The organism is Paenibacillus brasilensis (assembly GCF_009363115.1).
Classification (GTDB): domain Bacteria; phylum Bacillota; class Bacilli; order Paenibacillales; family Paenibacillaceae; genus Paenibacillus; species Paenibacillus brasilensis.
The window spans coordinates 4,539,290-4,596,960 of record NZ_CP045298.1; the positions used below are offsets into that span (position 1 = coordinate 4,539,290).

A 57,671-nucleotide genomic window follows, 5' to 3' on the forward strand; every position below is an offset into this window, starting at 1 on the left:
ATCAACTTCGTATTATCAAAGCGAGAGAAATGAACTTATGCATCCCTTGATTGATCAAAATCAGGGGATTTTTCATTAAATTAAAAAGGTCATAGAATTACTACCTGCAACCTCTACATCATTTACTGGTGGTAATGTATATGGAGAAATGAAATAGTCATGTCAACATTGTGAAATCTTTTATTTAGGCAATCCAATTCTACTTTTGCTACTCGTTCCACAATCTCTCCTTATGTGTGAGTTATGCAATTTATTTATTACAAACATTAGTTGCATAATATATTGACAGATGGTTAATTTTGGAGAAGAATAAAGTATGTTTTTTAAAATAATGGGATTTTTATGTGAAGGGTGGTTATGACTTGAAGCATACACCTACGATTTCGGCGGAGTTTGAAGCTTATCTAACACAAAATGACATGACATTGGCTCAATTTGCGGAATATTCAGGTGTTCATCAAAGAACGCTTAGTAATTGGGTTACTCAGCATCGTCCTGTTTCCGTACAGCAGCTTGACCGAATCACTGTGGCTATGGGTTTACCGGAAGGCTATTTTTACGATTTATACATAGAAAACTACATCATTAACATCCCCCCTAACATGAGACGAATTGAACCATTGTTGTATCGTTGTGCGGAGCTTGATAAGCTGGATGCGATCCGTCGAATGGTTGGACATATCATGGACAAGCTTATGTACTCTCCTAGACTATTTGAAATTGCAGAAACATTATTTGCACAGGGACGACGTGCTGCCGCACTGCCACTCTATGAGAATGTGGCAGAAGTGGAAAAATACCAGCATTCGGAACGGTTGGCAATGTGCCAATATCGTATATTCACGATTCAGGTTGGAGACGATCAAAGCCACAATCTTAAGGCAGCTACGCTGTTTGAGCCCTTTGTCGAACGTCTGGATGAAATAGATCAGCTTGATGCATTAAAGGATTTGGCTAACGTGTATAGGTCCCTGCGTAAATGGGACAGGTTGGATGAAACGGCGAGAAAAATGAGGGAGAAAGCAAAAATTCAATATACATTGAAGCATCAACAGAAGAAACCAAAAGGGGCGGAACTTGATAAGAGGCTGAGTCGACCTATGTTTGTGTACATCACCTATTCTGATTTACTGTGTGCAAGTGTCTGTGAAGCCCAAGGCGATTATCAACAAGCTTTACAATATACATACGCCTACGCTAATTTGGATTGGGTCATAGAGAAGGATGAGAGTACTCAACACTGGGTCAACATGTTCAAGTATTGGGCAAAGGGAAATACGTATGTAAATAAACTCCTGTCCGGTGATATAAGTGTGCTGCACGATTATGTTGAATATATTAGTGTATCATCAAAAACAACCGAAGAAGATAGGGTTACTCAACTGCTGAACATTATGATGGCAGCTAACCGATATCAGGTTGATGTGAATGACATACTCCAGCATTTTGAAATAGAGATTGGGTCTATTATTCAGCAACAACCAGTTAATATGTACACTTATCAAGTAGTACCGGAGCAAACAACACGTTTTAAATATGAACTTGCTAAATACTACTTGAATAGTGGCAACTACTCATATGGTTTCAACTACCTGTTAGATGTTCTATCTAAATCATTAGCCAATAACAAAGAGTCCTTTTTCATTAGATGCATAAGATTATTTGAGCAATTCAAACAATTTGCGGACGTTAGATCTTTTGCAAAGTATGAAAGTTTAGCTAGTAAAGGGCAAAGAGAAAGATTATTTTATTATTAATGTCATCTAACTTTTTTAGTGCTAGATTCCATGCCCTCTATATAGGTATTTTTAAACGTATGGTTAGACAATGAAAATGATTCTTTTAATAGTCGTAGCTAGCTTTTTGTTTATCGTGAACCTTAACTACTACCATAGTATTTAGCTTCTTGACCAACATGAAGGTTATTAAACAGAAGGCTAACCAATAAGCTCGCAACCTTACGGATGGCGGATATTGTTGGTTGAAAGTTGACTCTGAGCAACCTAGCACTATCGAAATTAAACATAAAACGTCAAAAAGTGCCTCTGGAATGCTCCAGAAGCATTTTTTTGTCGAGCAAATTCTCGGAAAATCCAAAAGTTTACGTTTTATATTAGGATATGACACAGAAGGGGGGATCATGCTGATGAATACAGGTGTGACTTTACTTCGTGTCGAACGGGCCAGAAAAAGACTGTACCAAGTCCAGAAGAAATACGGATTTTTAACGCATCCCAAAGTGATTGAACAATCCATGAAACTGGATGAACTATTGAATCAATACCAAACCTGCAAAATGAAATCTTAGCTAATGTGTGTGCATAACGTGCTGCTGAAGGCAGAAAGCGAAACCTAATCTCTAAACCCGAACTCCAAAAAAAGTTCTAACTCCTATACTATGAAGAGGTGGTAACGTTGATGAACAAACGAAATCCTGTAACCCCTTTTGGCTGGAAAATCAAACAAAGGCTAGTCGAAATTCAAATGGATCAGAGAACTTTTTGTGACACCTATCGTGTTCCTGCTAGCCGCTTGTCCAATCTCATTCACGGAACACGTAAGGCCAAAAAATATAGAAAACAAGTATCTACGCTACTTGGCATTGAAGAATAATCCTCTTTTCTCTCCATGGACGCAGAACATCCTCATAATATGTAGGCTACAGTGGTAATGGACCCCTTGTTTATTTAAAATAGATTGTACATAGGATGCTTATACAAGGAGTGGATAGGATCGATGGGAATGTTCTCCAGAATGGCAGAGCAGAAGATTGCCGAGGCGATGGCGAAAGGTGAGTTTGATCATTTGCCGGGAGCGGGCAAGCCACTGGTGATCGAGGATTTATCACATGTTCCAGAGGAGCTGCGGATGTCGTACAAGCTGTTGAAAAATGCGGGCATTTTACCAGAGGAACTTCAGCTGCAAAAGGAATGTGTCCAGCTACGTGATCTGCTTCACGCTTGCCATGAGGCAGGAGAGCAACAGCGGATCAGTCGCAGGCTGACTGAAAAATCACTTCGTCTCCGCATGCTGCTGGAGGAAAGAGGTCTGAATACGTCGTCTGTATTTTATGAATATGAGTCGGCTGTGCGTAAGCGGCTGGGGGAATAGAAGCGAAAGGAGCAGAGGGCGGAATGCCCTTGCCCGTATACTTTAATTTCCACGCTTCACCTCATTAACGTTGCAGCTCAGACAGCCTTCTGAGGAATTGCTTCGTCAGGATGACAGGCTGATTGGGTAGCTTGTCCAAATGAAAGCCATCAATTAAATCCACAGCCTTCACAGGCTCAGGCGAATCCAGCAGCCCGGAAAAATAGGCGAGCCAGCCAATGACTGCTTCCGGTGTGATTCCTTGCCGACGCATGGCTCGAAGTGCTACTCCGCCGTGTCGTTTGGCGAGCCGCCGTCCATCAGGCCCCAAGACGAGGGGGACGTGTGCGAAGCGCGGCGGCTGCAAGCCCAGGGCTTGGTATAGCAAAAGCTGACGGGGGGTCGAATCGAGAAGATCATACCCGCGCAGTACATCGGTAATATGCATATCCGCATCATCGACAACGACGGCAAGCTGATAAGAAAACATGCCGTCTGCCCGTTTGACGATAAAATCGCCCCCCTCCGCCGCGCCGAAGGTCACATTGCCTGCTACCTGATCCTGAAATGAAATCACGGAATCCTGATTTTGCGGCACTTTGAAGCGAAGGGAAGGGAGTTTATGTTGTGATTTGGCCTCTGCTTCCTGAGGGCTAAGACTGCGACACGTCCCCGAATAGGCTGGTCCTTCACCAGACAGTCCATGTGGAGCACTGGCGGCAGCCACAATATCCGCCCGGCTGCAAAAGCAAGGGTACAGCAAATCCTGCCCCTGTAGTTTCTCTAATGCAGCTTGGAAGCGTTCCAGCCGTTGGCTTTGGGTATAGGGACCGTAGGAACCGCCTACGTCTGGTCCTTCATCCCATTCCAGCCCGATCCAGCGCAAATCCTCCATAATTCCTTGGGCCAATGGGCTGCGAGCCCGAGTCATATCAATATCCTCCATACGTAAAACATAGGTTCCGCCCAGAGAACGAACATGCAGCCAAGATAATAACGCAGTGCGGGCGTTTCCCAAGTGTATCCATCCCGATGGGGTTGGGGCAAAGCGTCCTCTGATGGGTTGGGCCTGTAATTCCATACGAAAGTTACCTCGTTTCTATATTCCGTCCTTTACAATCCATATAAACCCTATTATAAAACGATCCTGCAGCGAGTGCATCCCGACAGGTCACGAAGCTGACATCGGGAGCTTGCATACGGCTTGGCATACCTGCGATAGCCAGACGGAAAATTTAAATATCTGTATAATAGATGGAGAATGATATCCTACCATAATAATTACAGGTGATGAAAAATTCACAATAATAAAAGAAGCAAAACCCAGATTCTACGCATTTCGCGTATCATTGGAGAGATTTCAATTGACAGAATTTCATTTGACAGATAAACAACTGCCTATCATACAAGTTATACCTGAGCTTAAAAATACCCTGCAATCTCAGCCGGCGGCTGTACTGATTGCACAGCCAGGAGCAGGGAAAACGACGGTTACACCGCTGGAGCTGCTGCATGAGCCGTGGCTGGCAGGACAAAAGATGATCATGCTGGAGCCGAGGCGTTTGGCAGCACGTGCAGCAGCGGCGCAGATGGCGAAAGCGCTGGGCGAGCCCACCGGAAAGACAGTGGGTTACCGGGTTCGTATGGATACAAAAGTAGGGCCAAGCACGCGGATTGAAGTGGTTACTGAGGGCGTACTGACCCGGATGCTGCAGCATGATCAGGCTTTGGAGGGAGTGGGCCTGATTATTTTTGATGAGTTTCATGAACGCAGCCTGCATGCAGATTTAGGATTGGCGCTTGCTCTGCAAAGTCAGGCATTGCTGCGCCCGGATTTAAAAATATTAATTATGTCTGCCACATTGGAGGCCGAGCCGGTCTGTGGTCTGCTGGGAGATGCCCCATTGCTGGAATGTCCAGGCACGGTATTTCCGGTAGAGACTTTTTATAGGTCCAAGCCTGCATCGGCTATATTAGAAGATTTTACAGCAGAAACCGTGGAAAAAGCGCTGCATGCGCATGAAGGGGATCTGCTGGTATTCCTGCCCGGGGCGAGGGAGATTCATCGCACGGAGCGTGAGCTGGCTTCGAGGAATTTGCCTGTACATGTCAAGGTGATTCCGCTGTATGGCAGTATGAAGCTGGAGCAGCAGGATGAGGCGATACGCCCGTCGTCTTTGGGCAGCCGCAAAGTCGTTTTGGCAACCTCGATAGCCGAGTCCAGTCTGACGATCGCCGGGATTACGGTGGTAATAGACAGCGGATTGTCGCGGGAATCGGTGTTTTCCGCGCGAACCGGCATGAGCCGTCTGACCACCGTCAAGGTGTCCAAAGCCTCTGCCGACCAGCGCCGTGGTCGGGCGGGCAGACTTCAGCCGGGCGTATGCTACCGGCTGTGGAGCGCGCAGGAGCACGCCGCGCTCCCGGATGCGAGCCGCCCGGAAATCGCGGCGGCAGATCTGGCTCCGCTCGCGCTGGAGCTGGCCGCCTGGGGCGTGCGCGAGCCTGCCGAGCTGGCCTGGCTGGATACCCCGCCTGAGGCGGCGTACCGCCAGGCCACGGGTCTGCTGCGCCAGCTCGGTTGCCTGCATACCGCAGCCGACGGCGGCGCAGGCGGCATTACCGCGCATGGACGCGAGGTATCCGCCCTGGGCGTGCATCCGCGCCTCGGGCACATGCTGCTGCGCGCGGCCGCCCTCGGTCTGGCGCCAGCCGCCAGCCGTCTGGCTGCGCTGCTGCAAGAACGCGACCCGTTCCGCGCCCATGGCGGAACGGATTTGCGCCCGCGGCTGGATGCCCTGCGCGAGGCAGCTCATGCCCGCAGCACGCACAGTCTGCTGCGGACGGCAGACGATACGGTCATTCGCCGTATCGTGCAGGAAAGCAGGCAGCTATTAGCCACGCTGCCGACAGCAGCCGCAGCGCAGGACGAGCCTGACGGCTCCGCATCCTGCGGGCTGCTGCTGGCCTTTGCGTATCCGGATCGGATCGCGCAAGGCCGGGGGGACGGCCGCTTTTTGCTCAGCGGCGGCCGGGGCGCGCGACTCCGACAAGTGGAATGGATGTCGCGCTCATCCTATCTCGTCGCCGCCGAAGTGGACGACGAGGGAGCAGACGGTGTCATTCAGCTGGCGGCACCGGTTGAGCTGCAAGAACTGATCGAGCATTGTGGTGAACTGCTGCTGGAAAAAGCCAACGTATACTGGGATAATTCAGCCTCAGCCGTGAGAGCCCGCAAGGTGTTACAGCTTGGCTCACTCGTTGTAAAGGAAACGTCCTACGAGCGGCCTCCGGCAGAGGAAATAGCTGCCGCCTTGATGCAGGGCGTCCGTGAACGTGGTCTAAAGCTGTTGTCCTGGAATCGACAAACCCTTCAGTTGCAGGCGCGTTTGATTTTTATGCACTTCTCGGCACCCGAGGATTGGCCGGACAGCTCGGAATCCGCGCTGCTGGATTCACTGGAATCGTGGCTGCTGCCTTTCGCGCTTGGAGCCAAAAATATGTCTGACCTGCAACGACTGGATGGTAGCGAATTGCTGCTCGGCAGGCTGAATTGGGAACAACGGCAGCAGCTTGAGCAGGAAGCACCGACGCATATACGTGTACCCAGTGGTTCCCGTATTCCTGTCGATTATTCGAATCCCGAGGCACCTGCGCTGGCAGTGCGGCTGCAAGAGCTGTTCGGCATGAGGGAAACACCGCGGATTGGTCGCGGACGTGTGCCGCTCGTGCTGCATCTGCTGTCACCTGCTCAGCGTCCTGTGCAGGTGACCTCCGACCTCTCCAGCTTCTGGAGCGAGGCATATTTTGAAGTCAAAAAGGACCTGAAAGGTCGATATCCCAAGCATTATTGGCCGGATGATCCGTTGGAAGCCGTGCCGACCAGCCGAGCCAAGCCAAAGCGTTGAACAGCAGCTGCTTGTCCCATCAACGCTAAACTCAAAAATTACATCAAAACGGAGCAGGTAGTATGGTGCTGTACAAGCGATGGGAAGTACCATCTGACTACGTAGGGGCTCCATATGTAACTTGTATAGAATGGTTTAATTTAAAGGCTAAAGCATTTTAAATTTTCGGAAAAATCGTTTAAACGTCAGAATAGCGGGGTAATGAAGGACGAACCACTCAACACCAAAATCTTGGGAGGTAACTATCATGGCGAATAACTTAAACGATTATAACGAAAAGAAAATTGTCGGTGTTTTTGATACAGAGCAGGAGGCGTCTCGGGCGATTGGACAATTGCAGGCAAGAGGTATCCCGAGCAGTGAGATTTCTGTCATCACCCGTGACCGTGAAGATCTGAGGACGAGATGATGCACAGCAATACGAGACCTACGTCGATCAGGGCAAGATTTTAGTGCTGGTAGATTCCACTGAGCATCGCAGAAATGTCTATGATATTTTCCGTACCAACCGTTCCCTGAATGCGGATCGTTACGAAACAGTTGATGGTCCGGTGACGGATACCCGCACAGATGCATATACAGATACCAGAAGGAATCTGTAGGCTATTTTGTAGAGATTATTCATCTTACATCTAATAGGTTTAACGAGCAGCGGTCTTCCCAAGCGGGAAGGCTGCTTTTCTTATAAGTAAATACGTGTTGAAGAATCGGACTTGATCTGCCGCTAACACGTTTATCCTTCTATGTATTTTTACAGAATTGTCGTTATAATAGATTTATACTTTGCTAGACATAACAGGAGAGTGACATGAGTCAAAAAGAGAGAATTTCCGAAGTTGCTTTGCTGAGAGGACTGGCTTTTGTCGCCGTTGTTCTTCAGCATTCCGTCGCACATTATGCGGTTGCGCAGGGGGCGCGCATCCAGGACGGGGTTTTGATGACACTTTTACTGCTGTGTTCCAAATTCGCAGTGCCCGTGTTTGTATTTATCACCGGGATGGTGTTGTTTTACAATTATGATGGAGCCTTCAAGTATGGAACGTTTTTACGTAAAAGATTCATGGACATCATCGTGCCTTATATCATATGGTCTCTTTTATACGAATTGGGAAATCAGCTTGTCCAAAGTGGAGGAACTATTCACCCGCTGGATTTTTTACAGAAGCTTTTGAACGGAAAAAGCAGCTATCATCTGTGGTACATCGTTATGATTATCCAATGCTATGTGTTATTTCCTGTGTTTCGGTATGTAGTGCGCCGCTTGTCTGCGCTGCTGCCGTCACGATGGCACCCCGCTGCATTGGCTGGAGTGGGCGTATTATATTTTTTGCTCATGTTCGCAGTTGGGCCTGTATACCACGCAATGGACAAGCTCCAGCTCCCGGTCATTACCTCTTGGTTTACCCTATATGCTGACCGGAATGTGATCTACTTTTTCTTTTATTTTGTGCTAGGAGCGGCAGCCGGGATGAACGTCCAACGCTGGAATGACTGGGTAACCAAGGCGCAGATGATCTACTGGCCACTGTTTTGCGTGCTTACAGGATATTTGCTGTATGAGATGACCGATCTGTTCCAGACGCCGCGAGGTACGGTGCTTTCCTTTAATTACTTGTCCCTGCTGCGTCCAATTATGGCTGTATTTTGTGTTGTGTCTATTTTTGTGGCTTATCGGGTAGCTGTGTGGATTGCCCATAAGGGTGGACAAGTGGCGAGTATGCTGACGGCCATCGGAACGTTGTCCTACGGAGCGTATTTGATGCATGCCTTTATGCTGCGTGTAACCTACTATTTTGACGAAACGCTGTTTGCAGACTGGAGCCACGTGCTTCGTACGCTGGCCTCGTTCGTGCTCTGTGTGGTCTTTTCCATTGCCGGAACATGGCTGCTGGCTCGTATGCCTCTAGGCAAATGGATTGTGGGGCTGAGGGTTCGTCCTCGCCGGGCCGGAGGTTCATCAACCTTGCAAAAGCAAGCCTGAGCTTGCGGGTTTCTCACGCTTCTAATGATCTCGCTGTGGATGCTGCTTAAATCCACGGCGAGATTTTTACATTTAAAAACGAAAAAATAAAGTGGTCCATCCCAAGATTGAAATCAGAGAAGGAACTTATTTTTAAGATTTAATTATATAATTTCATTATATGAAAAATTCATAATAGAAAAGACCATGACCCGCCATTCGCAACCTGCCTAACAATGCGTCATGTTATATCTTTCGCCATCTTACAACCCGTCACAAGGGGCGGAATTTCTCATGCGCACTCACATTATGAAAGGAAATAGTGTATGGACACAGAGTGGTTTATAATGGAAGATAAGAGGTATATGAATAAGGTGTGGAGGAGGCTGTACAATGGCGTTTATGATATCCCAGCGGGCTTTTATCAAAATTTATCTGATCACAATGGTGGAGAGGCATCGCGGTTATGGATATCAGATGCTCGAATCTATGAAGGATGAGTTTAGCGGCTTCGGATATGTTCCGCCTCAGAGTGAGGTCTACCGAGCGCTGCATGAGCTGGTACAGGAAGGTGTTTTTTACCGTACCAAGCGATTAAAAGGGACAGACCCGCGCGTGGATTTCCAGGAAATTGTGCTCTATCATTTTACAGATGATGGGGAGGAGAAGGCCCGACTTTATAAAAAGCAGGTTAAAGCCGATTTGGACCGCTGCTTAGGTATGCTGCATAAAGCGGAACAAGACAACTATTCCTAACCACGAAAGGATGAGAATGATGGGTAGAAAGCTGAAATGGGGAATTTTGGGTACTGCGGAGATTGCCCGAATCGCTGTAATTCCGGCAGTTCAGCAATCTGAACGCGGAGAAGTGCTTGGAATTGCTAGTCGTAATGCTGACAAAGCCGCCGAGATCGCCCGGGAATTCGATATTCCGAAAAGCTATGGAAGCTATGAGGAGCTGTTGGCTGATCCCGAAATCGGGGCGGTGTATATCCCGTTGCCAAACCATCTGCATGAAGAGTGGACGATTCGGGCGGCGGAGGCAGGAAAGCATGTTTTATGCGAAAAACCATCTTCTCTCAGTTCGGCCGGGACTAGCCGTATGATTGAAGCCTGTAAAAATGCAGGCGTAATTTTTGCAGAAGCCTTTATGTATCGCTATCATCCAAAGCATCGAAGAATTAAGGAAATCATCAATAGCGGGGAAATTGGCGACATTCGCGGCATTCATTGCACATTTACGTTTAACAATGCCGATCAGGCAAATAATGTGCGTTTTAATAAAGGGATGGGCGGCGGCTCGTTATATGATGTAGGTGTGTATCCGATATCAGCGGCTCGTATGTATTTGGATCGGGAGCCTGAGGCAGTGACGGTACATGCCTTATTTTCTCCAGAGCATGACAACGTTGATATGATGGCTTCCGGCTTGCTGGAGTTTCCGGGCGGGGTCAATCTCACCTTCGATTGCGGCATGTGGGCCGCGAACCGCTCCAATATGGAAATTCTCGGCAGCAAAGGCACAATCGCGATGCCCAAAATGTTCGGCTGGGAAAGAACATCTGTTGTACCACAAATCTTCGTCCACGTCGGTTCGGTTACGCGCGAGGAACGTCTTAAAGGCTTTAATTCCTTTGAGCTGCAAGTGAATGCTTTTGCCGAGGCCGTGCTTGACGGTGTTCCGCTGCCTTACGAGCCAGAAGATGCGGTCAGCAATATGAAAGTGATCGACGCATGTATTGAATCGGCTCACAGTCGGAAACGGGTGGAAATCGGGTAGATTGAATAAGAGTAATCGGATAGAAGTATTAACCGTATTGCAAAAAGGTTAAGAAAAGCAGCCTGTCACAAGGACAAGCTGCTTTTTAGTTCAACGAATACATACGCATACAGACAGCCTTCGAGCCTTTGCGTTGCGCCTCACATACCTTCATCATAGCTTGCAGCATCGCGCTTGGCAGCTGTTGCAGGCGAGTTGGATGTGCCGTATTCTTCAACTGCATCCCATGAACCCGCATCGTCAAAACGTCCAGCATTTCGTTGTCGCACTTCACCTGCACCCTTGGGTGGGGGAGTCATGACCTGCTCCTCTATAGGGCAGTCATTCGATAGCTCCCGATTTGGTGTATGCTCGACTGTATACGCGGTGTATGGAATGGCTTGCAGACGTTCAAAAGGGATTTCTTCCCCGCTCTCCACGCATATTCCGTACGTTCCTTTCTTCATGCGTTGAAGGGCTGCATTGATCTGCTCCAGCAACATATGTTTCAGCTCAGCAAGCTGTGATTCGCTCAAATGGTTCATGATTTTATCTCTCCTTCGTCGTCTGGATGTAGTTGTACATATGCTTTGTTTATACCCGCTCACAGGACTGGGCAATCAGCAGAGACTTTTATTACCAGCCTAGAATGTGATATAAAAAGAATAGTGTGTTAAGGAGGGAATAACCGATGGATGAACATATGAAGCGTCGTCTGGATAAGCAAAAACAGTTATTTAAACAACTGGGCATTCAGCTGGACGCGCTCTCCATTCATGAAAAACAGTTTAAAAACAAAATACGTGGCTATGATCCGGACGAGGTAGATGCTTTCCTGGACGAAGTGATCAAGGATTATGAACGCTTTTATGCGAATATAGCCGACTTGATGGACAAGTGGCAGGAGCAGCAGGCAACGATACGTGATTTGAAAAATGCACCCAAGCCTGCCGCCGATTTCAGCGGACTTGATCGTCGTCAACTGGAGGATATCGTCAAGCAGCTCGAATATAGCGTACGCCAGTTGAAAGTACGATTGCGTCCTGAAAATGACTATTTTCCGGAGTAAGGTGCAGTAGGTTCTGTGTCGATGCCTCTTTAATGTGGTATGATGGAAGTACGCATTTTGCACAACATTAAATGAGGCACACATATAAAGGTGGTTAACATGAGTACCCATTTTTCCGTTAGTATCCATTGTCTGCTTCTACTGGCAGAAGGAGCGCCGGAGCGAATGACTTCGACGCTGATCGCATCCAGTATCAATACGAATCCGGTTGTCGTGAGAAGAATTATGAGCCGACTCAAGCAAGTGGGTTTGGTTGATTCATCGCCGGGAGCACGCGGCTTTCGTTTGAGCATGTCGAGCTCAAACATTAATCTTAAAATGATATATGAAGCGACCAAGGATGAAGGGCCGTTGTTCTCCATTCATACCGACAGCAATCATAATTGTGAGGTCGGCAAGAACATAGACGCTTTGTTAGACGGTTTATATACCGTGGCAGAAGAGAAAATACAGGCGTTTTTCGAGACCGTTACGCTGCGAGATCTGGAACAGGCGCTCCAGCAGCGGGTTGGACAGCAGAGTTCGTCTGTGTAGAGACGCCGGTAAGGAGCATCTAATATGAAAATCGTCGTACTATCAGATACTCATATGCCGTACCGAAGCAAGGCGCTTCCGAGTCGGCTTGTACAGGAGTTAAAAGACAGTGATCTCATTCTCCATGCCGGAGACTGGACGGACTGGTTCGTATATGAACGCCTGGCGGAATTTGCGCCTGTGCAAGGAATTGCCGGGAACAATGATGGAATAGATATCGTAGAACGTTTGGGCTATCAGCGAATCGTTGAAGTCCGGGGCAAACGGATTGGTATGGTTCATGGTCATGGCTGGCGCGGCTCGACAGAGAATATTGCGCTGAATACGTTTAAGGGAGAAACGCTGGATTGCCTGATTTACGGACATTCGCATATTCCGGTGGTCAAAAGGGTGGGAGAGCTGCTTGTTCTGAATCCCGGTTCTCCGACGGACAAACGTGGTGAGGACGAATATTCATTTATCGTGCTGAACCTTGAAACTGGGCAGTTAAAAGCACAGCTTGTTCTTTATCCAGATAAACATTAAGCAATCAACAACCGTTGATTAAAGGGGAAGTTATGGCTATATTTGAATTGGAACCGATGAAGCATCATGTATTGATCTGTAATGGAGGTACATGTATGCGGCATGAGGGTGAAGAAGTAACACAGGCAATCCGGGATGAAATCCGTAAACAAAACGCAGACACTTATATTCATACGACCCGCACTCGCTGTAATGGCCGTTGTCACGATGCTGCGGTTGTGATCGTATACCCTCAAGGTGACTGGTATGGTCAGATGACGCCTGCTGCGGGGACACAGCTGGTACAGAAGCTCGTGGAGGGAGAAAAGCTGGAAACCCATCTTTTTCATGAGTGTACAGGCAAATCCCGTTCGGAATCATCCAGCAACGTAAAATAAGTAAGATTAGAACATAAAATAAATACGAAAAGTAGGGAAAATCTTTACGGAGATTTTCTCTTTTTTGCGTTTAATCTCTGTCTTGGAAGGTAAAAGTATACTATGGACAACAAGCCGAGAGGGAGGGAAACAAATGACCCGATTTGACAATGATCTGCACGATCAGGATGAAAAAAAGGAACGGACAGGGAGAGAACCGGCAGAGCATGATGTACAGGAGCAGACCCTAAGCCGGGATCATGCGGAGCAGTATCCGACGGAGCGGGAGAGCTTGTTCGACCGTTTTGAGAGTGAGCAGACGGTAGATGCGATCCCTGTAGAGGATTTAAAGATGGAACGTCAGGAGGAATTCGACAAGGATGTAACCAAGCACACCTCTTCCAGCGAGAAAAAATACAAAGGTGATGCATAAAATAGCAGGCAACTGGTAATATTTAAAAAGAAATATCTTGACATTAAGATATGTGTATAATATATTTAGTTACGAAAAGTAATTAATTTTTCTCAGGAGGTAACAAAAATGTCTAAAGACTTCTTTACAGCTCTGAAAGAAAGACGCTCCTATTACGGTATCAGCAAAGAACAAGTAATTTCCGATCAAAAGATTCAAGAGATTGTAGAGGAAGCTGTTAAATATACACCTACCTCGTTTAACTCCCAAACTTCACGCGCGGTTGTATTGCTCGGAGAGCACCATGACAAACTGTGGAATATTACGGAGGATATTTTGCGTGAGGTTGTAGGCAATGAGGAACAATTCAAATCTACTGCTGAGAAAATGAACGGCTTCCGCAGCGGCTACGGAACGGTCTTGTTCTTTGAAGACAATAACGTTGTAGCGGGTCTGCAGCAACAATTTGAAGCGTATGCAGACAATTTCCCAATCTGGTCTAACCAATCGAATGGTATGCTGCAACTGGTGGTGTGGACAGCTCTGGAGCAAGAAGGACTGGGCGCATCCCTTCAGCATTACAACCCTTTGATCGACGAAAAAGTAAAAAATGAATGGAACATCCCAGAACATTGGAAACTGATTGCTGAAATGCCGTTCGGTAAACCAACCTTCCAACCAGGTGACAAAGAATTCCAACCTGTTGAAGAACGCGTAAAAACGTTTAAATAAGTCAGAAAATACAAACGAACAGGTTTCATACTGAGCAGAGCGCTGTGGTATCCACAGTGCTTTTTGTCATTCCATTCGATTACGTGATTAATCTCTGGAAATGCGCTGATTTTGGGATTAATTCGGATGCCGGAAGGTGATGCTACGTTTAAAATCATATGAGAAGGTTACACATGAGAAGAATACTCATGAAAAAACAACAGGGGTGTTGTTTACAAGTCATTATGAAGGAGGTAACAGCGCGTGACCTATGATTGCATTATTATTGGTGGAGGGATTGCCGGGCTGCAAGCAGCCATTCAATTGGGAAGATACAGCAGCCATCGCGTTCTGGTAATAGATTCAGGATATGGTCGATCTACGCTGTGCCGTCAATATCATAATATTCTAGGCTTTCCTGACGGTATAGCTGGTGAAGAGCTAAGGCGGCTTGGACGACATGAGGCCACTAGACTGGGAGTCGAATTGGTTAAGGGGAAGGCGATACAAGCGCGTAAACAGGAGGAGCTTTTTGACATTGAAATTGAAGAGGGAACGGTATACTCCTCCAGAACGTTACTGCTGGCCACGGGACTAACTGACCGTTTTCCCAAGCTGGAAGGACTTGAGGCCTGCTTGGGCAACAGTGTGTATGTCTGCCCGGATTGTGATGGCTATGAGGTTCAGGATCGGAGCACGGTGGTGATCGGAGCGGGGAAAGCGGGAGCGTCCATGGCTCTGATTTTATCAGCACGTACCGATCAGTTGGTTTATGTCAATCACGAGCGGTCGGAAGTTCCGAACGAGCTTATGACCAAGCTGCGGGAGAAAGGAATTGGATATCGAGAAGCAGCGATTTCCCAAATCATAACCGGGAAGCCTGGGGGGTTTGAAGGAGTTCGGCTGGATGGGGGAGATGTAGTTCGCGCGGAACGGGGCTTTTTGGCCTTTGGTGGAAATCATGTTCATTCAGAGCTGGCAGAGCAGTTGGGTGTCCATTTGCTGCATAACAAGCATATCGAGACGCATCCTCGCAGCAAAATGACAAATATCGAAAATGTATGGGTAGCCGGCGATTTGGGAGCTCATGCCGAGCAAGCGACTGTAGCGATGGGGGAAGGGGCGACAGCGGCCATTTGGATACACAAGGTGTTGTCCGGTATGCAAACAAAAGTACCGCAACTCTAAGAGCTGCGGCTTAAAAGGAGGGATATGTCCCCGTTTGTACATGCTGACCGAAGCGTTTCAACTGATCACTCATGCCGTATTTACGTAAAATCTCAGTTTGCTTGCTGCCAATCAGATCAAAATGGGGATAGGGCTGACGCTGATGAATATATCGCGGGTCCAAACCGTTATTGCTGCACCATAAGCTCAGCTTGTCCAAATCAGAACAGCCCACCTTGGTAACAGTTGTAATTCTTGGAAATCGTTCGTCCAGCCAGTAGTGCGTCAGAAAAGCAATTTCACCGCGGTCGACCTCTCTTTTCCAGGCTGCAAGCTCCTGGCGGGTAATACCAAATGCCATCAGTCTCATCCTTTCATGGCTCATCCCAAAAGCGTGGGCTGCTGAGTAGTTGTACCATTATTTTGTATGCGATTGCTTGTATTATGATCCTTACAAAGCAACACAATAACAGGAGACCGTGTAGGACGCTCTCCTGAAGGCGGTTAAAGCCATCTTTCGGCCCAGCTCTCGACACCATTCAATGCATCACCGAGTTCCTTCCCCTTGCGTGTCAGCGAATACTCGGTACGCACAGGTCGCTCTGTGATGACATTGCGAAGGATCAGGCCGGAAAGCTCTAGTTCCTTGATGCGTTCGTTCAGCATACGTTTGCTAAGATCAGGTATGGAGACGTGAATTTCACTGAATCGTTTGGGATGTTCCATTAAAGTATGAATGATAAGAGCGGTCCATTTTTTGCTGATGATCTGAAAGGACTGTTCCACCTTACCGCACAAAAGCTTAGGCTGCCTGTCGTCGCTCATCTGAATCCCCTCAATTTCATTGTTGTTTTAAACAGTATACTAAAAGTAACTGTGTATACCAATAGTAACTATATCATGTTGTAGCAACTGTGACATTTTTAACATTTTTTTCTCATTCCTTTCGTCAATCATACCACAGAAAACATTATCATTACAGGATATATCGAGTGTTCACGATTTCGCTAAAATTTGATTGACTTGCCCCTTATTTTGGGTGTATTATGGGTTACGTTAATTCCTCAGGTAACTTTTAATAACCTCATCTTTTATAATGGGAAGAAGGAATAATTCATGGATTCAATGACTTTTGTCTTATTTGGAGCGACAGGGGATTTGGCGAAACGCAAAATTTACCCTGCCTTGTATAATTTGTTTGTAGAAGGTAAAATTCCGGCTTCCTTTTCTGTAATTGGGATGGGGCGTCGTGAAGTGGCTGACGAGCAATTTCAAAGTAATGTGGAGCAATCCATTAGGGATTTTTCCAGACGCGTGAATGATGACCGTGCACAAATGGATCAATTCTTGAGTGCTTTCCGCTACAGTGCTTTGAATGTCAATCACCCGGAAGATTATAAAAAGCTGCTGCAGCTTGCTGAGCAACGTGAAAATGATTTGGGAATTCCGGGGAACCGCATGTTTTACTTATCGGTGGCACCGGAATTTTTTGATGTGATTGCCCTCAACATTCGGGAAAGTGGTTTAGCCGAAACTAAGGGATGGAAACGGCTTATTATCGAAAAACCGTTTGGACATGATCTGGAATCGGCACGTGAGTTGAATGATCGTTTGAGCAGAACATTTGCTGAGGATGAGATTTATCGTATTGACCACTACTTGGGCAAGCCGATGGTGCAAAACCTGGAAGCTCTGAAGTTTGCTAATCCATTGCTTCAAGGAGTTTGGAACAATCAGTACATTGCCAATGTGCAAATTACCGCTTCCGAGATCGTTGGGGTTGAAGAGCGCGCTGGGTACTACGATCATTCCGGAGCTATTCGTGACATGGTACAAAATCACATGCTGCAGGTGCTGATGATGACAGCCATGAACAAGCCTGTACATGTAACGGCTGATCAGGTGCGTGACGAAAAAAGCAAGGTCATGCAGGCGTTGCGTCCGCTTGATCCTTCGGATATTGCTTCCAGTGTTGTTAGAGGGCAATATACGAGTGGTGAGATTAACGGAAACGCAGTTCCTTCCTATAAAGAAGAACCGGGTATTGAACCTGATTCGCATAACGATACATTTATTTCAGCTCGCCTATGGATCGACAATGAGCAATGGTCAGGTGTGCCATTCTATATTCGTACCGGCAAACGCATGAAGGAAAAATCCACACGTATCGTTGTGGAATTCAAGAAGGACACCACCGATCCATATGCTGCTCAAGGGCAGCCATCTGAACCAAACTTACTTATCATTCATGTAAATCCGGATGAAAAAGTAACCCTTCGTCTGAACAGTAAAGACCCGATGAACAATGGTCAACTGGAAACGGTCCTGATGAACTATGATTCAGAGGACAAGGCTGTCCCGGAAGCTTATGAGCGCCTTATCTTTGATGCGCTGCGCGGCGACTCCACCTTTTTTGCTCACTGGAATGAAGTTGAGCTTTCATGGATGTGGGTACAGCCCGTACTGGAGGCTTTTGCTCGTGGAGAAGTTCCGCTTCATTCTTATGCAGCAGGCTCCTATGGTCCAGAAGCTTCAGACCAATTGTTGGAGAAACAGGGCTTTACATGGTGGCTGGATCAAAAGTCCGAAACTTCTGAAAAAGCAGTTGTTCGTGCTTAAACATTAACAAACAGACAATATATTTTTGCTACGGCAGGAGGCCTTTACAATGCAAGTTGGACTAATTGGTTTGGGAAAAATGGGCTTGAATCTCGGAAAAAACTTGATCGACCATCAACATGAAGTTGTTGCTTACGACGTGAATGCAGCAGCGATTCAAGAAATGAAGGATTATGGTGCTACAGGTGCTGCCACATTGGAAGAGCTTGTACAAGCAACCCAATCCCCTAGAGTCCTGTGGATTATGGTTCCCCATCAAATTGTTGATACTGTGCTGGATCAGCTTCAACCGATGCTGTCCAAAGGGGACATCATTATTGAAGGGGGTAACTCTCATTACAAAGAGTCCATTGCTCGTCATGCCCGTCTGAAGGAATACGGCATCCGCTTCATGGATGCAGGAACTTCCGGCGGTATGGAAGGCGCACGCAATGGTGCATGTTACATGATCGGCGGCGATCCCGAAGCCTGGGCTGTTGTTGAACCTATTTTCCGTGATACAGCGGTGGAAAATGGTTATCTGTATGCAGGTAAATCCGGTAGCGGACATTTTCTCAAAATGGTTCACAACGGTGTGGAATACGGCATGATGGCTTCCATTGGTGAAGGCTTTGAAGTGCTCGAGAAAAGCAGCTTTGACTTTGACTATGAGCAAGTAGCGCGTGTTTGGAACAACGGCTCCGTTATTCGCTCATGGCTGATGGGCTTGACTGAACGTGCATTCTCCAAGGATGCGAATCTGGATGAAATCCGTGGGGTTATGCACTCCTCTGGTGAAGGTAAATGGACCGTTGAGGAAGCGCTCGATATTCAGGCAGCGACTCCAGTCATTGCTTTGTCCCTGCTGATGCGTTACCGTTCTCTGGATACGGATACGTTCAACGGAAAAGTGGTTGCTGCACTGCGTAATGAATTTGGCGGTCACGCGGTAGAAAAGAAGTAAGAACGATATAAGCTAGCATCTGTCCCCGTAGCCTCACTCACTGCGGGGATATTGCTATATGTTTTGGTATGGTCTGTTGCTGTATGCATATTTTTCCTTGTATATCCGCACAATAGTTGAAAAAGGCGGAAGGAAGAAGAATATATGTGCAAAAGATTTTCGTTATCAGCTGATTTGGATGAGGTAAGGGATCATTTTGGCATACAACGGGTGATGTATTATTACAAAACACGTTATAACATGAGTCCCACCCAGCATATCCCGATTGTGCTGCATCAGGATGGAGAACGGGTGCTTGATGAATTTCGGTGGGGATTTATACCCTATTGGGGCAAGGATTGTGTTAACGCTGATTTAAATTCGCTGTGGGTAAATCCGAGCTATCGCAAGATGGCGGAAACCCGGCGTTGTATCATTCCATGCAACGGATTTTATTATTGGCGCAAATGGGGTAAACGCATGTGCGCTGTACGCGTGGTACTGCCGGAACAGAAAATGTTTGCGGTCGCGGGATTATATGAAATATGGCAGGATAGTCGTAAAGAGCCGCTGCGTACCTGTACGATGATGACAGTCCAAGCCAATGCGGATATACGTGAATTCGATAGTCGTATGCCGGCTATTCTCGAAGCTGAACATATCAATGCTTGGCTGAATCCATCCATCCAGAACGTAGATGAACTGCTGCCAATCCTGCGTACGTATGAGCAAGGCGACATGAGCATCTATCCGGTAACGCCGCTGGTGGCTAATGATGAACACGATAACCGCGAATGCATTCAGGAAATGGATTTGCAATATTCCTGGATTAAACCTTAAACGTATGAAGATTTTTATCCATTATTGATCATAAGCTTCCCGCCACCTGCATAGGTATGTATTGGGGAACAAGCGTCATGATCCGGGGAGAGGGGAAACGGCCGAAGGAGTATCTCATATGGGATGGAGGCGATTGGAATGAGTAACGATACACTCATCCAGCTGCTGGTGCTCATGGTGACGATCATCGGTCTGGTCCAAAACCGGTAAGTGTCAGGTTCCAGAAGGCGGGAGAATTGCCGTAGGCAATCTTCCGTTTTTTCTGCGTTAAAAATACTCGCAGATTAAGGAAGCTTGCGGTACAATAGATGCCAGGCTACAGATGACAAGACATCTGAATATACGGCTGTATACGATGCATTTAAGGGAGAGCGAATCATGAGTGAATTAACTTCATCATTACCACCAGCTAAGAAGAGGAAGCTGCTGTTTAGCGCGGGGCTCAGTTGGCTTTTTGATGCCATGGATGTGGGGCTGCTTTCATTTATAGTCGCAGCACTGGCCAAGGAGTGGCATCTGGGATCAGAGCAAATTGGTCTGGTGACCTCGATGAATTCAATAGGAATGGTGTTTGGGGCCGCGTTGGCTGGGATTTTAGCTGATCGCTACGGCAGGCGCGCCATATTAGTGTGGACGCTGCTGATTTTTTCCATTGCTAGCGGCCTGTCTGCTTTTGCAACGGGTCTTGGAATGCTGCTGGTGCTGCGTTTTATTGCAGGCGCAGGCTTGGGCGGAGAATTGCCTGTAGCTTCGACACTGGTGTCGGAATCTGTACCTGTGAAGGAGCGAGGAAGAGCAGTCGTACTGCTGGAAAGCTTTTGGGCTGCAGGCTGGATTCTTTCGGCTCTTATTGCCTATTTTGTGATTCCAAAGTATGGTTGGCAGATGGCCTTTATTCTCGGCGCAATACCTGCGCTGTACGCTCTTTATTTGCGCAGGGCTGTTGAGGATTCACCGCGTTATAAGCAGCAGAGCGTCAAGCTCCCACTGCGTGAACGGTTGGCTTCTATTTGGTCGGCGGCAAATCGCAAGTCTACGTTAATGCTATGGATTTTATGGTTTACGGTTGTGTTTTCATATTACGGCATGTTCCTGTGGCTGCCGAGCATGATGTTTATGAAAGGGTTTGAGCTGGTTAAAAGCTTTGAGTACGTCCTGATCATGACACTTGCACAATTACCAGGTTACTTTACCGCTGCGTATCTGATTGAAAAGCTGGGCCGCAAATTCGTCCTCATCATTTACTTACTGCTGACGGCGGTGTCCGCCATTTGGTTCGGAACCTCGGAAACGGCTGGAATGCTATTGGCCGCTGGGATTTGCTTGTCCTTTTTCAACCTCGGTGCATGGGGGGCGATGTATGCTTATACGCCGGAATTGTATCCAACATCCGTTCGTTCTACCGGTGTGGGTATGGCGGCTGCGTTTGGCCGTATTGGAGGCGTAATCGGGCCATTGGTGGTCGGTATACTGGTAGGGCAGGGCATTGGATTACCCGCTATTTTTGCGATTTTCTTCGTTGCTATCCTGATTGGAGCAGTCGCTGTAGGGTTGCTGGGGACTGAAACCAAAAATCAGGAGATCGACTAACTTTACATTCACCTGGGTAAAGATTCATAATACAAGAGAGAGAAGTGACCTGAAATGGAGCATACCTTTCTGCTCAAGGCAGACTGGAACGGGGGGCGCAACAGCGACGGACGTATTGAAGCCGGACAGCTGCGGACTGCAATTTCGATTCCGGCTGAGATGGGTGGTCCCGGTGTGGGTACCAATCCGGATGAAATGCTGCTCGGTGCTGCCGCTACCTGCTACTTGATTACGTTGGCAGCGATGATGGAGCGTGCCAGTCTTCCCGTGGCATCACTGGGACTGGAATCCGAAGGGATTGTCGATGTTACGAACAATATTTTTACATATCGTCGGATTGTGCATCGCCCGCGGGTTCAATTGACCGCCGATGCGTCAGAATCGCAAATCGAACAAGCATTACGGCTGGCAGAGCAGGCAGAAACATCCTGCATGATCTCGCGTGCCGTCGCGGGAAACGTGGCTTTGTCTACAGAGCCTGTCGTGGAACGCGCCTCTTAAAGCGATATTTGAACCAGGAGCAACCATTCCAATTGCCCATTATTTTCTAATTCAAGGAGGAGACAACCATTACAGCACAACAAAAATTGCTCGTATTCGCAGGCTCTTACGCCGAACTGGAAGGTAACGGAGTGTATTCGTACACTTTTAATGAAGAGACAGGAGCCCTTACATTACAGGATGAGTTCTCCGGCTTGAAAAACCCTACATTCCTGAATGTGGACGCCAAAAATCGGAAGCTGTATTCCATTGGTGAGACCACTTCTGCTGATGGAGCAAAGGTTGGCGAAGCTGCTGCTTTTGAAATTGACCCGGTCAAAGGAACATTTACATTGCTGAATCGCGCGGAAAACGTGGGCTCAACAACCTGCCACATTCAGCGTGATCCATCCGACCGTTACCTTATTGTGGTCAGCTACCACGGAGGTATGGTGGGATTGGTGTCTCTGACTGAGGATGGACGTATCGGTGAGCTGCTGGATGTTAAGCAACATGAAGGCAAGGGAGCGCATCCTGAGCGTCAGGATCGTCCACATCCTCACTCCAGCTTCTTTAGTCCTGACGGTCGATTCCTGTTCGTACAAGACCTTGGTCTGGATCTGATCCGTATCTATACTATTGATGATAGCAAAGACCAGCTGGTGCTTCATGGTGAAACGAAAATCCATGCAGGTGCAGGTCCACGCCACTTGACGTTCCATCCGAACGGTAAGTTCGCTTTTGTTATTAACGAAGTGGATTCTTCCATTACTTCTTTTGCATATGATGCAGAAGCTGGCAAGCTCACTGAGCTTGAGAGCGTACCAACGTTGCCGTCTGATTTTACTGGTGAAAACACAACCGCTGAAATTGCGATTTCGCAGGATGGCGCTTATCTATACGGCTCTAACCGCGGTCACGACAGCATCGTGGTGTACGCTGTTGACGGTGCAACTGGCAAGCTGAGCCTGGTGGAGCATGTATCTGCCGAAGGCGAGCATCCGCGCCATTTTGCTTTGACTCCAAACGGTGATCACCTGCTGGTGGCAAACCGTGACACCAACAACATTGTTACATTCAAAGTGGACAAGGCAAGCGGCCGCTTAACCTACACCGGACAACAAGTAAGCGTATCCAAGCCGGTATGCGTACAGCCTTTTTACTTTTTCGTATAGCAATCCGGGGCTCACTTATGTGAGTCCCTTTTCCTTGATTTTCTGCAAGTCCTGTTGTGGGAATCACACCATCTGTTCAACAAGAATCTGGATTTCATAGCAGGCCGATTTTTTTGCAATACATAAGCAGTTTTTCAAGACATCCCATACAATTCACATGATTGAGCCCGGTGTAATAAGAGCACACATACGTACCGGAAGGGATTGCTTCGGTTGAATTCAGAATACCCTCGAAAAAATCGGGTTCAATGTAATGCCCCATCCAGTTGCTGGCCAGAATCGGAATTGCTTCATTTACCATTTGTTCAAGCTTCAAAAAAACATAGGATAACGATTCTGAATCCATTATATTCAAAACAGCCGGGAAAGGGATGTAACGTCTTTCAGGGAGTTTTCGCAGGATGATATCCGATTTCCTGTAATCCAGCTTGAAGCGCGACCTGTGAAGGCTTGAACAAATCAATCTTGTCATAATACCTCAGTGTGTCCACGGATATTCCACGAAGTTTTGCCATCTCGCTTATACTCAGCTTCTCTTTACTCATTGGCACGTATCTTATTTCAGTTGATTAATGTATATTATCTGACATGATTTTAATTGAAACATAGAAAAAAATCTATAATTTATAATTTCGAGTTAAATAAAGTGACATCAAATTAGGGGCGGGATTTGTTCTGGAAGAGCTTGCTCATAAAGCAGGTTTATCTTCTTCTGCAATTAGTATGTATGAGCCGCGAAGTGTAATTTTTCTGACCTAAGTATGTCAAGTTTAAGGAATATAGGATCATAGGATCATAATTTCTGCTTATGATTCTTTTTAGTGTTAATTATATTGACACGTTTTCTAGATGAGTCTTATAATGAGAAAAATAAACAAATTAAATGTGATTAAAACTAACATATGTGGAGCGGACATCAATGAACCTGAAAAAAATCTGTAGTGCTGATACTTTGCGCGGATTTTAAAAGGAGAAGGTGACTGTGATGAAAGATCACATATTGGCAAAAGATTGGATAGCAGCAATTTATTCTCAGGATATCGGAAGCGAACCGGTACCTGTTACGATTTTGGAAGAGAGGGTCGTCTTTTTCCGAACCCGGGACGGAGTTCAGGCATTTAAAGATTTATGCATACACCGGGGGGCGGCGTTGTCGCTGGGCAAAGTGGCAGATGATTGTATCGTTTGTCCTTACCACGGCTGGAAGTATGATGCAGAAGGAAAATGCGTCAAAATCCCTCAGCAGCCAGCAGGACAAACCATTCCGCCTAAAGCTAAAGCAGTGGTTTATTCCTGCACGGAGCAATACGGCATTATCTGGGTGAAACTTGATGCTGGTTCCGGGAACGAAGCTCCGGTCCCCTTTTATGAGGAATATGAGGATCCAACTTTTCAAACGGTACATGCGAAGCCGTATATCCTGCATGCAACTGCGCCGAGAGTTGTTGAAAATTTTCTGGATGCAAGCCATTTGGCTTTCGTTCACGACAGACTATTGGGCGACTCTGATTTTCCTGAAATACCACATTACAGCGTTTATTGGCATGAAAACCGCTACGTTTCCGACGAAATCGCCATTTACGCCGATGCGGATGGCTCGGGAAATTACGCAACGATTTACTATACGTTTGAAATTTTGCGGCCTATGACGGCAAGACTCAAAAAAGTGAACTATGAAAACAAGCAGATTCTATCCATGTTATTTACGGCGCTTCCCCACAAAGAGAGAAAAACAACTGTTTTTGCACTTATTTCTAGAAATTATGCATTAGACCAGTCTGACGAATATTTTCGGGATTTTCAAAAGCGGGTGATCGAGCAGGACGCGGGAATTGTGGCATTATCCGCTTTTTGTCAAGCCGTGAAAATAAGCTTCGAAGAAGTTGCAGCCAGACGGGGGCTTATGCTGATCCTCAGCCAATGGATGAACGCAGAGCCGGTCATGATGGACGTAGAACTGACTCGAATGGTGGAACATATTTGTATGCATAGAAATTTGAGCTTTCTCAGCATGTTCAGCGGTGCCGGTCACGATACGCAAGTGATGCAGTCCGTCTGTCCAACCGCACTTGTATTTGTTCCTAGCCGCGGCGGCATCAGCCACTCTCCCGATGAATACACGTCCACGAAGGAGCTTGCTACTGGTGTTTCCGTCCTAACTGATTTCTTGTATGTATTGGCCTATGACAGGGGGGAGCGCTTTGAAAACGTATCGTGATCTGTCACCGTCCCCTCGTACAATCATGACCCCCGGACCGGTGGAGGTGGATCCACGTGTATTGCGGGCGATGTCGTTTTCGATTTTGGGGCAGTTTGATCCAGAATTTACCGACATCATGAATGAAACGATGGACATGATCAGGGTGTTGTTCCAAACGAACAATCACTGGGCATTTTCGGTTGACGGTACATCTCGTTCCGGTATCGAAGCTGTGCTGACGAGCTTAATTGAACCGGGAGACCGTGTATTGGTTCCGATCTACGGCAGATTCGGCCATTTGTTGGTAGAAATTGCGGAACGCTGCGGAGCCGATATCTCTACCATGGAGCAGGAATGGGGGCAAGTTTTTGATCCGGAGCAAGTGGTGAAAAGGATCCGTCAAGAGCGTCCGGATATTGTGGCGATCGTCCACGGTGAGACATCGACAGGACGTATGCAGCCGCTGAAGGAAATAGGGAAAGCTTGCCGGGAGCTGGATGTTCTTCTCGTCGTCGATGCGGTTGCGACGGTCGGTGGAACGAAGGTTGCGACGGATGAGTGGATGCTGGATGCCGTGATCGGAGGAACACAAAAATGTCTTTCCGTTCCGGCAGGCATGGCACCTGTTACCTATAATGAGCGGGCAGAAGCGAAAATATTGAAGCGAAAACGAATCGAACGTGGGCTTCGCGATCCCCAGACGGAAACCGGTTGGAGCGGTAAAGGAATTCAAAGTAATTATCTGGATTTAAGTCAGCTTCAGGACTATTGGAGTCCAGTCCGTTTAAACCATCATACCGAAGCGACTTCGATGCTGTACGCCCTGCGTGAAGGCTTGCGTCTCGTATTGGAAGAAGGGTTGGAGCAGCGTTTTGCCCGCCATCTCGAGCATGAAGCGGCATTGGTGGCTGGAATTCGTGCGATGGGATTAACGCTGTTCGGCGATCCTGACTGCAAGATGCCGATGGTTACGTGCGTAAATATACCGGACGGCGTTGACGGCGAATCTGTTCGTGCGATGCTTCTTCACGAATTCGGCATTGAAATCGCCAGCTCGTTCGGGGCTCTCAAAGGGAAAATATGGCGGATCGGCACTATGGGATATAGCTGTAATAAAAAAAATGTACTGCACTTGCTTGGAGCGCTTGAGGCCGCATTGCTCCGTCATCGCGTCCCCGTTCATATTGGAGCTGCTTCACAGGCCGCATTGGACGTTTATCGCAGAAAGGCGAATACGTATGAATAAACCGGAAATCGGAACCAAAGCCATGGTCGTCAGCCCGATCGCTCTCTCTTTCGTCTTACCGACCGCTGAAAGGAATGAGCAATCATGAGCCTAGAGGCTTTAAATGAACGAGTAATAACCGATCTTTCGTATCTCAACTTCAGGGGACCTAACTGGGTTCGCCCACTGAGCCATCCTGAGGGGCATGTCTATGACGTTGTGATCGTCGGCGGCGGACAATGCGGCTTGGGCGCATCCTTCGGCCTTTTGCGAGAACGTGTTTCCAACATTCTCGTTATCGACGAAAACAAGGAAGGCTCCGAAGGACCGTGGGAAACCTATGCCCGCATGGTGACGTTGAGAACACCCAAGTATTTGACCTCCATCGACCTGGGGATTCCTTCGCTGACCTTTCGCTCCTGGTGGGAGGCACGAGCCGGGCAGAAAGGCTGGGAAGAGGTGGTCAAGATTCCGCGGGGCGACTGGATGAATTACTTACGCTGGTATCGAAAGGTCCTTGATCTGCCTGTCGTTAATGAGGTCAGGCTGAAGCTGATTGAGCCCGTGGAGGGCGGGATTCACCGCCTGCATATCGAAGGGGCGAGAGCACCATCTGCTCAATTGCTGGCACGCAAGGTTGTGTTGGTCACCGGTATTCAGGGCGGTGGAGAATGGTATGTTCCTCCCGTGATTGCTAATAAACTGCCGCACCACCTATATGCCCACACCTCGGAAACCATTGATTTTGATTCGCTGAAAGGCAAGAGAATCGCTATATTGGGCGGTGGGGCTTCGGCCTTTGATAATGCCAATTTCGCACTAGCCGAAGAAGTGGCTGAGGTCCATATTTTTGTCCGCCGAAAGGAACTGCCTAGGATCAACCCGATCCGTCAAATGGAATTGTCCGGCATGATTGAACGGTTTGCTACGCTGTCGGATGCCGAGAAATATGCGGTGATCGCCCATTTTTTCAAGCACAGTCAGCCGCCGACCAATGACACCTTTGAACGCGCGGTTTCATGGCCCGGTTTCCAATTGCATTTGGGTGCGCCATGGCTTGATGTGGAGGCTGCGGACGAAGGGGCGACAGTGACTGTGCCTCAAGGCAAATTCACCTTCGATTTTCTCGTTATCAGCACAGGTCTCCTCTCCGATCCGGCTTTGCGACCGGAGTTGAGTCTTGTCGAAAGCCACATTGCGCGCTGGGAAGACCGCTATAAGGCCCCGAAAGCGGTAACTAATCCTTTGCTTGATGCACATCCTTATTTGAGTCCGGGCTTTGCTTTCTTGAGCCGCGATGACAAGGACCCAAAACTGCTGAACGGACTTTTTGCTTTTAACTATGCTGCTTTGGTCAGTTGCGGGCTCTCGGCTTCTGCGATTTCTGGCATGAGATTTGCTATACCCAAGCTCGCGTCGGCAGTAGCAGATCAGCTCTTCCTCGATGATCGCGAAGAGATTCTGAAAGACTTCTTTGCCTATGATAAGGCTGAATTTGTTGGCGAGTGGCCGAAAAAGGCATGAACCAAGGGTTAAAACTCACACACGGCTGATAATATTGTTTTTATTGGATGAATGACCTTGAAATGAATAGCAGGAGGATGATCCCGTGAGTAACGAAAACTTAATGAATCAAGCAATCCAGTTAGCCCAGCAAAATGTTGTTTCTGGTCATGGTGGCCCATTCGGTGCCATTGTAGTTAAGGATGGAAAAATTATCGGAAGTGGAGTTAATGAAGTTACCTCGTCCTGCGATCCTACAGCACATGCAGAAGTACAGGCTATACGAGAAGCGTGTAAGCATTTAAATGATTTTCAATTAAATGGTTGTGTGATCTATACAAGTTGTGAACCATGCCCAATGTGTATTGGGGCCATTTATTGGGCAAGACCGGATGCAGTCTACTACGCATGTACAAAAGAAGAAGCAGCAATCATAGGATTTGACGACCAATTTATATATGAACAAATTGCTTTGCCTATGGAAGATCGTTCAATAATTATGAGTCAAATATACCCGCCCAAAAGCAAGCTGCCTTTTGAAACATGGAGCACATCAGTTCAAAAAATAGAATATTAATACTGTCATGTACTGTCATGCTGCAAAATGCTTACTAAGCAATTAGTATCCTTTAAATCATAAGTCAACATTATTGCTACCATTGGTTGAAGTTCGATGGTGGCTTTTTATGGTGCATAATCGTATGAACACTTCATTAGCATGTTTTTCTGTATGTTCTTCTAATTAAGATACGAATAATCTCGACTGAAAAAGGGTACATATGCTATAAACAGAACAATGATTAGGCAAATTCAGGACAAGCTTGCGGATTGCACATATTTTACACGAGGAGGGATTCACATGAAGATTATCATTACACAAAAGGAAGCCGTCGACAAAGGAATCTGGACAGAGATTATGGGAATGTTTGGTGTAACCAAAGAGGACGAGGTGTGGGGAAATGAGGAGTTTATTCTCACCGAGGAACAAGCACGTCACGTCGGCTTGATAAGATGACGAGAAGTAGGCAGGACATGTCATCAAGTTTTAAGACCAAGTCTTAAAAAATCGTAACTTCTTTTTTATGGTTCTGATACACTTTTTGACCGTACAACGTTTATGATACATGTATAAGGGTAATGAAGCTTACAGACACCGTATACATACCCAGACGGTAAGGAGAGATCAGACATGATGAGACTAGCTTCGAAATGGACAGTATTGGCTTTAATGATAATGCTGATGGCGGCGGGAGCAACAGCAACAGCGCAAGGCTACACGCCCGTAACACCTGCTGAGAATCAGGAGACCGTATATATAAACCAAATGGAGATGCGTAACGGACAAATCTATTTGTCGGCAGATCCGATTGAATGGTATGAAGGCAAGGCAGCGGACAAGGCATTTTTGGAGCATGAAGGAAATACAGGATTGGACGGAGCACCAGATGGCTACTACATCGTAAACAATTCCGTTCAAAATGATGTATATCAGGTTGCGCCGGATGCTTCGGTAGAGGTACAAATTTATGATCATACCGGTCGTATGGAAGACACAGACGTGAAATGGAACGAGTCGATTCCACTGAAACAGTTTGAACAGGATTTCGGCAAAAAAGATGTACTGGACCTTAGCCAATTTCCGTACCATGTGACGCTGCGTGACGGCAAGATCGTTAAAATCGTGCAGCAGTTTATTCCTTAAATAAAAGGTATTGCATAACAATGAGTTGACATATTGTGAAACGTCGATATAATGATTATATGAAACCAATGGACCCAATTGAAGTATTTAAAGCACTGTCTAATGAGGCACGTCTTCAAATCTTAGAGTGGTTAAAAGACCCTAAAGCCCATTTTGGTTCTCAGGAAGGGGTCGATCTTATCGAGATTGGGGTATGTGTTAGTCAGATTACAGCAAAACTGAATATGACCCAATCCACAACATCTCAATATTTGTCTGTCCTCCAGCGGGCGGGACTTATACAAGCGACTCGAATAGGAAAATGGACATATTACAAAAGAGATGAAGACGCTATAAAACAAATTGCTTCCTACATTCAGCAAGACCTCTAGTCATAAAAACTGGATTCAAACCATTTGAATCCAGTTTTTATATAAAAAATAAATCGATAATTCGTGATTTGTGAATTCATCTCTTTTATTTTATACAACAAATCGACATATCTCGAATTGTATCAATGATGGGGGTGACATTTTTTTAATGCTAACGGAGTTAACAGGTTATATGAAGCAGGCGTTCTTAGAGACTGCCTAAAATTTACCCTAAAAAAGGAGCTGTTCCATATGTCTAACCATTCCTGCCCGTCCGGAAGTGCTAAAACACTCGTTATCGTTGCGCATCCGGATTTGGAGGCTTCCCGCATTAACAAACGATTGACGGTAGAGCTTGAGCGAAGAGGCAATGTCACTGTTCATCGACTGTACGAGACTTACCCGGACGAAAAGATCGACGTTGCGCATGAGCAGGCGCTATTGATGACCCACGACCGTATTGTGCTTCAATTTCCACTGTTCTGGTACAACTCACCCGCTTTGCTGAAAAAATGGCTGGATGAAGTATTCGAGCTCGGTTTTGCTCACGGCAAAGGAGGCGATAAGCTGAAAGGCAAGGAGCTCCTCATCGCCATCTCTACGGGAGGCGCTCAAAGCATGTACCAAGCCGGAGGCCTTCATAATTACTCGTACAGCGAGTTGCTACGCCCGTTCCAGCAGACCGCTAATTACACCGGAATGATCTATCGCCCGCACTTTGTTGTGAGTGGCATTCGCGAAGTGAGCGATGAACAGCTCGAGAAGTATGCCACAGATTACGCCAACTATGTAGAGAGATGCTTTAACAGTAACAACAAATAAATAGCGGGATTCGATATCATCCCTCGCGCAGGATGGTCACGTGTTTTTCATACGTTATAACAAAAAAAGAGGATATCCAGCCCCAATAGGGTGCGGATATCCTCTTTTGATCATATATATGGTATTAGAATGATTTTGCTGCTTCTGTTGCACGTTGTACAGCAGATGCAACGATCTCTTGTGCTTGATCCGGAGCCTGGTTATGTCCTTCCAGTACAACCTTCACGATGTCTTTTACACCGAAGAAGGATAAGATGTTGCTCATATAGTTCAAAGACATTTCAGCAGCAGCAGCTGGTCCTTCGGAATATACGCCGCCTCTTGCATTCAACAGGGCAACTTTAGTTTCAGTTACGAGACCAACTGGACCCTCAGCAGTGTATTTGAAAGTTTTACCAGCTTGGTTCAGGTAGTCAATGTACGTATGCAGAACTGCTGGAATTGTCATGTTCCAGAGCGGGAAAGCAAATACAACTTTGTCTGCTGCCAGGAATTGATCCAGGTAGCCATTAGCAATGCTGGCCAGGCGAGCTTCTTCAGCGTTCAGTTCCATGCCTCTAGCGGATTTGAATGTACCGTTAATCATGTTGGCGTTCAAATAAGGAAGCTCGACGGAGAACAGGTCCAGCTCAGTGATTTCATCAGATGGGTGGGAAGATTTGTAGCTTTCCACGAAGGCATTATACAATTTAACAGTTGCAGATTCTTCAGCTGTACGATCATTAGCTTTAACAAACAATACTTTAGACATGAAATATTTCCCCCTAAGTAAATTGAATAAGTAAGTTAAGTTAGTAAGTTACCTCGCAATATTACAGTATAAAGATAATATCTGTCAACGCTTTTATATTAAATTTATTTTGATAAGCTACTTTATTTTTCACACCGTAAAATTCATGTGTTTCTTTTGCAAATTATCAGTTTTGCGGTAAAATTTAAATATGAGCAGTGAAGAGCAGGATTTAATAGTCATAAAATGAAGTTACGGTTGTCTGCAAGATGGGACACAACAGTTGAACGAAAAAGGTGAGCAGCTTGAAAATTGGTTTTTTTGATTCAGGATTAGGCGGAATTACGGTATTATCCGAGGCGTTAAGAAGGCTGCCGAATGAGGACTTTGTATACATGGCAGATACCCTTCATGTTCCATACGGGACGAAAACACCGCAAGAGGTACTCGGATATGTCAAAGCTTCAGTACAAACGATCCTGAAAGAGGAGGTTAAGGCCTTGGTCATTGCTTGCAATACCGCGACGAGTATTGCGGCTGCGGAGCTGAGGAAAGAATATGCTATCCCGATTATTGGCATGGAGCCGGCAGTGAAGCCTGCGGTAGAGATGAATCGAGCGAATGGAAAAAGAGTATTGGTTTTAGCCACACCGCTGACATTAAAGCAATCCGGTTATGCAGCGCTGGTATCGAGAGTTGATGATCATGGAAGTGTGGACTCCCTACCTTTGCCGGAGCTTGTGCAATATTGTGAGCAGTTAAACTTTGAGCGGAGAGAATTGTTCGAATATTTTAACCGTAAGCTGTCTTCGTTTAACCTGGATATCTATGGGACGGTCGTTTTGGGCTGTACGCATTATCCATTTTATAAGGAAATTCTGAAGGAACTACTGCCAGCTCACATCCAGCTAATTGATGGGAGTCAGGGAACAGTTAGACGATTGAAACAGGTGCTGTCCGAGCGTAATTTGCTGGCAACTCCGGTAAAAGCGGGTCAATCGCAGGAGGGGCACGTTACATTTCTATGTTCCAGTCAGGATGAAGCCTACGTGCATAAGATGGAACGCGCGCTTGAAATCTATGCGGAGCATGAAAAGATATATTTTTAAAGGGAAGAACGGCTGGCGAACAGGTGGGTTAGATGAACATTCCAAAGCGCCAGCCGCATTATGGATCAGACATGAGGGAGGTTTTATATGGACATTCAACTGATCCTGAATGAGCTTTATGAAGCAGGCGTGCTTGAAAGCCATGTTCAAAAGCTCAAACCGCTGACCGGCGGAACCTCGAGCGAGGTAGTAGCTGTCATGGATGGAACCCATCCGCGATATGTAATCAAGCAAAATGATCCCGCAATGATAGAAGTCGAAGCGGAATTTTTACATACCTATGCACAGATTGAGAAGCTATCGCGTTTGGTTTATGTAGATTCGTTGCATCGTTATCTGGTATATACGTTCAAGCCAGGAATCGCCGGGCAATATCGTAAAACAAATAAAGCTGATTTGCTGCTCAGTCTGGCGACCGAGGTCATTGCACATTACAAGCCGCTTGAATCGGAACGCCATTACGGCTATCCAGATCATCCGTTTATGAAATGGAGAGATTTTCTGCTGTACAGAACGAAGGAGTCCGAAGAAATCATACAGGACGTTTTACCCCAAGAGGATCATCGTTTTGTTCAAGCACTAGTGGCCGGAATGCCGCCAAGGAATATGAAGTATTTGCTTCATGGCGACCTCGGAGTACATAATTTTGTGTTTGCTGAAAATGGTACGTTGACGGGTATTATTGATCCTGATCCAGTGGTGGGAGAACCTCTATATGATCTGATATACGCCTTCTGTTCATCACCGGATAGCTTGACCTTCGATGCTATTTTACCTGCGGCAGAGAGGCTTGGGCCAGAGCTGACTAGGGAATATGAACTGAACAAGGAAGTGCTGCAGGGATTATATTTTCGTATAGCTACCTGTATTCGTCATCATCCGGAAGATCTCGATCAATATGCAGCAGCGTGGACCTATTGGCTGAACAGGGCTCGCTGAAAGGAGGAGGGATTATGAGCATACAAGGATGGAATCATATTTGCTTTTCGGTGTCAGATTTGGAACAGTCAATACATTTTTATCAAAATGTACTAGATGGAAGGTTGCTCGTAAAAGGACGTAAGCTGGCTTATCTGGACTGTCTGGGAATGTGGCTGGCTCTCAATGTGGAGGAGGATATCCCGAGAAGTGAAATTCATCATTCCTATACGCATATGGCATTTTCGGTAGCCGAAGCGGATTTTGAGGATATGCTTATCAAGCTGAAAACTTTCAATGTCACCATTTTGCCCGGACGAGAACGGAATGAACAGGACAAAAGATCGGTCTATTTTACAGATCCAGACGGACATAAGTTTGAATTCCACACAGGACAATTACAGGATCGCCTGGAATATTATAAAAATGAGAAGAAGCATATGACTTTCTATGAATGAGTAATTGTTATCGCTATAAATGTGTACGTCATAAGTAATGCTTGGGTTCGCATTTGGGAGGAATACAGAAGCATGTCATGTCACAGGAAAGCGGTTCCAGGCAAGCAAAAGACGTTAAAACGATGACGGTTTTTGCGATTACTTGGCCGATCTTTATAGAAATGCTGTTTCATATTTTGATGGGTAGCGTGGATACGTTCATGCTCAGCCATGTTTCAGACGAGGTTGTATCGGCTGTAGGGATATCGAGACAGTTGATTGAATTTACGATCATACTGTTCAATCTGCTTGGTCTTGGAGTAGGTGTCATCATTGCTCAGTTATTGGGCGCGCAAAAGCATGTGGATGCAAGCCGTGTTACGGCTTCAGCTCTCATCTTCAATCTGGTATTTGGTCTGGCGCTGAGTTTGATGTTTATTGTAAGTCGCGATTTCCTCCTTTCCTTTTACCGATATGAAGTGATGGCGATTTTTACGGATGAGCCAGCAATCATCCATTGGGGGCAGCAATTTTGCTGTTCTGTATATTGCTGGAGCCGGGGCGTGTGTTCAATCACGTGGTCATTAACTCCTTGCGGGCAGCGGGAGATGTTCAGTTCCCGTTAATGATGGCCATGATCTCAATGTGGGGGATTAAAATCCCGCTGGCATATGCACTGGGCATTCATATGGGATATGGCGTGCTTGGGGTATGGATTGCCCATGCCTGCGATGAATGGGTACGAGGTATTTTTCATTATTTACGCTGGAAAGGTCGGAAATGGCAGTACAAATCGCTGTTATCTAAGGCTGAACTTCAGGCGGAATCGGTGTCAGGCTGACGGAAATTCCAGAAAATGCATCCTATAAAAAATAGTCTACAACAGACATTCTCCAGTAAAATGGTGGGGGATGTCTGTTTTTTTACAAAAATAAGCAAAATGGGGATGTTCAAACTTTTCAAAAATTGCTAGAATATAGTAACCTCGAACGATACACTTCGTAGAGGGCTTCAAAGTTTCATAGACGGATGGTTTCCGATTGTATCCATGGAGGAGGGAATAGGATGGAACGTAAAGTGCATATCATTCCTTACCAGGTGATCAAGCAGGAGCAACAAGTGAATGAAATACCGCGGGGTGTAGAGCTGATTCAGGCTCCTGCGGTATGGAACCAGACTCGAGGCCAAGGAGTAAAGGTGGCAGTGCTGGACACGGGCTGTGATTCGGACCATCCTGATTTGAAGGATCGCATTATTGGCGGCCGGAATTTCACGGATGATGATGAAGGTGATCCGGAGATCTTCAAGGATTACAACGGTCACGGTACGCATGTGGCAGGAACCATCGCAGCAGCGGAAAATGAGCATGGTGTCGTGGGTGTCGCCCCTGAGGCGGATCTGCTCATTATCAAAGTGCTGAACAAGCAGGGCTCAGGCCAATATGACTGGATTATTCAAGGCATCTATTATGCGATTGAGCAAAAGGCAGATATCATCTCGATGTCGCTTGGCGGCCCTGAGGATGTGCCTGAGCTGCATGAAGCGGTGCAAAAGGCAGTGGCCAGCCAAATTCTGGTCATCTGTGCAGCTGGAAATGAGGGAGACGGTGACGATAGAACGGACGAGCTTGGCTATCCCGGCTGCTACAATGAAGTGATCAGTGTAGGCGCAGTAAACTTTGACAGACATGCCTCGGAATTCAGCAACTCTAATAATGAGGTGGATTTGGTTGCACCAGGTGAGGGTATATTGTCCACCGTTCCGGGCGGCAAATATGCGACCTTTAGCGGAACTTCGATGGCTACCCCGCACGTAGCAGGTGCTTTGGCATTGATTAAGCAGCTGGCAAATGCGAGCTTTGAGCGTAATCTCACCGAACCGGAGCTGTACGCACAGCTCATCAAACGCACGATTCCACTCGGCAATTCCCCTAAGCTGGAAGGCAACGGTCTATTGTACCTGACAGCCGTGGAGGAGCTTTCCCGTGTTTTCGATGCACAGCGTGTAGCAGGAATACAGAGTGCAGGATCATTTAAGTTTAAATAAGCCGTAACAACGGATTTATAGCGGCTCTCCTAAATGGAGAGTCGTTTTTTGTACTTCAGTTCTTTGAAAGCCTTCATTTACATTGTATTCAAATGTCAGGTAACATGTACCTCAAGGATATAGACGAAAAAAAGAGGTGGAGGTTCAGCATGGATCATATTATTGCAAAAGCCAGCGAGCTAAGACGTACAGGACAGGCAGAGGAAGCGCGTGAGCTTCTATTGAAGGCACTGGAACAGGAGCCAAATGCTGCAGAGCTATGGTATCAGACAGCTTGGACGCATGATGCTTTAGGTCTGGAGAGGGAAGCGGTCTCTTTTTATGAAAAAAGTCTAGGGTTGACGTTGTCCGCAGAATCAAGGAAAGGAGCTATTCTGGGGTTAGGCCGTACAAAAAAAAGATCACAGTCGGAAAGCTGCAAGCTTCTCTCCCTGACTGTGATCTTTTAGTGTCTACCTATAGGAGCCTTGATAAGTCATATGCTGCGATTATTGCGCACCCTCGGTAACAGCGATTTCCTTATCCAGGTTTTCTCTGGACAGGTTGGCGGCCAAGTAATCCGGTGTATCGGGTAGCACGAGATGCAGATTGGATTTTTGACAAAGGCGGATGGTGCACTTTTCGGCGATTAAATCAAAAACGTGACCGCCTCCGGTGCGTTCATCGTTAATAAAATGCAGGTGAAATCCAGCTACGCCGATACCTTGGGCATAGGCAGGTGTCCAGAAGCCCGTGACCACGCCGGAAGTCTCATTAAAGGTAAAGGTAGGCTGTGACTTGGTTGCTTCGATAAAAGGCTTATAGGGTTTCACTTGGTGAGGCACGGTTCGTGTCTTTACTTCACGGAAGGTGCCATCTAAACGGAAGGCGTAGAATAAATTGCGGCTTGGGAATAGCTTGAGCAGCAGGGCTTCCAGTTCATCGCGACGCATGGGACGATCAATAGTATATGTGAAATCTTCACGAAAAAAGGTGACTGTGGAAAAAGGAGTGGTCTCTTCCGGTTTTACACGATGGGCCGTACCGTCTGGAAGCAAGTGATAAAATTCACCATCAAACGCGATCATTTCACCATTGAGTTGATCAAAGGTACCGAGCCCGAAATCCCCGTGCTTTTGCAGTTCCTTGAAGGCAACGACCCCGTCATAAAGACCATCTAATAAAGCGAGCATGGTGGATGTTTGGTAAATATCATGATCAGTTTCTTCCTTGTTTTCCAGTTCCGCAACGGTCATGGCAATACACTTCCTTTTGTGATTTTATTCATTTATTTTCTTTTCTTTTCAATAATAAACGTAAATTCTCTGTAAATAACATAAACAACTCAAAAAAAGCATAAAAAAACGTTAAACTCCTTCATTGTCACGAAGCTGTTACGACTTAGCAACAGTTAAGGCTAGTTTAATTGATTAGGAAGCAGTTTACGTCCCAGCTGGATATTATCCTGATAATCAATCGGAATATCGACGACTACGGGACCCTCGGAAAGGAGTGCCTGCTGCAGCACACCTTCCAGTTCATCTGGACCATGTACACGCAATCCGGTTGCCCCAAAGCTTTCAGCATATTTCACAATATCTACATTTCCGAATTCTACACCGGAAGTTCTGCCGTATTTAAGCTTTTGCTGAAAAGCGACCATGTCGTAGGTTCCATCTCTCCATACGATATGCACGAGCGGGGAGTTGAGACGAACGGCGGTTTCGAGCTCCATGGATGAAAAAAGAAATCCTCCATCACCAGAAATAGAAACGACCTTTTGACCAGGATTGACAAGTGTGGCAGCAATCCCCCAGGGCAGAGCTACACCTAATGTTTGCATCCCGTTGCTGAACAGAAGGCGGCGCGGCTCATAGGAACGGAAATATCGGGCCATCCAAATATAGTGTGAGCCCACATCACAGGTGACCGTGACGTTATCATCAATCAGGCTGCGTAATGTACGAATGAATTGCAATGGATGAATCAGATAGTTATGTTTGCGTGCAGGAACCTCAGCTTGGTCATTCAAATCTTGGCGAAGACGGTTCATCTTGGCGCATGAGGCTTCAGGCAGCTTTAATGCAGGTATTTCCTCTGCGAGGCTGCTTACGATCAGGGCTATATTACCGATAAGCTCGTAATCCGGTTGATAATCATGGTCGATATCTGCTTGATGATCATCCAGGTGAATAAGGGTTCGATTTGCAGGAATGTTCCAGTTTTTTGGATCGTATTCGATCGGATCATAGCCAATTGTCAACACCAGATCTGCGGCCGCAAGAAGCATGTCGCCCGGTTGATTGTGGAACAGACCCACTCTTCCGAAATAGTGACTTTCCAGTTCGCGAGAGATGGCCCCAGCGGCCTGAAAGGTTTCAACTACAGGCAAATCCGTGTTTCGAATGAGTTCGCGGATAGCTGCTGTGACTTTGGGAGTGCTGGCTTTCATACCGAGAAGAAGTACGGGCAGTTTGGCCCTTTTGATTTGGCCTGCGACTTGTTGGATTAGCCCCGCGGGTGCAATTCCAAGCTGTGGAAGAGAAATCTTTTCAATCGCAGTTACTTCAGATGACGAAGTCAACACGTCCTGCGGCAAGCTGACAAAGGTTGCTCCAGGCTGGGCTGAGGTCGCAATCCGAAATGCATTGGTAATAGCTTCTGGTACATTATCAGGATGTTCTACTTCGACGCTGTATTTGGTGATGGGTTCAAATAGCCCAGCATTATCCATAGATTGATGAGTTCGTTTCAAGCGTTCGGATCTTGGAACTGCACCAGCGAGAGCGACGACGGGATCACTTTCCGCATTAGCCGTGACAAGTCCAGTCGCCAAATTTGATGCGCCGGGGCCGGAAGTAACAAGGCATACACCTGGTTTTCCGGTTAGACGACCGACTGCGGCTGCCATAAAGGCGGCATTTTGTTCATGACGGCATATGATCAATTCTGGACCCCGATCTTGAAGAACATCAAAAACGGAATCAATCTTGGCACCCGGAATGCCAAAAATGTGCGTTACACCTTGCTGGATCAAACAATCGACAACAAGGTCAGCTCCTTTGGTATCGGTTTTTGTTTGGACATCTTTCACTTTTGTACTCAATGCCATCACCTCTTCTTTTTGTCTATGAAATATGTGATATACTTTCAATGTAAAACAATGACTGTATATGACAATTATAATACAATAACTGGTATTTTCAAGAGAAAATTTTCTGAAAATTGACAAAAACAATGAAAACGATTTCAAAATGTCGTTTCAAAGGATTTAAAATAATGCGTTACGCCTTGTAGCAGAAAGAGTTTTTTTATTTAGGTGAAGGATGAAGGGGGGCTGTTTATTTTTTGTCATTCCACATGATAAAAATCACTTTCCTCTACAAAGGATAGCGGTTACAATGTAATTGTTGTTAACGTAAACATTAAATTTGAGGGAAACGATCCAGGGTGATATGACAAGCAAGAATCGTAATATAGCTGCATCATCTTGTATAATAACGTGACCTGTTAATTTATTCAGAATGCTATTGCTAAATAATTAGGTAGAGTGAAGAGAGATTTGTTAACGTTAACAATATAGTTGGAAAGATGACCATAGAAGGGATGAGAGAGTCGTGACTAAAGCATTTTTAGATGAAAACCTTTTGTTAAGCAATCCCACAGCTGAAATTTTGTATCATCAGTATGCCAAGGATATGCCGATTATCGACTATCATTGTCATTTAAGTCCACAGGAAATTTACGAAAATAAGAAATTCAAGAATATTACAGAAGCTTGGCTGTACAGAGATCATTACAAGTGGAGACTTATGCGGGCCAATGGGGTAGAGGAACGCCTGATTACGGGGGATGCTGAAGATTATGACAAGTTTTTGGCCTGGGCCAAAACTGTACCTACACTGATCGGTAATCCACTGTATCATTGGACACATTTGGAGCTTCAACGCTTTTTCGGTGTCTATGAACTGTTAAATGAACAGAACGCGCCTTTGATCTGGCAGAAAGTAAACCAACAGCTGCAGGGACAGGGCTTTGGGGCACGTGATCTGATTATGAATTCGAAGGTAACTGTTGTGTGCACCACAGATGATCCAACGGACCATCTTGAATACCATAAGCAAATCAGCAAGCTGAGCGATTTCCCAGTAGCTGTACTGCCAAGCTTCCGTCCAGACAAAGCACTGGAAATTAATCGTGAAACCTTCCAGCCTTGGGTGGCCCGGTTGGGCGAGGTTAGCGGTCTGAATGTTTCCGGCTTTGAAGGATTTTTGAATGCGCTGGCAAGCGGGGTTCGCCATTTTCACGCTGCTGGAGGACGGGTATCCGATCATGCGCTGGATACAGTAGTCTACGAGGAAGCGACACGGGAAGAAGCGGCAGCCATATTCAACAAGGCGCTGACGGAAGGTCGTGTGACCCCGTTAGAGGAGGCAAAATACAAATCATACGTGCTGGTATTCCTCGGGAAGCAGTATGCAGAGCTGGGCTGGGCCATGCAGTACCATATTCACGCGCTGCGCAACAATAACACCGCGATGTTCCGTCGTTTGGGACCGGATACCGGCTATGATGCCGTAAATGACGGCTCCATCGCTCATTCGCTGGCGGCATTGCTGGACGCACAGGAGCTGGCAGGAGGGTTGCCGCGAACGATTTTGTACTCGCTTAATTCGGGTGATTACCCCGTGCTGGCAAGTCTCGCGGGCTGCTTCCAATCCGGTGGAAGCGTGGGGAAAATTCAGTTTGGCACTGCATGGTGGTTTAATGACCATATCGAAGGCATGCAGGAGCAGATGGAACTGCTGGCCAACCACGGGGTGCTGTCCCGTTTTATCGGGATGCTAACGGATTCTCGCAGCTTCCTTCCTACACACGCCACGAATACTTCCGACGTATACTCTGTGATCTGATCGGAACGTGGGTTCAGAAGGGCAAGGCTCCTGAAGATCTGGAGCTGCTCGGAGGCATGGTACAAAATATTTGCTACAATAACGCCGAGCAATATTTTAATTTCCCTACTGTTGTTCATAGCAAGTGACACTGTTAAGCCAAGGTAATAGCTTACAAACTTCATAAAAAAGTGCACTTGCCAGGAAGCTGTATCCAAAGACCTGGTAAGAGCGATTAACAACAGGATAAATATCAAACAACCATGTGAATTAAATCACAAATGAAGAGGAGTGAGTAGGTATGGGAGCGCCTATCGTACAGGAGAGCGTCCTAGCTGACAACAAGACTGGCGAGCACATTAGCCTGAAAGAAAAGATTTCTTACGGTATGGGTGATTTTGGGAACGGATTCATGTTTGATTTGGGGCAGTTGCATCTACTGAAATTTTTTACGGATGTAGCAGGTGTTTCAGCCGCAGCAGCAGGCATTTTTTTGGTCAGCAAGCTGTTTGCCGCTGTATGTGATCCGGTTGTCGGGTCCTTTGTTGATTCTCGCAAGCATATCGGTTCACGTGGAAAATTCAGACCTTTTCTCATCATTGGAAGCGTTATCCTTGCGATTCTTACGATTCTCACCTTTGTTTCGCCCAATATTTCACCTACAGGCAAACTTATTTACGCTTATGCGTCCTATATGATCTGGGGAATTGGCTATTCTATTGTCAATATTCCATATGGCTCACTGGGTGCGGCCATTACGCAGGATACCATTCAGCGGGCCTCCTTGTCTTCTTTCCGTCAGGCGGGCTCACTGGGCGCATTATTTGTAACCAGTGTCATTGTCATGCCGCTGATTTTGCTGTTTCCCAACCATCATGTTGGATATCCGGTTGTGATGGGAATTATGTCACTCATTGGTGTGATCGCTTTCATCATTTGTTATCGAGGAACGAAAGAACGCATTATTAGTCAGTCCGGACCAAAAGAAAAGCTATCTATAGGCGTTATCGTACACACCTTTACGAATAACAAGCCTTTGCTGGTACTCGTTTTAATGACGATTTTCACCATATCCGCGTACAATATCAAGTCCGCACTGCTGATCTATTTTGCCGAATATAATTTGGGGCATGTAGAGTTAATGTCTTATATGAATTTTATTATTATCGGCTCGTCGTTGCTGGGTGTGTTATTCCTGCCCAAGCTGGTGCGGCGTTTTGGTAAACGGAAAACAGCTATATTCGGGATGCTGGTTAGTGTCATCGCCGACTCCGTGAACTTTTTTATGCCTTCAAATGTGTATATTTTTACAATTCTGTCCAGCATTTCGTTCATTGGTATTAGTATTCCTAACGGAGTTACCTGGGCATTTGTCTCCGATATCATTGATTACGGCGAATGGTCATCCGGAGAGCGGAAGTAAGGGATTACGTATTCACTTTTTAGCTTTTCGCGCAAGCTGGCTCAATCCTTGTCCGGCTTTCTATCGGGTATTGGGCTGGCGCTAGTTGGATATGTACCGAATGTGGTTCAGTCTTCTGGTACATTGGTCGGGATCAAGGCCTTGCTTTGTCTCTATCCGGCTGTTGCCCTGGCTTTGGCCATGCTGGTTATCGGTAAGATGTATAAGCTGACTGACAGCAGACATGCAGAAATGGTTCAAGACTTACAGCGTCGACATGCGGAAAACCGCGTATAATTTGTGAAAGTCTTCTTTTCCGGGCGGCTCCTGTGGTATGGTGAGTATATAATTTTTTTAGAGCCTCACTAAAGAAAGGATACGTATATGGCAGCTACCATTAAAGATATTGCCAAATTAGCTAATGTTTCCCATACAACCGTCTCCCGGGCGCTTAACAATAGTCCGCTGATTAAAGAAGATACGAAACGCAAAATTATGGAATTGGCAGAGCAACTGAATTACATTCCAAACTTTAACGCGAAGAGCCTTGTTCTCCAGCGCTCGCATACGATAGGCTTGTTTTTTACCAGTATTTCAGAAGGCACCAGCTCCAGCTTCTTTGCGGATACCATCCGTGGAGTGAATCATGTTATCGGGGTGGATTACAATTTGTTTGTGCGGGGCATTGACGACTACACCGACTTTTCGGCTATTCATCGCAAGCGTTTTGATGGCATCATTCTGATGAGTCAAAGCGAAGCGGACAACCCGTTTATTTATCATGTGCTTGGTCAGGGCATCCCGCTTGTTGTGCTGAACCGGCAGGTGTCTGGAGCTGGCATCGTGAACGTGATTTCCAATGATAAGGAAGGGTCCTATGCGGCGGTTTCCTTTCTTATCGAAAGTGGACATGAACGTATTGCGATCATTGAAGGGGTGGAAGGCTTCAAGTCTACCCAGCAACGCCGCGAGGGTTTTATGAATGCGCTGATTGATAAGGGTAAGCCGATTCGACACGAATACATCGTACAGGGTCATTATGATACCGAAAGCGGAAGCCAGGCGATGAAGCGGCTGCTTTCCTTGCAGGAGCCGCCGACCGCGGTATTTTGCTCGAACGATGATATGGCCATCGGGGCGATGAACGCCGTATTTGAGTACGGCTTGAAGGTACCTGAGGATGTATCTGTTATTGGCTTTGACGATATTGGCTTCTCTATGTATACGACCCCGCCGTTAACGACGGTCAAAAGGCCGATCGAACAGATTAGCGAACGCGGAGCTGAGTGCATTCTCGAGCGGATTCAGTCGCCGTCGAATGAGGGTGAGCTTATATTTATGGAGACTACGCTTATGAAGCGGAAATCAACAGCAGAGAGATTACGCTGAGTATCGTTTTTGAATCCAGGCAGGGCAAAAGGGGCAGGTTCAGTGCATCAAGCGCTGTTCCCGCCCCTTTTTTTGTTGACATCGTGCTGCTTTGCCGGTATTTAACGTAAGAGATTGGTTTTCGCAAGTTCAATAATCTCGTCACCGCGTCCGTTCAGCACTGCTTTCATCATCCACAGTGTAAAGCCTTGTGCTTGTTTTAGATTAATTTTAGGCGGCATGGATAGCTCCTGACGGTTCACCACCACATCCACCACCACAGGGTCATCATAGGCTAATGCTTGCTGAATGGCATCCTCCAGCATGGATGGATCTTCAACTCGAATGCCCATGAGTCCCATGGCTTGCGCTACAGCGCCAAAATCAGGGTTAATCAACTCGGTGCCACTTTCCAGGAACCCGGCCGCTTTCATTTCCAGCTCGACAAAGCCAAGAGCACCATTATTGAACACAATGACTTTTACAGGCAATTGATGCTGCTTTAGGGTAAGCAGATCGCCCATCAGCATCGTGAGTCCGCCATCGCCCGATAGGGAAATAACCTGCCGACCAGGCTCAGTGGCCTGTGCACCGATCGCTTGCGGCAATGCGTTTGCCATCGAACCGTGGTTGAAGGAACCGATCAGTCGCCGTTGGCCGTTCATCTGCAAATAACGTGTTGCCCACACCGTGGGTGTACCGACATCACAGGTAAAAATGGCATTTTCCTGAGCGGCATCACTAATGACTCTGGTGAGGTATTGCGGATGGATCGATGTATGGCCTGGTTTACCAGCCGCCAGTTCATCCAGCTCCCGACGGACCTTGGTATAGTGTGAAACGGCTTTTTCCAGATGCCTGGACTCATGCTCCGTCGTTAAATGAGGAAGCAGCATCTCTAGTGTTGCTTTGACATCCCCGCATAAACCATAGGTTAAAGCAGTGCGTCTGCCAAGGTGGGCGGGCTCTATATCTACCTGCAGTATAATCGCATTTTCGGGATAAAATTGTCTGTAAGGAAAATCAGTTCCGAGCATGAGCAGGACGTCACAATCCATCATCGCATGGTACCCGGAGGAATATCCGATCAGCCCGGTCAAGCCTGCATAATAAGGATTGTTATATTCGAGGTATTCCTTGCCCCGCAAAGCGGATACCATAGGTGATTGTAGCTTGTCGCACAGCTGCATAAGCAATTCGTGAGATTGTGAACAGCCGGCCCCGCAGAGTAAAGTAATTCGTTTGCCTTTATTCAAATACTCGGCTAGCCGGGAAATTTCGGAAGGTGATGGATGCACAACAGGTGCAGTGGGATGGTAGACATGTTCGGGTACAGGTACCTTTTCCGCCTCCAAGGCTGCTACATCACCAGGAAGAACAATGACGGATACACCTGAACGTGAAACTGCCTGTTGAAGGGCCATGGTCACGATTCTTGGAACTTGCCGTGGTGTCGTAATCACCTCACAGAAGTGGCTGCATTCTCCGAAAAGATGCTCGGGATGTGTAGCCTGAAAGTATTCGCTTCCGATCTCGTCGCTTGGAATATGGGCTGCAATAGCGAGTACAGGTACCCGATTGCGGTGGCAATCATATAATCCGTTAATCAGATGCAGGTTTCCGGGACCACTGCTTCCGGCACATACAGCAATGCTTCCACTAAGGTTAGCATCCGCTCCGGCTGCAAAGGCAGCGACCTCTTCGTGCCTTACATGAATCCATTCAATTTGACCATTACTGCGGATGGAATCAACCATATTATTTAAAGAATCTCCTACGATGCCATAAATTCGTTTGATTCCTGCGTTGACCAAAACTTGTACGATGGTATCTGCGATTGTCTTCATAGAAGTTCCTCCTGCTCAGCTTTTGTCTAGCCAGCTATTGTCTAGTAAGTAACGTTATCCTGCCCGTGCCTTTTTGTATTTATTCTGCTGAAATGTATATCAGGGCAAGCTCGCGGGAGAGGGGATAGTTAGCCTTAACCGTCTTGTATCAGTGTGAAACAGCAGAAGGGAGGGCTGGACTGATGTTTGTTGTATAATCATGTATGTTAACGTGTTCATATTATTGTCATTAAAATTTATAAAAACTAAAAATGTTGAGAAAACTATTTTGTTCACGTGTGCATTGTGGTAAAATAACCTTGCAATCATAATGGTAATAGTGGGAGGTTACTCCGGATGAAACAAGTAGATGATTTAGACCAATTAAACAGAAAAAGCTTTATTGTAGCAGAACCGTATCCTGAGAGGGTGCTGCAATTCGGGGAAGGAAACTTCCTGCGTGCGTTTGTAGACTGGCAATTCGACAAAATGAATAAACTGGCAGAATGGAATACGGGCGTTGTGATCGTACAGCCGCAGCCAGGAGGCATGGTGGAGAAGCTGAACGAGCAGGATGGCCTGTATACGGTCATTCTCGAAGGGATTAAGGACGGTCAAGCCATGAAGGAGCACACGGTTGTGGAGTGTGTAACCCGCGGGCTCAATCCGTACGGCTCAGATTATGTTGAATATGAGGCGTTATCCCAAAAGCCTGAACTGCGCTTTGTCGTATCGAACACGACGGAGGCAGGGATCACTTATATGCCAGAGGATCGGCTGGAAGATCGTCCGCAAAAGAGCTTTCCAGGGAAGCTGGCTGCTTTCCTGTACAAGCGCTTTCAATTTTTCGGAGGCGATCAAAATAAAGGACTGGTGATCATTCCGTGCGAGCTGATCGACCGCAATGGTGATGCGCTCAAGGAGATTGTGCTGAGATATGCTGATCAATGGGGGCTTGGGGCCGAATTTACAGCATGGCTTGAGGAAGCAAATACATTCTGCAACAGTTTGGTAGACCGGATTGTACCTGGTTATCCCAGAGACCGGATTCATGAAATTCAAGCCGAATTGGGCTACAAGGACGATTTGGTGGTTGTGGGCGAACAGTATCATCTGTGGGTCATTGAAGGACCGCAATGGCTGAAGGAGGAATTGCCAGCTCATTTGGCGGGATTGAATGTGCTGATTGTTGACGACATGTCGCCTTACCGTACACGTAAGGTGCGTATTTTGAATGGGGCGCATATGGCGCTTACACCTGTCGCTTATTTATATGGCCTGGATACGGTGGGGCAGGCGGTCGAGCATGATGTTATGGGCGTTTTTATCCAAGCGCTGATTCGAGAAGAAATTATTTCGACACTGGACTCCCCGGAAGCGGAATTGGATCTATATGCCGACGATGTTATTGAACGTTTCCGTAATCCATATGTAAATCATTATGTCATGAGCATCGCTCTGAATTCGGTGTCCAAGTTCAAGACACGGAACTTGCCGTCCTTGCTACAGTATGTGAAGCAGCATAAGGCACTGCCTGCCAAAATGGTATTTTCGCTGGCGTCCCTGCTCGTATTTTACCGGGGAGACAGAAACGGTGAGCCAATCGCCCTGGCAGACGAAGCGGAAGTATTGGGTGCGTTTGGTGAGCTGTGGAGTAGATATGACGGAAGCCTTGCCGAAGCGCAGCAATTAACTGAACAGGTACTTGGCAAGCAGGCATGGTGGGGGCAAGACCTGAACCAGGTCGAAGGGCTGACTGAACAGACGGCACAGCACGTGTATGAAATGACAAGCAGAGGAATAAAGGAGACGCTGGAATCTCTAACCGGGAACGGCGTGCCTAGAGCATAAGCAAGGAGGAAACCGGAATGCTGGAATTCATTCAAATACATGATTAAGATAACGTGGCTGTCGCTCTGCGTGATTATAAGCGGGGAGAGACACTGGCGTGGGGAGAACAAGAAGATCAGCGCGTAGAGCTGTCCGACGATGTTGCGCGCGGGCATAAAATTGCGCTACAGAACATATCTGAAGGTGAGCATGTGCTGAAATACGGATATCCCATCGGTCATGCCACTCAGCCCATTCAGGCCGGGCAGCATGTGCACACGCATAATACGAAGACAAATCTGACAGGCGTCGAGGAATATACCTACAGCCCTAAGCCAGCGCCCCTTTTATATGAACAGGAGAACCGGACGTTTCAAGGCTTTCGCCGTAAAGACGGTCGTGTGGGGATTCGCAATGAGTTGTGGATTGTCCCAACGATCGGTTGTGTGAACGGGATTGCCGAGCTTATTTTGAACCGCTTCAAGCAGGAAGTGGGCGATATTTCGCCTTTTGAAAATGCACTTGTGCTCAAGCATAACTACGGTTGTTCTCAGCTTGGGGATGATCATGCCTATACACGCACAATTTTAGTTGATGCCGTGAAGCACGCGAACGCAGGCGGTGTACTTGTTCTTGGTTTGGGCTGCGAGAACAACGAGATGAAGGAATTCAAGGAAGCTATCAGTGAATATGATACGGAGCGGGTAAAATTTTTGCTGTCTCAGGAAGTATCGGATGAGGTGGAGGAAGGGGTACGGCTGCTGCATGGAATTTTTGCGGCTGTCCAAGAGGGTCGGCGTGAGCCTGTGCCTTTATCCGAGCTGAATATTGGCTTGAAATGCGGCGGCTCTGACGGCCTGTCAGGCATTACTGCCAATCCACTGCTCGGACGATTGTCGGATTATATGGCAGCGCAGGGTGGAACAACGGTGCTGACTGAGGTGCCTGAAATGTTCGGTGCAGAGACCATTTTAATGGAGCGTGCCGCCGATGAGCAAGTATTCGGAAAGATTGTACATCTGATTAACGATTTTAAGCAATATTTTCTGGATTACAAGCAGCCAGTATACGAAAACCCGTCACCGGGCAATAAAGCAGGGGGCATCACGACACTAGAGGATAAATCACTGGGCTGTACGCAAAAATCCGGGTCCTCTACGGTCACCGATGTTATTCAATACGGGGAGCGTCTCAAGACCAAAGGACTCAACCTGCTCAGCGCACCGGGGAACGATCTGGTTGCTTCTTCGGCACTCGCAGCAGCGGGCTGCCAGCTCGTTATTTTCACAACCGGACGCGGCACGCCTTTTGGCTCCTTTGTTCCGACGATGAAGGTATCGACCAACTCACCTCTCTATCAGGCTAAGCCCCATTGGATCGACTACAACGCCGGTTCGTTGGTGGAGGATGTCAGTATGGAAGATGCGCTCCGCAACTTTGTGGATTATATTGTCGATGTAGCCAGCGGAACCTGGGTGAATAATGAGAAAAACAATTTCAGGGAGCTTGCTATTTTTAAAAACGGCGTTACGTTATAGAAGCTTGGAACACATCGGGAGGCGGAATTTATTCCGCTTCCTTTTTACGCTGTATATCTCTAAATAGGTGTGCTAGACTTTAGGGGAAACACGCCGAATCGCGTTAGAATAGGAGGGAATACAGTGCAAAATGCAATTATAGCTTATCGTGAAGAAAATCATGATCAGCTCGTAGATATTTGGCACCGGGCTGTACGCCGGACACACACTTTTTTAGAGGAAGAGGATATCCAATTTTATCATCATATCGTGCGCAATGGCGCCCTTAGAGAAGTCGAAATTTGGATGGCATGGAATGAAAGTCAAGGTCCAACAGGGTTTATCGGGCTGGACGGGCCCAAAATAGAGATGCTATTTGTCGATCCTGAGTTTCATGGGCAGGGCATAGGCAGTCGGCTCATCCAGCATGCCGGGAAAATAAAAGGTACACACCTCAAAGTGGACGTAAATGAGCAAAATGAGAAAGCACATGCATTTTACAAGCATCTCGGCTTTGTCCAAACAGGACGATCCGAACTGGATGGATCAGGTCGGGCATTTCCTTTGCTTCATATGGAGTGGAACCAGTAAACGAAGGATATCCGCCCCCATGTTCATAACTGGAATATATTATCATAATTTTGTTGCCACACATTTGATTTTATGATATAACTTAATTACGTAATAAATACGTAATTAAGTTATATTTTAGATGGAACGTAGATCATGCTTTTGTTTGATGAGTACTAAAAGTCGGACAAGGAGGTGGGGAGGGTGGATGATCTCGTTCACTCCCATATCACAGATCTGGACACACTTGTTAACATGATTAAGCTGTCATTTTCATTTGCAGACGGAGCCGACATGATTGCTTTATGTGATCATCTGTATAACCAGGCCAGCCAAAAGTATCAGGAGCTGCAGCTTTATAAAGCGCGCAAGAAGCCTGTACAACTCATACATAACAAACGGCCGCTAGTATATTATTACGGCTACAGTCATCTTATGAAAGGCATGGCCTTCCAAAAACAGGGCAATTATGAAGCCGCCCGCGATTGTATCGAAAAATATGCGGAATTGGGCTGGTTTAATGGGCTTGATCCGTATGGTGAAGCAGAGGTCGAATATTATCGGCATGCCGCCAGAGCCAATCTGTATGCCCTTGATATTTTGTCCGGTCATTCTGAAGCGCTAGAGGATTACGTCCAATTTCTTCGAGACAATCCGGAAGAGCTGTTACCGGGGCTTCTTTCCATCGTAGAGGGAGCGTACAGGTATGACTACCCTTTAGAGGATATACTTCAATCATTTGCCGAACAAATTGATGATTTCAAATATTTTGAAGAGCCTGTAAACGTATCTTATTATTTTCGCTTCTGCTATCAACTGGCTCTCTACTATATCAAGCAGCAACAGGTTACAGCCGCATTGGATTATATTCTGCAATCCCTCATGCTGTCAGATACCCTGGGTATGGAACATGAGCATGAGTTTAGAAAATGCACCGCTATATTTGAGGTTTTCCGAACCCAAGCTACAGCAACACAGCAAGACCAATATATAACTATTCTAAAAGGAGTGTTAAAGGATGAAAAAATTGATTTCACGGCCGTTGTCGCTCAGTCTGTTTAGCTTGCTGGTGTTTGTTACAAGTCATGACCTCATCTCGGTATTTTATCATGGAGCCAATCATTAGCAGGTAGAGTTAAGTAGACCAAAAAATTTTTTAGCAGATATGGATTAGATGCAAAGAGTTTGAAGTGAAAAATTTGACGTAAGGCATACCAAATAGCAAGCAAGCTCATTATAATCAGGGTTTACTTGCTATTTGGCGTTTATTTAAGCCGTTGTAGACTTATGCAGGAGACCCTGTTCTGAGGGGTGCAATGAAATCCGCGTTTGTTGGTAAGCTGGGAATGTTTCTTCTGTACGATATGTCCCAATTTTTAGTGCTGTATCCAGTGCTCGCAATAAGGAGCCTATGAACTGCTCTGGAGAAAAGAAAATACTTTTCCCGACCATATGGATGTGAAGCTCGTTATGGTCACGGTTGCTCACAGACAGCAATATTCCTTTTCCCTGAAAGCCGGTACCGATTACTCGTACCTTGTTTATACCCGAGAGCAGCATTTCTGTTTTCACCGCACGTCCCTGCTCCTCCACAAACACAGAAATCAGTCGCTTGTCCGTAACGATAACAATTTGATTACCGCGAAATGTATGGGTTAGATGTACAAAATCCTTATACACTCCAATCGGTTGTTCCTGCGGAGAAATCATCCCCATCCGTACAAACCCATCCAGTTCGGCGGCATCCGGCTCCTGATGATTTTTAATCCGTTTCTTAATACTGAACTGAATCGTCAGAATAGCAAGGATGACTATGAGAAAAGAGGTTGGCCGCGTGTCGAACACAAAGATCATCAAGATGATAAAGGCACCCGCCAGCCACTGCGCCCAAGTGAGATAACGAAGCTTCTGTTGAACTGTACGGCGATAATAACCATAGCCTTTTCCCGGCTGATACTCCTTGGTGAACTTTGACATACCACGCATCAGTGTTAAAGCATAGATCCCTAGAACTGTCATTCCCAGCGAGAGGAGCGTCAGAAGCCATTCTTGAGCTGCAACGCCAACCAAGGTGCACAGACCAAACATAATGATCGCCAGCCAGCAAACAACCTTTTTGAATCGCATCTTTTTTTGAATCGAACGAACTAATTCTTCCATTTTGTAATCCTCCTGATTTAGGTACATAGGTAATGATTGGAATATCATATAGTCTTATCGTATCATCTGATAGTCTTTTTTCGTAAATTCATTCAAACGATATTATATTTATGAATATTTAGTGTCCAAGTCGTGTTTTTTAACAACATGGTTCTGAAAATGGAAGGGATCATAAAGTAGCAGTTTTGAGTGAGGAATTAAGCGGTAATGGGAAGTAAGGGTGGAGAAAACTTCACTGCCTTTTTACCCTTATCCTGATATAATGAGTGTAAGTATAACCATGTCCTTCGATCAGAAAGTTTGTACACATATGAGATGAATCGCCAAACGGAAGGGGAGAGCATATGGTTATTTATGAAACGGACCAAGCTTATGTAATGACGACGCAGCATGACCATGCCCACATTTCAGGTGAGCTGGCTTCACAATGGGAAGAGAATGCCTTTAAGAATCGACGGCATAAGCAGGATTTTGTATATGCAGCTAAGGAGCATGACCGAGGTTGGATGAAGTTAGACGCTGCTCCTTTCTGGAATGATCATGTATCTGCACCTTATACATTTATTGATTTTCCGCTCAGTCCTCGTTTTGTGTTCTATCATTTGGGGATTGATGAAGTGGAGCAAGTGAATTCGTATGCGGCGCTGCTGTGCAGCTTGATGTACAAGGAGCTGGTCGGACGGACTGAGCATGAAAATACTCAGGACAAGCAGATTACGCGTGCTTATCAGGAGGTGGAGGAACAGCGTCGACACAGGCTCAAACAGGAGCTGGCAGGCGGCGTTACCTTCGAACATCAGGTGCGTACAGATGTGCGCAGAATGTTGTTCTGCGATGAATTGAGTCTGTTTCTGTGCAGCCGGCAGCCAGGGACACCTGCGGCAGATTATGAGTGGTTTGCTGATGGTTTGAGTTTCCCGACTGTACGACATGAAGGCGGGCGGGTTCGGGCCGAATGGTTATCAGTTCAGACGGTGGGTCTTTCCTATTTTCCTTTTAAAGGGAAGGTGGGGATTACTCATACCTTTAAGCAGGTGGACAAAGAGCAAATTCATACTTCAGGTCTTCTGCAAGCCTACCGTTCCTCCGAATGGAGGCATCGAACCTTTACCGTTGAACATATCATGGAAGTAGAAAAACACAAGGAGAATGCCTGACCGTCTTCCGATACGGTTCTGGACAGCCCAAAGCCTCCCTGAATAAATCTACTCAGAGAGGCTCACTTTTCTTGCTTTAAAGCTTTAAGATTTTGTAGATGTTTTCGCGCGGCTGACGAATGTCTGTACCTTGTTCAGCATCTTATCGCGTGCCCCTTTATTTCTCATCAGATACGTAACACCCATTCCCAATGCGGCTATCACCCATTTTTTATTTTTCATGAATAACACCTCCTTAATGATCATGCTGTTATAACACCAACGATGTAAATGAATCCAAAATGTGAATTGATGAACTAGATTTTACGATTTAGTGCTTCCTTGCGGTCATTCCGCATAACTATGATTTTACCCTTTCCATGAAATCTTACCCGCTCCATCGGCAATGAAACGATTATGAGTGTCTATTCACGTTTAATGGATATTATCAAAATATCCAGCCGCAGTTGCTTCAGACGTACCTGACAGGGAGGTCTTTGTGATGAGAAAGAAGGAAGTGGTGGCCATGCTGCTTGCCGGCGGGCAGGGCAAAAGACTCAAAGGACTGACCCGGACACTTGCCAAACCGGCTGTATTTTTTGGAGGAACCTACCGCATCATTGATTTCCCCCTTAGTAATTGCGCCCATTCTGGTATTGACACAGTAGGTGTATTAACCCAGTACGAACCGTTGGTGCTTCATTCGTACATCGGCGTAGGCAGTGACTGGGATTTGGATCGCCTGGATGGAGGAGTTTTTGTGTTGCCCCCGCATGAAAAAGAAGACGGGAATAATTGGTATAGAGGTACTGCGGATGCGATTTACCGTAACCTGCATTTTTTGGATCAATATGACCCGGAGCACGTACTGATTTTGTCAGGGGATCACATCTATAAAATGGACTACAGTCTCATGCTTGACTTTCACAAGGAAAAGGGAGCAGATTGCACGATTTCTGTCATCGACGTCACGATTCAGGAAGCCAAACGATTCGGGATACTAAACGCGGACGATGACCTGAAAATATACGACTTTGAGGAGAAGCCGGAACAGCCGAAAAGTACATTGGCCTCGATGGGCATTTATTTGTTCAAATGGGAGGTACTGCGTCGCTATCTGCTGGAAAGTGCAAGCGATTCTGAATCCTCGCATGATTTTGGCAAGGATATCATTCCGATGCTGCTCCAGCATGGGCGGTCGCTGTATGCATATCCGTTTGCCAGCTACTGGAAGGATGTGGGTACGATTCAGAGCTTGTGGGAGGCTAACATGGATCTTCTGGCTCAGGACCCGCCATTGGATTTGAATGACCCTTTCTGGCGTATCTATACTCGCAGTCCCAATCAACCGGCTCAGTACATCACCCAGCGAGCGGTGCTGAAAAACAGCATCGTAAATGAAGGCTGCACGGTGGATGGAGAAGTAAGGCATTCTGTGCTGTTCTATGGGGTCGAAGTAGGCAGGGACAGCGTTATTACCGAGTCTGTCATTATGCCGAATGTAAAAATTGGACGCAATGTACGCATTCACCGGGCTATCGTGAACGAAAACGTCATTATTGATGACAATACGGTCATTGGATCTGAGGATAGCTCGAATGAGGTTATTTTGTTCGATCAGGAAAGCAAGCTTCATGCACGAATATAACCCGGATAAGGACGGTGTCCGCTATGAGCCGACTCATTGGAGTGATCAACCTGGATCACGAATTGGATCAGTTGAAGGAGTTGACCTATTTCCGGTGCGGGGCCGCAGTTCCCTTTGCCAGTCGATACCGGCTCATTGATTTTACCTTATCCAACATGATGCATGCAGGGGTGCATGATATTGCATTGTTCATCCGCCGCAAATACCGTTCGCTGCTGGATCATCTGGGCGAAGGACGGCCTTGGGATTTGGACCGCAGACGAGGAGGGCTGTTTATTTTGCCGCCGGACTGGAATGATCCGACAGATGGTTCACGCGGGGATTTGCAGCATGTGCACAACAACCTGGACTTTTTTCATCGCTCAGCCGGGCAGACTGTTATACACGCAGGAACGCAGCATGTCAACAAGGTTAATATTGAGGATGTGCATCGTTATCATCGGGAAAAGAATGCAGACGTTACCCTCGTCTACAAAGCTACAGAGCAGCTCGAAGCTGAGCATGCGTCTTGCGTGCGGTTGGAGATTGCCGAGGACGGACGAGTGACCGGCATTCATCAGGAGCAGGATCATCATAATATTTATCTGGAAATGTTCGTGATGGACAAAAGCTTGTATCTGGATCAAGTGAAGCATTGCATCGCCCATCAGGATAGCCACTTCTTCCGGGATGCGATCCAGAAAAACCCAAGTGGACTACGCATTTATGCATATCCCTATGAAGGGTATCATGCGGTCATTAATTCCGTCGAGAGTTACTATAAAAATAGCATGAAGCTGCTGGATCAGCAGCAGTATCAAGCACTGTTCCAGGATCAGCTGGTGCATACCAAAATCAAGTATGAAGCCCCGACCCGCTATACGCAGAGCGCCGAGGTGGATCATTCACTTGTCGCCAATGGCTGCACGATTGGGGGCAGGGTTGAGAACAGCATTCTTTTTCGCGGGGTACGGATAGAGGAAGGCGCGCGGGTAAGCAACTCGATTATTATGCAAAAATGCACGATTCGTAAGGGTGCAATTGTCCAGAATGTCATTTTGGATAAGGATGTGCAGCTTTCACCGGAACGTACTCTGATTGGAGACAGTAAGGTTCCTTATGTCATTGCCAAGAACAGCGTCATTTAGAAGACATAGAGTGCATTTAAAACCGAAATACAGGAGGTTACACCTTTGTTCAGCAATAAAGAAGCATTCAAGCAGGCTTTTCGAGAGCAATTGGTCGGAAGGCTGGGCAAACCGATGCAGGAAGCTCAGGCGGAAGACGTATACAAGGTTTTGGGCGGTATGATCCGCGAACAGGTCGGCAAGAAATGGGCGGAAACGAACCAAGCCTATAAAGAAGGACAAGAGAAGCAGGTCTATTACTTTTCCTTGGAGTTTTTGATAGGCCGTCTGCTGGGCAACAATTTGCTGAATTTGGGCGTATTGGATATGGTTCGGCAGGCCTTGGGAGAATTGGGCTGGGACTTGGAAGAAATCGAAGAGCAGGAGGCGGATGCCGGGCTGGGGAATGGCGGTCTTGGTCGTCTGGCTGCTTGCTTTATGGATTCGCTGGCATCTCTCGGCTATGCAGGACATGGCTGTGGTATCCGGTATAAGTACGGTCTGTTTGAGCAGCGGATTGTAGACGGAAATCAGGTAGAGCTGCCGGATTATTGGCTGCAAAAGGGGAATGTATGGGAGGAACGCCGCCCTGACAAGAAGGTCGAGGTTCATTTTTGGGGACGAGTGGAGACTCGTGAGCAGGATGGCCGTCTTATATTCGAGACTCAGGATGCCGAAACGGTCTGGGCTGTTCCGTATGATATTCCGCTGGTGGGCTATGGACACGCGCAGGTGAACACGCTGCGGATTTGGAGCGCCGAGTCGGCGCTTGACCCCATCCGGGGACCGATTCGGGGCGAGGGTGGCTATTATCGCTTTCTCGACTATAACCGCTCGGTGGAGTCCATCTCGGCCTTTCTCTACCCGGATGACTCCAATTATGAGGGCAAGCTGCTTCGTCTGAAGCAGCAGTATTTCTTGTGCTCGGCTGGATTGCAAAGTATTTTGCGTACGTTCGAAAAGCTTCGTTTACCGTACAGCCAATTGCCTGACAAGATTGCGCTGCACATTAACGATACACATCCAACGCTGGTTATACCCGAACTGATGCGTATTCTAATCGACGTGAAGGGCTTGGGCTGGGACGAAGCATGGGATATTACGACCCGGACGGTTTCGTATACCAACCATACGATATTAAGCGAGGCCTTGGAACAATGGCCTGTCAATATGGTGCGGGAGCTGCTCCCTCGTATTTGTTTAATTATTGAAGAAATGAACAAGCGTTATTGCGCTATGCTACTGGAGCGTTATCCAGGTCAGGACATCAAAATTGGACAGATGGCAATCATTCACGGTGAACAAATCCGTATGGCCCATTTGGCTATTGTCGGCAGCTATAGCGTCAACGGGGTAGCTGCCTTGCACACACAAATTTTGAAGGAACGGGAAATGAGGTCGTTTCACGAGCTGTACCCGGGGCGTTTTAACAATAAAACGAACGGGATTGCCCATCGCCGCTGGCTGATGCACGCGAACCCCGAGCTGGCAAGCTTGTATGATGAAACGATCGGTACACGCTGGAGAACCCGTCCACGCGAGCTAATCGACCTGCTTCGTTACAGTGGGGACGAGTCGTTCAAAGAACGAATTCAGATAATTAAGAGAGATAATAAAATCAGGCTGTCCGAGCATGTGTTTGCCAAACACGGTGTCCGACTGGATACGTCCTCCATTTTTGATGTACAAGTCAAACGGCTGCATGGCTACAAGCGACAGTTGCTTAATATTTTGCATGTTATGCATCTGTACAGCCAGCTCAAAAATAATCCTGCGCTGGATATGGTGCCACGCACGTTTATTTTCGGGGCTAAAGCAGCTCCGGGCTATTTTCTCGCCAAACAGACGATTAAGCTGATTAACAATGTGGCGGATACGATCAACCGGGATGTGGATGTCAGGGACAAGCTGAAAGTGGTTTTCCTTGAAAATTATTCCGTTTCGTTGGCAGAGCTGATCATTCCTGCAGCGGATGTCAGTGAGCAGATCTCTACGGCAGGCAAGGAAGCCTCAGGCACAGGAAATATGAAATTTATGATGAACGGCGCACTCACCCTGGGGACATTGGATGGAGCCAA

57 protein-coding genes and 3 pseudogenes (1 of these 60 cut by a window edge) are annotated in these 57,671 nt (G+C 46.8%); 48 read left to right on the top strand and 12 right to left on the bottom strand.

Annotated features, from left to right (window positions below):
- The first annotated feature begins 362 nt into the window (after nucleotides 1-362).
- From GCU48_RS21595 to GCU48_RS21610, 4 genes are all read left to right on the top strand, one after another.
- Nucleotides 363-1,757 (top strand): helix-turn-helix domain-containing protein, encoded by a 1,395-nt coding sequence (locus GCU48_RS21595; RefSeq protein ID WP_152381405.1) that lies wholly within the window; start codon nucleotides 363-365, stop codon nucleotides 1,755-1,757.
- Nucleotides 1,758-2,140: 383 nt separating this feature from the next.
- Nucleotides 2,141-2,308: an aspartyl-phosphate phosphatase Spo0E family protein gene (locus GCU48_RS21600; protein WP_152381406.1), complete on the top strand. Its 168-nt coding sequence runs from the start codon at nucleotides 2,141-2,143 to the stop codon at nucleotides 2,306-2,308.
- Nucleotides 2,309-2,418: 110 nt separating this feature from the next.
- Nucleotides 2,419-2,613 (top strand): XRE family transcriptional regulator, encoded by a 195-nt coding sequence (locus tag GCU48_RS21605; protein ID WP_152381407.1) that lies wholly within the window; start codon nucleotides 2,419-2,421, stop codon nucleotides 2,611-2,613.
- 123 nt (nucleotides 2,614-2,736) lie between these two features.
- Complete coding sequence (locus GCU48_RS21610; protein WP_152381408.1) at nucleotides 2,737-3,111, top strand: DnaJ family domain-containing protein; 375 nt, start codon at nucleotides 2,737-2,739, stop codon at nucleotides 3,109-3,111.
- 64 nt (nucleotides 3,112-3,175) lie between these two features.
- On the opposite strand, the gene gluQRS is transcribed toward GCU48_RS21610, so the two are convergent.
- On the bottom strand, nucleotides 3,176-4,171 hold the full coding sequence (gluQRS, locus tag GCU48_RS21615; RefSeq protein WP_152381409.1) for a tRNA glutamyl-Q(34) synthetase GluQRS: 996 nt from the start codon (nucleotides 4,169-4,171) through the stop codon (nucleotides 3,176-3,178).
- 298 nt (nucleotides 4,172-4,469) lie between these two features.
- On the opposite strand from gluQRS, the gene hrpB reads away from it, so the two are divergent.
- The 6 genes from hrpB (at nucleotide 4,470) to GCU48_RS21640 (ending at nucleotide 10,738) form a co-directional block, all read left to right on the top strand.
- Entirely contained in the window at nucleotides 4,470-6,998 is a 2,529-nt protein-coding gene (gene hrpB / locus GCU48_RS21620) for an ATP-dependent helicase HrpB (RefSeq protein WP_152382223.1), read from the top strand.
- 247 nt (nucleotides 6,999-7,245) lie between these two features.
- Complete coding sequence (locus GCU48_RS28240; protein WP_244315817.1) at nucleotides 7,246-7,407, top strand: general stress protein; 162 nt, start codon at nucleotides 7,246-7,248, stop codon at nucleotides 7,405-7,407.
- Nucleotides 7,408-7,450: 43 nt separating this feature from the next.
- A complete protein-coding gene (locus tag GCU48_RS28245; RefSeq protein ID WP_244315819.1) occupies nucleotides 7,451-7,600 on the top strand; it encodes a hypothetical protein in 150 nt (49 codons plus the stop codon).
- A gap of 206 nt (nucleotides 7,601-7,806) precedes the next feature.
- Complete coding sequence (locus GCU48_RS21630) at nucleotides 7,807-8,979, top strand: acyltransferase (protein WP_152381410.1); 1,173 nt, start codon at nucleotides 7,807-7,809, stop codon at nucleotides 8,977-8,979.
- A 372-nt stretch (nucleotides 8,980-9,351) separates the two neighbouring features.
- Nucleotides 9,352-9,714: a replication termination protein gene (locus tag GCU48_RS21635; RefSeq protein ID WP_013310011.1), complete on the top strand. Its 363-nt coding sequence runs from the start codon at nucleotides 9,352-9,354 to the stop codon at nucleotides 9,712-9,714.
- Between the two features lie 19 nt (nucleotides 9,715-9,733).
- Entirely contained in the window at nucleotides 9,734-10,738 is a 1,005-nt protein-coding gene (locus GCU48_RS21640) for a Gfo/Idh/MocA family protein (RefSeq protein ID WP_152382224.1), read from the top strand.
- 140 nt (nucleotides 10,739-10,878) lie between these two features.
- Here GCU48_RS21640 and GCU48_RS21645 read toward each other — a convergent pair whose 3' ends face one another.
- Nucleotides 10,879-11,262: a TraR/DksA C4-type zinc finger protein gene (locus GCU48_RS21645; RefSeq protein WP_152381411.1), complete on the bottom strand. Its 384-nt coding sequence runs from the start codon at nucleotides 11,260-11,262 to the stop codon at nucleotides 10,879-10,881.
- A gap of 146 nt (nucleotides 11,263-11,408) precedes the next feature.
- Between GCU48_RS21645 and GCU48_RS21650 the strand changes: the two genes are divergently transcribed.
- The 7 genes from GCU48_RS21650 (at nucleotide 11,409) to GCU48_RS21680 (ending at nucleotide 15,512) form a co-directional block, all read left to right on the top strand.
- Entirely contained in the window at nucleotides 11,409-11,786 is a 378-nt protein-coding gene (locus tag GCU48_RS21650; RefSeq protein ID WP_025717379.1) for a DivIVA domain-containing protein, read from the top strand.
- Between the two features lie 99 nt (nucleotides 11,787-11,885).
- Nucleotides 11,886-12,320 carry an Rrf2 family transcriptional regulator gene (locus GCU48_RS21655; RefSeq protein ID WP_025717380.1) on the top strand — a complete coding sequence of 145 codons (435 nt, stop codon included), beginning with the start codon at nucleotides 11,886-11,888 and terminating at the stop codon, nucleotides 12,318-12,320.
- Between the two features lie 24 nt (nucleotides 12,321-12,344).
- The gene (locus GCU48_RS21660) at nucleotides 12,345-12,845 is read left to right on the top strand and encodes a metallophosphoesterase family protein (protein WP_152381412.1); all 501 of its coding nucleotides are present in this window, start codon (nucleotides 12,345-12,347) and stop codon (nucleotides 12,843-12,845) included.
- Between the two features lie 32 nt (nucleotides 12,846-12,877).
- A complete protein-coding gene (locus GCU48_RS21665; protein ID WP_025717382.1) occupies nucleotides 12,878-13,222 on the top strand; it encodes a (2Fe-2S) ferredoxin domain-containing protein in 345 nt (114 codons plus the stop codon).
- Between the two features lie 133 nt (nucleotides 13,223-13,355).
- Nucleotides 13,356-13,634, top strand: a complete 279-nt coding sequence (locus GCU48_RS21670) for a hypothetical protein (RefSeq protein ID WP_152381413.1) — start codon at nucleotides 13,356-13,358, stop codon at nucleotides 13,632-13,634.
- Nucleotides 13,635-13,742: 108 nt separating this feature from the next.
- Complete coding sequence (locus tag GCU48_RS21675) at nucleotides 13,743-14,345, top strand: nitroreductase family protein (RefSeq protein WP_025717384.1); 603 nt, start codon at nucleotides 13,743-13,745, stop codon at nucleotides 14,343-14,345.
- A 243-nt stretch (nucleotides 14,346-14,588) separates the two neighbouring features.
- Nucleotides 14,589-15,512, top strand: coding sequence for an NAD(P)/FAD-dependent oxidoreductase (locus GCU48_RS21680; RefSeq protein ID WP_152381414.1), 924 nt, complete (start codon nucleotides 14,589-14,591; stop codon nucleotides 15,510-15,512).
- A 10-nt stretch (nucleotides 15,513-15,522) separates the two neighbouring features.
- Here the strand turns inward: GCU48_RS21680 and GCU48_RS21685 are convergent, their stop codons facing one another.
- Nucleotides 15,523-15,852 (bottom strand): hypothetical protein, encoded by a 330-nt coding sequence (locus GCU48_RS21685; RefSeq protein WP_152381415.1) that lies wholly within the window; start codon nucleotides 15,850-15,852, stop codon nucleotides 15,523-15,525.
- A gap of 143 nt (nucleotides 15,853-15,995) precedes the next feature.
- A complete protein-coding gene (locus tag GCU48_RS21690; protein ID WP_007430161.1) occupies nucleotides 15,996-16,316 on the bottom strand; it encodes a winged helix-turn-helix transcriptional regulator in 321 nt (106 codons plus the stop codon).
- A 291-nt stretch (nucleotides 16,317-16,607) separates the two neighbouring features.
- Here GCU48_RS21690 and zwf point away from each other — a divergent pair, with 291 nt between their 5' ends.
- The 6 genes from zwf to GCU48_RS21720 all read left to right on the top strand — a co-directional run bounded on the left by zwf (nucleotide 16,608) and on the right by GCU48_RS21720 (nucleotide 23,117).
- Entirely contained in the window at nucleotides 16,608-18,110 is a 1,503-nt protein-coding gene (zwf, locus tag GCU48_RS21695) for a glucose-6-phosphate dehydrogenase (RefSeq protein ID WP_152381416.1), read from the top strand.
- Between the two features lie 49 nt (nucleotides 18,111-18,159).
- Nucleotides 18,160-19,053: a phosphogluconate dehydrogenase (NAD(+)-dependent, decarboxylating) gene (gene gnd / locus GCU48_RS21700; protein WP_152381417.1), complete on the top strand. Its 894-nt coding sequence runs from the start codon at nucleotides 18,160-18,162 to the stop codon at nucleotides 19,051-19,053.
- 144 nt (nucleotides 19,054-19,197) lie between these two features.
- Entirely contained in the window at nucleotides 19,198-19,872 is a 675-nt protein-coding gene (locus tag GCU48_RS21705; RefSeq protein ID WP_152381418.1) for an SOS response-associated peptidase, read from the top strand.
- A 378-nt stretch (nucleotides 19,873-20,250) separates the two neighbouring features.
- Nucleotides 20,251-21,462 carry an MFS transporter gene (locus GCU48_RS21710; RefSeq protein WP_152381419.1) on the top strand — a complete coding sequence of 404 codons (1,212 nt, stop codon included), beginning with the start codon at nucleotides 20,251-20,253 and terminating at the stop codon, nucleotides 21,460-21,462.
- Between the two features lie 54 nt (nucleotides 21,463-21,516).
- Nucleotides 21,517-21,963, top strand: coding sequence for an OsmC family protein (locus GCU48_RS21715; protein WP_025717391.1), 447 nt, complete (start codon nucleotides 21,517-21,519; stop codon nucleotides 21,961-21,963).
- Between the two features lie 68 nt (nucleotides 21,964-22,031).
- Entirely contained in the window at nucleotides 22,032-23,117 is a 1,086-nt protein-coding gene (locus tag GCU48_RS21720) for a lactonase family protein (RefSeq protein WP_152381420.1), read from the top strand.
- A gap of 94 nt (nucleotides 23,118-23,211) precedes the next feature.
- On the opposite strand, the gene GCU48_RS21725 is transcribed toward GCU48_RS21720, so the two are convergent.
- Nucleotides 23,212-23,418, bottom strand: coding sequence for a hypothetical protein (locus GCU48_RS21725; protein WP_152381421.1), 207 nt, complete (start codon nucleotides 23,416-23,418; stop codon nucleotides 23,212-23,214).
- A gap of 82 nt (nucleotides 23,419-23,500) precedes the next feature.
- Nucleotides 23,501-23,662: a MerR family DNA-binding transcriptional regulator gene (locus GCU48_RS21730; protein ID WP_081752136.1), complete on the bottom strand. Its 162-nt coding sequence runs from the start codon at nucleotides 23,660-23,662 to the stop codon at nucleotides 23,501-23,503.
- Nucleotides 23,663-24,102: 440 nt separating this feature from the next.
- Here GCU48_RS21730 and GCU48_RS21735 point away from each other — a divergent pair, with 440 nt between their 5' ends.
- The 8 genes from GCU48_RS21735 (at nucleotide 24,103) to GCU48_RS21765 (ending at nucleotide 30,919) form a co-directional block, all read left to right on the top strand.
- The gene (locus GCU48_RS21735; protein ID WP_244316327.1) at nucleotides 24,103-25,335 is read left to right on the top strand and encodes a M20/M25/M40 family metallo-hydrolase; all 1,233 of its coding nucleotides are present in this window, start codon (nucleotides 24,103-24,105) and stop codon (nucleotides 25,333-25,335) included.
- Nucleotides 25,319-26,563: a pyridoxal-phosphate-dependent aminotransferase family protein gene (locus GCU48_RS21740; protein WP_152381423.1), complete on the top strand. Its 1,245-nt coding sequence runs from the start codon at nucleotides 25,319-25,321 to the stop codon at nucleotides 26,561-26,563. The genes GCU48_RS21735 and GCU48_RS21740 overlap by 17 nt, the downstream gene beginning before the upstream one ends.
- Nucleotides 26,564-26,647: 84 nt before the next feature.
- On the top strand, nucleotides 26,648-28,066 hold the full coding sequence (locus GCU48_RS21745) for an NAD(P)-binding domain-containing protein (protein WP_152381424.1): 1,419 nt from the start codon (nucleotides 26,648-26,650) through the stop codon (nucleotides 28,064-28,066).
- A gap of 103 nt (nucleotides 28,067-28,169) precedes the next feature.
- Nucleotides 28,170-28,622 carry a nucleoside deaminase gene (locus GCU48_RS21750; protein ID WP_152382225.1) on the top strand — a complete coding sequence of 151 codons (453 nt, stop codon included), beginning with the start codon at nucleotides 28,170-28,172 and terminating at the stop codon, nucleotides 28,620-28,622.
- A 282-nt stretch (nucleotides 28,623-28,904) separates the two neighbouring features.
- Entirely contained in the window at nucleotides 28,905-29,060 is a 156-nt protein-coding gene (locus GCU48_RS27100) for a hypothetical protein (protein ID WP_167518741.1), read from the top strand.
- 174 nt (nucleotides 29,061-29,234) lie between these two features.
- Entirely contained in the window at nucleotides 29,235-29,747 is a 513-nt protein-coding gene (locus tag GCU48_RS21755; RefSeq protein WP_152381425.1) for a hypothetical protein, read from the top strand.
- Between the two features lie 68 nt (nucleotides 29,748-29,815).
- Nucleotides 29,816-30,118 (top strand): ArsR/SmtB family transcription factor, encoded by a 303-nt coding sequence (locus tag GCU48_RS21760; RefSeq protein WP_152382226.1) that lies wholly within the window; start codon nucleotides 29,816-29,818, stop codon nucleotides 30,116-30,118.
- A 231-nt stretch (nucleotides 30,119-30,349) separates the two neighbouring features.
- Entirely contained in the window at nucleotides 30,350-30,919 is a 570-nt protein-coding gene (locus GCU48_RS21765) for an NAD(P)H-dependent oxidoreductase (RefSeq protein WP_152381426.1), read from the top strand.
- A gap of 124 nt (nucleotides 30,920-31,043) precedes the next feature.
- Here the strand turns inward: GCU48_RS21765 and GCU48_RS21770 are convergent, their stop codons facing one another.
- Nucleotides 31,044-31,670, bottom strand: coding sequence for an FMN-dependent NADH-azoreductase (locus tag GCU48_RS21770; protein ID WP_025717403.1), 627 nt, complete (start codon nucleotides 31,668-31,670; stop codon nucleotides 31,044-31,046).
- A 284-nt stretch (nucleotides 31,671-31,954) separates the two neighbouring features.
- On the opposite strand from GCU48_RS21770, the gene murI reads away from it, so the two are divergent.
- The 6 genes and pseudogenes from murI (at nucleotide 31,955) to GCU48_RS21800 (ending at nucleotide 36,608) form a co-directional block, all read left to right on the top strand.
- On the top strand, nucleotides 31,955-32,758 hold the full coding sequence (murI, locus tag GCU48_RS21775) for a glutamate racemase (RefSeq protein WP_152381427.1): 804 nt from the start codon (nucleotides 31,955-31,957) through the stop codon (nucleotides 32,756-32,758).
- Nucleotides 32,759-32,845: 87 nt separating this feature from the next.
- Nucleotides 32,846-33,697, top strand: a complete 852-nt coding sequence (locus tag GCU48_RS21780) for an aminoglycoside phosphotransferase family protein (protein WP_152381428.1) — start codon at nucleotides 32,846-32,848, stop codon at nucleotides 33,695-33,697.
- Between the two features lie 14 nt (nucleotides 33,698-33,711).
- A complete protein-coding gene (gene fosB, locus GCU48_RS21785; RefSeq protein WP_152381429.1) occupies nucleotides 33,712-34,134 on the top strand; it encodes a metallothiol transferase FosB in 423 nt (140 codons plus the stop codon).
- Between the two features lie 77 nt (nucleotides 34,135-34,211).
- A pseudogene (locus tag GCU48_RS21790) lies at nucleotides 34,212-34,954 on the top strand (MATE family efflux transporter).
- A 224-nt stretch (nucleotides 34,955-35,178) separates the two neighbouring features.
- Entirely contained in the window at nucleotides 35,179-36,159 is a 981-nt protein-coding gene (locus GCU48_RS21795) for a S8 family peptidase (RefSeq protein ID WP_152381430.1), read from the top strand.
- Nucleotides 36,160-36,308: 149 nt separating this feature from the next.
- On the top strand, nucleotides 36,309-36,608 hold the full coding sequence (locus tag GCU48_RS21800) for a tetratricopeptide repeat protein (protein ID WP_244315821.1): 300 nt from the start codon (nucleotides 36,309-36,311) through the stop codon (nucleotides 36,606-36,608).
- Nucleotides 36,609-36,647: 39 nt separating this feature from the next.
- Here the strand turns inward: GCU48_RS21800 and budA are convergent, their stop codons facing one another.
- Together budA and alsS are read right to left on the bottom strand one after the other, a co-directional pair.
- Nucleotides 36,648-37,394 (bottom strand): acetolactate decarboxylase, encoded by a 747-nt coding sequence (gene budA, locus GCU48_RS21805; RefSeq protein WP_152381431.1) that lies wholly within the window; start codon nucleotides 37,392-37,394, stop codon nucleotides 36,648-36,650.
- A 161-nt stretch (nucleotides 37,395-37,555) separates the two neighbouring features.
- On the bottom strand, nucleotides 37,556-39,253 hold the full coding sequence (alsS, locus tag GCU48_RS21810; protein ID WP_208811879.1) for an acetolactate synthase AlsS: 1,698 nt from the start codon (nucleotides 39,251-39,253) through the stop codon (nucleotides 37,556-37,558).
- A gap of 502 nt (nucleotides 39,254-39,755) precedes the next feature.
- Here alsS and uxaC point away from each other — a divergent pair.
- The 3 genes and pseudogenes from uxaC to GCU48_RS21825 all read left to right on the top strand — a co-directional run bounded on the left by uxaC (nucleotide 39,756) and on the right by GCU48_RS21825 (nucleotide 43,821).
- A pseudogene (gene uxaC / locus GCU48_RS21815) lies at nucleotides 39,756-41,179 on the top strand (glucuronate isomerase).
- Nucleotides 41,180-41,331: 152 nt separating this feature from the next.
- Nucleotides 41,332-42,729 (top strand): annotated as a pseudogene (locus tag GCU48_RS21820) (glycoside-pentoside-hexuronide (GPH):cation symporter).
- A gap of 87 nt (nucleotides 42,730-42,816) precedes the next feature.
- On the top strand, nucleotides 42,817-43,821 hold the full coding sequence (locus tag GCU48_RS21825) for a LacI family DNA-binding transcriptional regulator (protein ID WP_025717412.1): 1,005 nt from the start codon (nucleotides 42,817-42,819) through the stop codon (nucleotides 43,819-43,821).
- Nucleotides 43,822-43,922: 101 nt separating this feature from the next.
- On the opposite strand, the gene poxB is transcribed toward GCU48_RS21825, so the two are convergent.
- Nucleotides 43,923-45,647, bottom strand: coding sequence for a ubiquinone-dependent pyruvate dehydrogenase (poxB, locus tag GCU48_RS21830; RefSeq protein ID WP_152381433.1), 1,725 nt, complete (start codon nucleotides 45,645-45,647; stop codon nucleotides 43,923-43,925).
- A gap of 336 nt (nucleotides 45,648-45,983) precedes the next feature.
- Here poxB and GCU48_RS21835 point away from each other — a divergent pair, with 336 nt between their 5' ends.
- The 4 genes from GCU48_RS21835 to GCU48_RS21850 all read left to right on the top strand — a co-directional run bounded on the left by GCU48_RS21835 (nucleotide 45,984) and on the right by GCU48_RS21850 (nucleotide 50,605).
- Nucleotides 45,984-47,477, top strand: coding sequence for a tagaturonate reductase (locus GCU48_RS21835; RefSeq protein ID WP_152381434.1), 1,494 nt, complete (start codon nucleotides 45,984-45,986; stop codon nucleotides 47,475-47,477).
- 53 nt (nucleotides 47,478-47,530) lie between these two features.
- Complete coding sequence (locus tag GCU48_RS21840) at nucleotides 47,531-48,994, top strand: UxaA family hydrolase (RefSeq protein ID WP_244315823.1); 1,464 nt, start codon at nucleotides 47,531-47,533, stop codon at nucleotides 48,992-48,994.
- Between the two features lie 123 nt (nucleotides 48,995-49,117).
- A complete protein-coding gene (locus GCU48_RS21845) occupies nucleotides 49,118-49,564 on the top strand; it encodes an acetyltransferase (protein ID WP_152381435.1) in 447 nt (148 codons plus the stop codon).
- Between the two features lie 183 nt (nucleotides 49,565-49,747).
- A complete protein-coding gene (locus GCU48_RS21850; protein ID WP_152381436.1) occupies nucleotides 49,748-50,605 on the top strand; it encodes a DNA-binding protein in 858 nt (285 codons plus the stop codon).
- 207 nt (nucleotides 50,606-50,812) lie between these two features.
- Here the strand turns inward: GCU48_RS21850 and GCU48_RS21855 are convergent, their stop codons facing one another.
- Nucleotides 50,813-51,703 (bottom strand): hypothetical protein, encoded by an 891-nt coding sequence (locus GCU48_RS21855; protein WP_152381437.1) that lies wholly within the window; start codon nucleotides 51,701-51,703, stop codon nucleotides 50,813-50,815.
- 344 nt (nucleotides 51,704-52,047) lie between these two features.
- Here GCU48_RS21855 and GCU48_RS21860 point away from each other — a divergent pair, with 344 nt between their 5' ends.
- On the top strand, nucleotides 52,048-52,860 hold the full coding sequence (locus tag GCU48_RS21860; RefSeq protein ID WP_152381438.1) for a DUF3891 family protein: 813 nt from the start codon (nucleotides 52,048-52,050) through the stop codon (nucleotides 52,858-52,860).
- Between the two features lie 84 nt (nucleotides 52,861-52,944).
- On the opposite strand, the gene GCU48_RS27105 is transcribed toward GCU48_RS21860, so the two are convergent.
- On the bottom strand, nucleotides 52,945-53,082 hold the full coding sequence (locus GCU48_RS27105) for a hypothetical protein (RefSeq protein ID WP_167518742.1): 138 nt from the start codon (nucleotides 53,080-53,082) through the stop codon (nucleotides 52,945-52,947).
- Nucleotides 53,083-53,341: 259 nt separating this feature from the next.
- On the opposite strand from GCU48_RS27105, the gene GCU48_RS21865 reads away from it, so the two are divergent.
- The 3 genes in view from GCU48_RS21865 to GCU48_RS21875 are tightly spaced (at most 45 nt apart) and all read left to right on the top strand, a layout consistent with a single transcriptional unit that may run on beyond the window.
- Nucleotides 53,342-54,487: a glucose-1-phosphate adenylyltransferase gene (locus tag GCU48_RS21865; RefSeq protein ID WP_152381439.1), complete on the top strand. Its 1,146-nt coding sequence runs from the start codon at nucleotides 53,342-53,344 to the stop codon at nucleotides 54,485-54,487.
- Between the two features lie 23 nt (nucleotides 54,488-54,510).
- Nucleotides 54,511-55,614 (top strand): glucose-1-phosphate adenylyltransferase subunit GlgD, encoded by a 1,104-nt coding sequence (gene glgD / locus GCU48_RS21870; RefSeq protein ID WP_152381440.1) that lies wholly within the window; start codon nucleotides 54,511-54,513, stop codon nucleotides 55,612-55,614.
- 45 nt (nucleotides 55,615-55,659) lie between these two features.
- Nucleotides 55,660-57,671, top strand: partial view of a glycogen/starch/alpha-glucan phosphorylase gene (locus tag GCU48_RS21875; protein WP_152381441.1) — the 5' portion only. 442 nt of this gene lie beyond the right edge of the window; the window shows 2,012 of its 2,454 coding nt (coding positions 1-2,012); its start codon is at nucleotides 55,660-55,662; its stop codon lies off the right edge, out of view.

Bases quoted from the DNA above. Each gene is read 5' to 3' on its own strand.
- GCU48_RS21600 (WP_152381406.1), top strand. From the start codon at position 2,141: ATGCTGATGAATACAGGTGTGACTTTACTTCGTGTCGAACGGGCCAGA.
- GCU48_RS21655 (WP_025717380.1), top strand. From the start codon at position 11,886: ATGAGTACCCATTTTTCCGTTAGTATCCATTGTCTGCTTCTACTGGCA.
- GCU48_RS21800 (WP_244315821.1), top strand. From the start codon at position 36,309: ATGGATCATATTATTGCAAAAGCCAGCGAGCTAAGACGTACAGGACAG.
- gluQRS (WP_152381409.1), bottom strand. From the start codon at position 4,171: ATGGAATTACAGGCCCAACCCATCAGAGGACGCTTTGCCCCAACCCCA.
- GCU48_RS21735 (WP_244316327.1), top strand. From the start codon at position 24,103: ATGAAAGATCACATATTGGCAAAAGATTGGATAGCAGCAATTTATTCT.
- GCU48_RS21715 (WP_025717391.1), top strand. From the start codon at position 21,517: ATGGAGCATACCTTTCTGCTCAAGGCAGACTGGAACGGGGGGCGCAAC.
- GCU48_RS21855 (WP_152381437.1), bottom strand. From the start codon at position 51,703: ATGGAAGAATTAGTTCGTTCGATTCAAAAAAAGATGCGATTCAAAAAG.
- GCU48_RS21605 (WP_152381407.1), top strand. From the start codon at position 2,419: ATGAACAAACGAAATCCTGTAACCCCTTTTGGCTGGAAAATCAAACAA.
- GCU48_RS21705 (WP_152381418.1), top strand. From the start codon at position 19,198: ATGTGCAAAAGATTTTCGTTATCAGCTGATTTGGATGAGGTAAGGGAT.
- GCU48_RS21635 (WP_013310011.1), top strand. From the start codon at position 9,352: ATGGCGTTTATGATATCCCAGCGGGCTTTTATCAAAATTTATCTGATC.
- GCU48_RS21710 (WP_152381419.1), top strand. From the start codon at position 20,251: ATGAGTGAATTAACTTCATCATTACCACCAGCTAAGAAGAGGAAGCTG.
- GCU48_RS21690 (WP_007430161.1), bottom strand. From the start codon at position 16,316: ATGAGCGACGACAGGCAGCCTAAGCTTTTGTGCGGTAAGGTGGAACAG.
- GCU48_RS21685 (WP_152381415.1), bottom strand. From the start codon at position 15,852: ATGGCATTTGGTATTACCCGCCAGGAGCTTGCAGCCTGGAAAAGAGAG.
- GCU48_RS21675 (WP_025717384.1), top strand. From the start codon at position 13,743: ATGTCTAAAGACTTCTTTACAGCTCTGAAAGAAAGACGCTCCTATTAC.
- GCU48_RS21640 (WP_152382224.1), top strand. From the start codon at position 9,734: ATGGGTAGAAAGCTGAAATGGGGAATTTTGGGTACTGCGGAGATTGCC.
- GCU48_RS21630 (WP_152381410.1), top strand. From the start codon at position 7,807: ATGAGTCAAAAAGAGAGAATTTCCGAAGTTGCTTTGCTGAGAGGACTG.
- glgD (WP_152381440.1), top strand. From the start codon at position 54,511: ATGAGCCGACTCATTGGAGTGATCAACCTGGATCACGAATTGGATCAG.
- budA (WP_152381431.1), bottom strand. From the start codon at position 37,394: ATGACCGTTGCGGAACTGGAAAACAAGGAAGAAACTGATCATGATATT.
- GCU48_RS21645 (WP_152381411.1), bottom strand. From the start codon at position 11,262: ATGAACCATTTGAGCGAATCACAGCTTGCTGAGCTGAAACATATGTTG.
- GCU48_RS21760 (WP_152382226.1), top strand. From the start codon at position 29,816: ATGGACCCAATTGAAGTATTTAAAGCACTGTCTAATGAGGCACGTCTT.
- GCU48_RS21650 (WP_025717379.1), top strand. From the start codon at position 11,409: ATGGATGAACATATGAAGCGTCGTCTGGATAAGCAAAAACAGTTATTT.
- GCU48_RS21750 (WP_152382225.1), top strand. From the start codon at position 28,170: ATGAATCAAGCAATCCAGTTAGCCCAGCAAAATGTTGTTTCTGGTCAT.
- GCU48_RS21755 (WP_152381425.1), top strand. From the start codon at position 29,235: ATGATGAGACTAGCTTCGAAATGGACAGTATTGGCTTTAATGATAATG.
- GCU48_RS27105 (WP_167518742.1), bottom strand. From the start codon at position 53,082: ATGAAAAATAAAAAATGGGTGATAGCCGCATTGGGAATGGGTGTTACG.
- GCU48_RS21610 (WP_152381408.1), top strand. From the start codon at position 2,737: ATGGGAATGTTCTCCAGAATGGCAGAGCAGAAGATTGCCGAGGCGATG.
- poxB (WP_152381433.1), bottom strand. From the start codon at position 45,647: ATGAAGACAATCGCAGATACCATCGTACAAGTTTTGGTCAACGCAGGA.
- GCU48_RS21860 (WP_152381438.1), top strand. From the start codon at position 52,048: ATGGTTATTTATGAAACGGACCAAGCTTATGTAATGACGACGCAGCAT.
- gnd (WP_152381417.1), top strand. From the start codon at position 18,160: ATGCAAGTTGGACTAATTGGTTTGGGAAAAATGGGCTTGAATCTCGGA.
- GCU48_RS21795 (WP_152381430.1), top strand. From the start codon at position 35,179: ATGGAACGTAAAGTGCATATCATTCCTTACCAGGTGATCAAGCAGGAG.
- GCU48_RS27100 (WP_167518741.1), top strand. From the start codon at position 28,905: ATGAAGATTATCATTACACAAAAGGAAGCCGTCGACAAAGGAATCTGG.
- GCU48_RS28240 (WP_244315817.1), top strand. From the start codon at position 7,246: ATGGCGAATAACTTAAACGATTATAACGAAAAGAAAATTGTCGGTGTT.
- GCU48_RS21730 (WP_081752136.1), bottom strand. From the start codon at position 23,662: ATGAGTAAAGAGAAGCTGAGTATAAGCGAGATGGCAAAACTTCGTGGA.
- fosB (WP_152381429.1), top strand. From the start codon at position 33,712: ATGAGCATACAAGGATGGAATCATATTTGCTTTTCGGTGTCAGATTTG.
- zwf (WP_152381416.1), top strand. From the start codon at position 16,608: ATGGATTCAATGACTTTTGTCTTATTTGGAGCGACAGGGGATTTGGCG.
- GCU48_RS21780 (WP_152381428.1), top strand. From the start codon at position 32,846: ATGGACATTCAACTGATCCTGAATGAGCTTTATGAAGCAGGCGTGCTT.
- GCU48_RS21865 (WP_152381439.1), top strand. From the start codon at position 53,342: ATGAGAAAGAAGGAAGTGGTGGCCATGCTGCTTGCCGGCGGGCAGGGC.
- GCU48_RS21670 (WP_152381413.1), top strand. From the start codon at position 13,356: ATGACCCGATTTGACAATGATCTGCACGATCAGGATGAAAAAAAGGAA.
- GCU48_RS21765 (WP_152381426.1), top strand. From the start codon at position 30,350: ATGTCTAACCATTCCTGCCCGTCCGGAAGTGCTAAAACACTCGTTATC.
- GCU48_RS21665 (WP_025717382.1), top strand. From the start codon at position 12,878: ATGGCTATATTTGAATTGGAACCGATGAAGCATCATGTATTGATCTGT.
- GCU48_RS21825 (WP_025717412.1), top strand. From the start codon at position 42,817: ATGGCAGCTACCATTAAAGATATTGCCAAATTAGCTAATGTTTCCCAT.
- GCU48_RS21770 (WP_025717403.1), bottom strand. From the start codon at position 31,670: ATGTCTAAAGTATTGTTTGTTAAAGCTAATGATCGTACAGCTGAAGAA.
- GCU48_RS21725 (WP_152381421.1), bottom strand. From the start codon at position 23,418: ATGGTAAATGAAGCAATTCCGATTCTGGCCAGCAACTGGATGGGGCAT.
- GCU48_RS21835 (WP_152381434.1), top strand. From the start codon at position 45,984: ATGAAACAAGTAGATGATTTAGACCAATTAAACAGAAAAAGCTTTATT.
- GCU48_RS21745 (WP_152381424.1), top strand. From the start codon at position 26,648: ATGAGCCTAGAGGCTTTAAATGAACGAGTAATAACCGATCTTTCGTAT.
- GCU48_RS21660 (WP_152381412.1), top strand. From the start codon at position 12,345: ATGAAAATCGTCGTACTATCAGATACTCATATGCCGTACCGAAGCAAG.